This window comes from Methylovorus glucosotrophus, assembly GCF_009858335.1.
GTDB lineage: Bacteria > Pseudomonadota > Gammaproteobacteria > Burkholderiales > Methylophilaceae > Methylovorus > Methylovorus glucosotrophus.
This window is the reverse complement of the sequence record NZ_VMSE01000001.1, coordinates 1,211,103-1,268,773: the sequence shown is the minus strand read 5'-3', so window position 1 is coordinate 1,268,773 and position 57,671 is coordinate 1,211,103. Positions and strand designations below refer to the sequence as shown.

Below are 57,671 nucleotides of genomic sequence, written 5' to 3'. Positions count from 1 at the left end.
GCCGATTATTCACCTGGCGAGCGGCACCATACAGAAGGCCGAGGCGCTACTGCGCTGGCATCATCCGCAACGTGGCATGGTGAGCCCTGCCGAATTCATTCCGATTGCCGAAGACACCGGCCTGATCATGGAGATAGGCGACTGGGTGTTTGAGCAGGCAATGGTGCAGGTCAAGAAATGGCAGCAGCAGCGCGGGGCGCATTTCCAGATCAGCGTGAATAAATCGCCTGTGCAGTTCAAGAACGATAGCTCCACGCACGACCAATGGCTGGATTACATGAAACAGCTAGGCCTGGTGGGTCAGAGCCTGGTGGTGGAAATTACCGAGGGGCTTTTGCTGGATACCAGTCAGAATGTCTCCAAAAAACTGCTGGCGTTTCGCGATGCCGGGATTCAGGTGGCACTGGATGACTTTGGTACCGGCTACTCTTCATTGGCTTATTTGCGCCGGTTTGACATTGATTACATCAAGATCGACCAATCCTTTGTGCGCAATATCTCCACGCAGCCAGACGATCTCGCACTGTGTGAATCCATCATCGCCATGGCGCACAAGCTGGGTTTGAGCGTGATCGCAGAAGGCATAGAAACGGAAGAGCAATGTGCCCTGCTGAAAGCGGCGGGTTGTGATTACGGCCAAGGTTACTGGTTCTCGCCCGCCGTCCCAGCCGATAAATTTGAAACGCTGGCGTTTTAAGCTCAGCGGCAACAGTAAAGCTTAAGGCTGTGCAGCCAGCAGGCCACGCGCCAGTGTGCCTACCTCTTTCACCGCCTGCTCTATCGTCGGTGTCCAGGGATGACTGAAATTAAGCCGAATGAAATTGCGCAGCTCTCCCCGACGGCTAAACAAGGCGCCAGGCGCAATCGAGATCCCTTTCGCAATACATAAGCCGTAAAGATCCAGAGCATCCACTCCTACAGGCAACTCCAGCCAGACCACATAACCGCCGCCGGGGTGCGAAATACGGGTGCCCGCAGGAAAATGCGCCTCCACCGCTGCCTTGATCAACACGTAGTTGGATTTCAGCATGTGGCGCAAATGCCGCAAATGCAGGGCATGGCTGCTGCGCTTCATGAATTTGGCTATGGCGATCTGCGGCGCGGAAGGAATGGAAAGGCTGTTGAGGAACATTAGCTTTTCCACTTTTTCACGGTACTGCCCCGGCAACGCCCAACCCACCTGATAACCGGGAGCAAGCGACTTGGAAAACGAAGCGCAATGCAGCACCAGTCCGTCCTTGTCATAGGCCTTGATCGGCAATGGCGGCGCATCGGCAAAATACAGCTCCTGGTAGACATCATCTTCAATCAGCGGAATGCGCTTCGCCGCCAGCAGATTAACCAGCGCCTGCTTCTTGGCATCCGGCATGACCGAGCCTTGTGGATTCTGGAAATTGGCGGTCAGCAGCACGGCGGCAATCTGCACGTTTTCCATCAGCGCCTGCAAGGCGTCGAGCTCCATGCCCTCTTCCGGATGTGTGCGCACTTCAGCCACCTTCATGCCCATGCGCTCCACAGCATTCGCCAGCGCATAATAACCCGGGGCTTCGACAGCGATGGTATCGCCAGCCTTGGCGACGGCCTGCAGGCACAGGCTGATCGCCTCCGTTGCGCCGTGGGTAATCACGATATCGCGCGGCGAGACATCCATGCCGACATCAAGATAACGTTTGGCAATCTGCTGCCGCAGGCTTTCATTGCCGGGCGGCAAATCATTCAGCACACCCCAGTCGCCATTATCGGCATTCAGGGCGTTTTCATAATTACGAATTTTCTTGACCGGAAACAGCTGTGCGTCTGGGAAAGGCGAGCCCAGGGGAATCGTGCCGGACTCGCGTATGGAGCGCAGCGTGGACAATACCAGTTCAACTTGTGTGAGCTGACGCGCAGGGGCGGCAGCGGCATGGGGTTTGCGCGATGGTGGCTGACGCTGGGATACATAATAGCCAGACTGCGGATGGCTGTAGATCACGCCCTCTTGTTCCAGCAGTTCGTAGGCTTTGATGACGGTACTGATGCTGACCTTGTACTTCAGGCTCGCTTCACGTACCGAAAAGACTTTGTCGCCAGGGCGAAGCACGCTCTCATCGATTAATGCTCGGATGCGCGTAGCGACGGTGACGTATAACTTCATGGGTATATCAGGGTAGCCGGGGACGGCTTAATATACCCTAGTCCCTGCCCGCCCGGCAGGGATTTTTACTTCATGCAGCCTGCGCTGCCCGGCTCAGGCTGCAAGCTGGTCGAACAAGCCCATGCCATAGGCGGTAAGTTCGGTGGTCCAGCGGCCTGCATCATCGCAATGCACCGTCACCACACCATGCTCGGCAAGACTGGTCAGGTGTCGCTGTAAGGTGCTCATGCGCACGCTCAAACGCTTGCATAAGGCAGCCATGGGAATGGTCTTGCGGCCACGTTGCGTCTCCGCCAGCATGTCGCCAAGCAAGGCGCTCAGAAAGTATTCGACCTCCTGGGCCGTTTCTACCCTAAGCGGCTGCACGATGTGGCTCCATGATCACCGGTACTGATTTGGAAGTCGGCGTGTGCGAAATATCCGCTACGCTTTCCAGCGGTACCAGATTGTTGGTCTCTGGGTAATAGCCACCCAGGCAACCACGGGGAATGTCGTACTCCACCAGCAGGAAGCGGTCTGCGCGGCGGGTAATGCCATCCTGCCATACGCTCACCAGGTCAACGTATTCGCCGGCTTTCAGGCCATGCTCAACCAGATCTTCCTTATTAACGAATACGACGCGACGCTCGCCAAAAATACCGCGATAGCGATCATCCAGGCCGTAAATCGTAGTGTTGTACTGGTCATGCGAACGCGTGGTCATCAGGTTGAATACCTTGCTGCCAAACTGCTCGCGTGCCTTGTGGATAGGCAGATCGCGGGGAATGGCATGCACGCGGAACTCGGCCTTGCCTGTGGCAGTACGCCATACGCGGTCGTAAGAAGGTACGGGCAGGCGGAAGCCACCTGGCACCTTGATGCGTTCGTTGTACTGGGCGAAATCCGGCAACACGCGCTCGATGTCATTGCGGATGCGGCTGTAATCTTCCACGTACCAGAGCCATGGCGTTTTGCTGTTTTTCAGCGTGGCATGGGCAATACCGGCCACAATCGCTGGCTCGGACTTCAGATGTGGCGAAGCGGGCTTGTTCATGCCGTAGGAGATATGCACCATGCTCATGGAGTCTTCTACCGTCACGCCTTGTGCGCCAGAAGCTTGCATGTCGACTTCGGTGCGGCCCAGGCATGGCAGTATCAGCGCATCTTTGCCGTGTACCAGGTTGGTGCGGTTAAGCTTGGTGGAAATCTGCACGGTCAGGTCGCAATTACGCAGCCCCTGCCAGGTACGGTCGGTATCCGGTGTTGCAATCGAGAAGTTGCCGCCCAGGCTGATGAAGACCTTGACGTCGCCATCCAGCATGCCACGGATGGCACTCACCACGTCATGCCCATGCTTGCGTGGTGGCTCAAAGTTGTAAACCGTGCCCAGGCTATCCAGGAAGGCGTTGGAGGGTTTTTCGTAGATACCAATGGTGCGATTGCCCTGCACATTGCTATGGCCGCGCATCGGGCACAGGCCTGCGCCGGGCTTGCCGATATTGCCGCGCAACAGCATCAGATTGGTAATCATCTGAATGGTGGCCACGGAATGTTTGTGCTGGGTAATACCCATGCCCCAGGTGGCAATCACGCGCTCACCATTGGCATAGATAGTGGCCACGGATTCAATCTGCTCGCGGCTGACGCCAGACTCAACCAGGATAGGCTCCCAGCTTTCGGCGCGAATGTCGGCAGCAAAATTGTCAAAGCCGTGCGTATGTTGCTGCAGGAAATCCACATCCATGATGCGTTTGCCGCCAGTGGCAATCGCCTGATCATCCCATTCGATCAGGCATTTGATCATGCCTTTGACAAAGGCCAGGTCACCACCCAGTTTGGGTTGAACATAAATCTCACTGATCTTGGTGCCGCCAAATGTCACCATTTCGACGATGCTTTGCGGGTCGGCAAACTTTTCGAGGCCACGCTCACGCAATGGGTTGATGGAGACAATCTTGGCGCCACGGCGAGCACACTCGCGCAGTTCGCCCAGCATGCGAGGATGGTTGGTAGCCGGATTATGCCCGAACAGCAACAAGGTATCAGTATGCTCAAAATCTTCCAGCGTCACACTGCCCTTGCCGATGCCGACCATTTCCGGCAGGCCAACACTGGTGGACTCGTGACACATGTTCGAGCAATCCGGGAAGTTATTGGTACCGAATTCACGGCCGAACAGCTGATAGAGGAAAGCCGCTTCGTTACTGGCACGGCCAGAAGTGTAAAACACGGCCTGATCGGCATGCGACAGCGTACTCAGCTGACGGCCAATCATGGCATAGGCTTCATCCCATTCCAGCGGGACGTATTTGTCGGTGGCGCTGTCGTAGCGCATGGGATTGGTCAGGCGCCCCTGGTCTTCCAGCTTGAAATCACTCCACTCCATGAGTTCAGCCACCGTGTGCTTGGCAAAGAACTCAGGGGTGACTCGCTTGGCAGTAGCCTCGGCAGCAACTGCCTTGACGCCGTTTTCACAAAACTCAAAGGTAGACGTGTGCTCTTTGTCAGGCCATGCACACCCGGGGCAGTCAAAACCGTCAGGCTGATTCTGCGACAGCAAGGTAATGACACCTTTCGCCGGAATGCGCTGATTTACCAGCTGAAAAGCCACATTTTTCAATGCGCCCCAGCCAGCAGCAGGGTGTGGATAATGGCGAACAACTTTGTTATCTGACATATGCGGGCAAACTTCCTGTTAACTCGATGATTCGGCTGTTTAAGAAGCCAGCAGCCGGATTTGGATATGGTTATCCTATGGGCATCGCGTCAGGATTGGCAGACACAGATAAAGGGAATTTTTACAGTACAGTTGTCAGCACAGATGGGCCATATACAACGCAGGCCAGCGAGAGACCTCTAGAAATTGCCACCGCGCTGAATGGGGATGGGCGGCTCTTGCATCAGCGCAACCTGCTCACGCAGCTCCAGAATGCGATCCTGCCAGTATTGCTGGGTATTGAACCAGCTGAAAACGCGCGGAAAAGCGGGGTCGCTCCAGCGCATGGCCAGCCAGCCCGCGTAATGGATTAGCCTCAGCGTGCGCAAGGCTTCGATCAGATGCGCTTCGGCTGGGTTGAAATCATAAAAATCCTCGTATCCATCCAGCAAAGCCTGCAACTGCCGACGCATATCGTCCTGACTGCCAGACAGCATCATCCATAAATCCTGAATGGCAGGCCCCATGCGGCTATCATCAAAATCGACAAAATGCGGCCCGGCATCCGTCCACAAGACATTGCCCATATGGCAGTCGCCATGCAGGCGAATATGCTCCACCCTGCCCGCCCGTTCAAAACATTCGGCCACGCCTTGCAGCGCCAACTGGATCACCGCACGGTAAGGCTGCTCAAGGTCCGCAGGGATAAAGCCATGCTCAAGAAGATACTCACTGGGCACCCGGCCAAAACTTTCAATATCCAGCGTGGGGCGGTGCACATAAGGCTGTTGCGCTCCCAGCGCATGAATACGGCCGATAAAGCGCCCCATCCATTCCAGCACCTCTGGCTGATCAAGCTCGGGTGAGCGCCCGCCGCGCCGTGCAAACACTGCAAAGCGATAACCGCGGTACTCAAACAGGGTTTTGCCATTGATCTGAATAGGCGGCACAGCAGGAATTTCCGCCTCTGCCAGAGACAGCAAAAATGCATGTTCCTCGTTGATCTGCTGATTATCCCAACGCTGGGGTCGGTAAAACTTGGCGACAACCGGCTGACCATCCTCAATGCCCACCTGATAGACGCGGTTTTCGTAACTGTTCAAGGCCAGCTGACGGCCATCCGTCTTCAGGCCCTGGCTTTCCAGCGCGTCCAGCACCAGGTCTGGACTAAGATCGGAAAATGGCTCGGCGGCGGATGTGGGTGTATGGCTCATGTCGTCATTTTACATCCCAGGTCAAGGTTGCGGGTTTATAAGTCTGCAGTAGCGCAACGGCTCACCCAGAAGTGCATGCGGACGCAGTGGAAACAAAAAGGGGCTTGAACCCAGCCCCTTTTTGCACTCGCCATGCACAGAATTGTTATTTCAGATAAGGCTTCAGCTTGGTCATGATCTGGCTGGCCTCAGGCTCAACATCGCTACTGTAGGCATACACCTGCTCGCCATTGGGCAAGATCAGGTATTTGTAAAAATTCCACATGGGGGGCTCTTTGGTGATCGCCGCCAACTGCTTGTAGAAAAGATGCGCTTGCGGCCCCACCACAGAAGTCTTGCCTACCATCGGGAACTGCACGGCATAGGTCTGCTTGCAAAAGTCACCTATCTCCTTGTTGCTGCTCAACTCCTGCTTGAAGTCATTGGAAGGAAAGCCAATGATTAGCAAACCACGCGATTTGTAATGCTTGTACATGGACTCCAGCTTTTCAAACTGCGGCGTGAAACCACATTTGCTGGCGGTGTTGACCACCAGAATGGGCTTATCCTGATAGTCGCAAAGGTTGATCTTCTCGCCCTGCAAAGTATTGAATTGATGGTTGTAAAGCTCGTTACACCCTCCTGCATATGCCATATTGCTCGCCACCCACAATAAAACTGCCACTAGATATTTCATTTTTCTCTCACTGGATTCATGAAGCCTGCGCAAACCGCTTTGCACCACCCTTCTTGTGACTGCATTTTATGCGGTTTGTTCTCTCGACCTGGCAGGATTATGGCATAAGCCCCATGAAGGCTGATACTTGGCATTGGGGAAGCGTCAGAAATTCATTACGCCCAGGCAGAAACGCTGGCTGGCGGGCTCACACAGGCTGTAGTTGCGGGAAGGCGAAACGGTAGCGCGCAAAACAAAAAAGCCAGAGAATCTCTGGCTTTTTGCGATGCACACCCATGGAACTGGCTGAGGTGCTGTTGGCGGAAGGGGCGGGATTCGAACCCGCGTTAGGCTATTAGCCTAAACACGCTTTCCAGGCGTGCGACTTAAACCACTCATCCACCCTTCCGTAACGTGGAGGCGGATTATATATCAAGTCTGGCGGCTGTCCAAACCTAAAATGCAGTTCGCCTGGATTTCAGCAGATAGGCAGCCACCTGCTCATCATGCCCTTTCACCAGAATCGTCCCACGACGCTCAAGGACATACTTTTCACGCAACAGCTGATAGCTCGCTTCTGAGACTTGTATTTCCCCGGCAAGCCCATATTGCTCCATGCGCCGGGCAAGATTGACAGCGTCGCCCCACAGGTCATAGCTGAATTTTGAGTGGCCGATCACGCCCGCCACCACCGGGCCGCTATTGATGCCGATGCGCATGGATAACGGCGTACCCAGCTGGGTGGAGATGATCTGCAACAAGGCTTGCACCTCCAGTGCCATATCCGCTACCGCCTCGGCATGGTCAGCTCGCTCAATCGGGGCGCCACAGACCAGCATGTAGGCATCGCCTATGGTCTTGATCTTCTCCAGGCCATACTTGGCTGCCAAACGGTCAAATCCGGAAAATACCTCATTCAGCAGATCCAGCAATGCTTCCGGTGACAGATGCAAGGATAGCCGGGTGAAATCCACCAAATCCGCAAAGAGGATGGTCACATGCTCATACCGGTCAGCTATTTTCACCTCTCCGGCTTTCAGGCGTTCCGCGATGGACACCGGCAACAGGCTCAGTAAAAGCTTCTCCGAGCGTGCCTGCTCGTAAGACAGGGCTTCCATGAGCCTGGCTTTCTGCGATTGAAAATAGCGCAGAACGGTATACAGAATGCTGGCAACACCTGCCAGATTGATCAGGAAAAATATGCTTTTGGTCGTGGCAGGAATGGGTAATGCATAGCCCGCAAACAGGCTGTTCAGCTGCCAGGAAACCCCTGCCAGAATGAGAAACAGGGCAAACCATTGCGTGGATTGCGTTGCGCCCAGGATCATCATGGCGCCTACGGGCGACAGCAAGGCCCAGATCGCCATGCCACTGGAGGCTTCAAAGCCGCCAATAATCCATTGCATGAAAAAAGGCATGACCAGCAGCATGACAAGCTGGGTAAAGACGAAATAATCGAAGCGCTGCATACGGTAGAACAGCAGCAGACTGGCATAGGAGACGACCAGATAAACGTAAGGCACTGCGGCCATGAGCGCGTAGCCATCGCCCAGGCCGGACAGGGTATAAATCCAGAATATGCAGATCAGGCTTTCAGCCAGCACCAGAAAAAACAGAATAGCCTGGCCTAGCAGGCTGGCTGTCGGGCTTTGCAGCGTGGACCACATTCCCTTGATACGCCCTTGCCATGGTTGCTGAATGCTGAACATGCCAGATTTTTCGCGCACTTAACCCTTGAGATTCTTATTTATTTCATTGATTTATCTCCGCACTATAGCGCATGGATTAGGCATTATCTAGCGGGCTTTCCTCGATGACCGCCTCTATTTCGATTAGGGAATCCAGGCGTTTTGCGCTAGAATTATTTCCGGCGGGCCTCCCCGCATTGCAAAGTAGCGAACCTGGTCAGGTCCGGAAGGAAGCAGCCACAGTTATTGAAGCAAGTGCCGGGGGCTGGGCTCGCCACCGAATTCCCAGGGTTTGATCATGCAAGTGACATCCTCATGATCAAATCTCCGCTCTTACGCGAATGCGCTTTTTGGACTAAAGTTGTAGTCTCGCTAATCTAAGTAAACGCCTGCCTTATGAGTTATCAAGTTCTTGCCCGGAAATGGCGCCCAAAGCTGTTCGAAGCGCTGGTCGGACAGGAACATGTGGTGCGCGCACTGACCAATGCCCTTGAGCAACAACGGCTGCATCATGCGTATCTCTTTACCGGCACCCGCGGTGTGGGCAAAACCACGCTGGCCCGTATTCTCGCCAAATCCCTGAATTGCGAAACCGGCATTACCGCTCACCCTTGCGGTGTCTGCTCGGCCTGCGTGGACATTGACCGCGGCCGCTTTGTCGACATGCTGGAAGTGGATGCGGCCTCCAACACCCAGGTCGACAGCATGCGCGAGCTGCTGGACAACGCCCAATACGCCCCGACCGTAGGCCGCTTCAAGGTCTATATCATCGATGAAGTGCACATGCTGTCGCGCTCTGCCTTTAATGCCATGCTGAAAACGCTGGAAGAGCCCCCTGCTCACGTCAAGTTCATTCTGGCGACGACGGACCCGCAAAAGATGCCGGTTACCGTGCTTTCCCGTTGTCTGCAATTCAATTTGCGCCAGATGTCGACACCGGCGATTACCAGCCATTTGCAGGAAGTCCTCGCCAAGGAAAATATCCCCTCTGACAGCATTGCACTGCAACTGATCAGCCGGGCGGCCAATGGCAGTATGCGCGATGCCCTCTCCCTGCTGGATCAGGCGATTGCCTACGGTGGCAATCGGGTAAATGAAAGCGAAGTACGCGCCATGCTGGGCGCCATCGACCAGAGCTATCTCTACGGCCTGCTGGATGCCCTGATTGCCCAGGACGGCCCCAGCCTGATGGCGCAAGCCAAAAGCATGGAAGAACGCAGCCTGTCGTTTGATACCGCCCTGGCGGATCTGGCCCAGTTACTTCATCAGCTGGCCGTGGCACAAACGGTACCAGAAAGCATTCCCCTCGACCTGCCCGAGCGCACCGCCCTGCTGGATCTTGCCACCAAGCTCCCGGCTGATAAAGTGCAGCTTTATTATCAGATTGCCCTGCTGGGCCGTCGCGATCTTGGTTTGGCCCCGGATGAGTTTGCGGGATTCACCATGTGCCTGTTGCGCATGCTGGCATTCAGCAATGAAAGCACCAGCAAGCCTGCGCCGACTGCACCGGCCCCTTCTGGCAGTGATCGCCCTATCGGTCAACATGCAGGCAGTGCTGCCAGTGCGCTTGCTGCCGCCACCATGGCGAGATCAGCCACACCATCGCCCGCCGCCATTGCATCGCCCCCAACTCCCCAGGCAAAACCTGTGGCAGAAGCCACGATGGTCACCAGCAATGAGGCAGATGCCGCACCGGCAACTCTCCCAGCGGCTGCCACTCCCGCAGCAACCGTAGCTGAAACGCCAACTGACGTCCCAACACATTCTCAGGTATCGTCGCCTGAACCGGCTTACACTGCCGCATCGGAGCCTACGCTTGCATCATCCCCCGTGGAAGACAGCCTGCAGGAGGAGTTCGACGGTAATTGGCGCCTGTTGGTAGACAAGCTGAAACTCGGCCTGGCAAGGGCACTGGCCCAGCACTGCGAGTTAATTGGGCATACGGCAGACCGTCTTGAGCTACAAGTGCCGGAAGCACATAAACATTTGCTCGACCCGAATTATCAGGAAAAACTGAAAGCGGCGATTGAGGCCCACTTTGGCCGCAAGATGCACTTGCAATTCAGCATAGGCGGCGGCAATAACACGCCTGCGCATCAGATCAGCCAGGAAAAAGCCGAGTTGCAATCGCAGGCAGAGTCTTCCATCCAGCAAGATGGCTTTGTGCAGGCGTTAATGCGTGACTTTGGCGCGCAGATCATACCCTCCAGTATCAAACCCCTACAATAACCGCAGACGAAGGAGCATCCCATGATGAAAGGCGGCTTGGGCAACCTGATGAAACAGGCCCAGCAAATGCAGGAAAACATGAAGCGCGCGCAGGAAGAACTGGCGCAGGTGGAAGTGGAAGGCCAGGCTGGTTCCGGCATGGTCAAGGTCACCATCACCTGTCGTAATGAGGTAAAAAGACTGCATATCGACCCCAGCCTGATGAGCGATGACAAGGAAATGCTGGAAGACTTGATCGTGACAGCGCTCAACGATGCCGTGCGCAAGGCCGAAGCCACCTCGCAACAGCGCATGAGCGGTCTGATGCCTGCCGGCATGAAACTGCCTTTTTAATCCCACCGAAAAATCACTCACGTCATGCGCAATCCGCCCGCACTGGAGCAGCTTGTTGAGTCTCTGCGCTGCCTTCCAGGCGTAGGCCCCAAGTCCGCATTGCGCATGGCCTATCACCTTTTGCAGCGTGATCGCAGCGGTGCCAATGGCCTCGCCCAGGCGCTGCACAATGCATTGCAAGTCGTCACCCATTGCAGCTTGTGCAACACCTTCAGCGAAGATATCGTCTGCCCTCTATGCGCAGCGGATAACCGCGACCCCACTTTGCTCTGCGTGGTTGAAATGCCGACGGATCTGATGATGCTGGAGCAGACGCGCGTGTTTCAGGGCCGCTACTTTGTATTGATGGGCAAACTGTCCCCGCTCGATGGCATAGGCCCCAAAGAAATTCATCTGGAAAAACTGCTGAAACGTGCCCAGGATGGCGTGGTAGAAGAAGTGGTGCTCGCCACCAATTACACCGTAGAAGGCGAAGCGACGGCGCACTACATCAGCGAACTGTTACGCTCGCGTGGCCTCAAGGTGAGCCGCATCGCACGAGGCTTGCCCATGGGCGGAGAAATTGAACATGTGGATAGCGGAACACTGGCGCAGGCCCTGATGGAGCGGCGCAGCGTTCGCTAATCGAGTCCGTATTTCAAAGCCGGATGTGCAAGCCGCCCTTGATTGATGCGGAAAACGACCCCGACAATCTGAAGCAACCCCGCCACTAGGCATAGTGGCATGCTGGATACCTCAGTTGATTAATGCAATCAAATCCAGCGGTTTATCAATGGTTGCATCCGCGCCCCACTGCTCGGGTTGATCCTGCTCATCGAGATAACCATACATTGCCAGCACGGTTTTCATGCCCGCAGTGCGTCCGGCTTCAATATCTCGCTCGGCGTCACCAATATAAAGACACTGCTGCGGCTTGACTGTCATCTGCTCACAAGCCAGCAACAAGGTATCGGGATATGGCTTGGCTCGGGCGGCATCATCCCCGCTAACGACACAGGCGGCACGGCTGCTCAAGCCCATGACCTGCATCATGGGCTCGGTGAACCGTCTGGGCTTGTTGGTGACCACGCCCCATTGCAAGCCCTGGTTTTCTATATGGGCCAGCACTTCTGCCATGCCAGAAAAAAGTACCGGCGACCGCGCAAAAACCTCATCATAAAGCGCCAGATATTCAGCACGCATGGCGTCGAATTCAGGATCTTCCATGGTGATACCAAAGCCTTTGTGCAAGAGGCCCCGACTGCCGTGCGAAGCAAACGGACGGATGTCATCCAGCGGCAAAGCCGGCAGGCCGTGCCGCTCCCGTTGCAGGTTAAGCGCATAAGCAAGGTCTGGTGCGGTATCCACCAGGGTACCGTCGAGATCAAACAGGATAACGTCAGCCACGCTTACTTCACCGTATGCATGATGTAATTGACTGAAACATCCGTTCCCAGCGAGTAATGCTTGCGCAGCGGGTTGTAGCTCATCCCGCGCATGCCGCTAACCGTTAATCCAGCCTCCCTCGCCCACTCTGCCAGCTCGGATGGCTTGATGAATTTGGCGTACTCATGAGTGCCCTTGGGCAACATGTTCAGCACGTATTCGGCTCCGATAACGGCAAACAGATACGATTTAGGATTGCGATTCAGCGTGGAAAAAAAGACATGTCCGCCTGGCTTTACCAGGGTCGCGCATGCACGCACTACGGCCGCAGGGTCAGGCACGTGCTCCAGCATTTCCATGCAGGTGACAACGTCGAATGACCCAGGCTGCTCCTGGGCAAGCGCTTCGACTTCGATCAGGCGATAATTCACGCTTGCACCGCTTTCAAGGCGATGTAATTCCGCGACTTTTAACGCCTTCTCGCCAAGGTCAATACCGGTGACATCTGCGCCGCGCGCGCTCATGGATTCGGAGAGAATGCCACCTCCGCAACCAACATCCACCACGCGTTTACCCTGCAAACCGGCAAGCTCGTCTATCAGTTGCAAGCGCAGGGGGTTGATGTCATGCAAGGGCTTGAATTCGCTGTTGGGATCCCACCAGCGGTGAGCCAGCGTGGCAAATTTCTGCAGTTCTGCAGGGTCTACATTCACACCCGGAATGGACTGAGTTTTGGATACCATTGTGTCGTAATTTCCTTTAATTCTGCAGGTTCAACATGGGCATAGATACCTTCCTGATAGCAGAGTTCGCCAGCTACCCAGGTATGCGTCACGTGCTCGCGCCCGGCCACGTAAACCAGATGGGAAACGGGATCAAAACATGGATTGCAAATGGCGCTATCCATATCAATCGCCACCAGGTCAGCCAGTTTACCTGGCTCGATAGAGCCGATTTTATCGTCAAGCCCCAATGCGCGCGCGCCATTTATCGTGGCCATTTCCAGGGCGGTAGTGGCAGGTACAACAGCCGCATCCTCACTCGCCCCTTTCGCCAGTAATGCTGCCAGGCGCATTTCTGCAAACATGTCCAAGCGGTTATTGCTGGCGGCGCCGTCCGTCCCCAGGCCAACATTAATGCCAGTCTCAAGCATGGCAGGAACATTGGCAATCCCACTACCCAGTTTCAGATTGGATGCAGGGCAATGGGCTATATGGCAGCCGAACTCCTTCAGCAGAGCGCGCTCCGCCTCATCCAGATGGACGGCATGGGCAGCTACCAGGCCGGGGCCCAGTATACCGAGATCTGCCATGCGCTGTATGGGCCTGATGCCGTATTGCGCAACGCTCTGCTCAAGCTCGGTACGCGTTTCATGCAGATGGGTATGGATTCCCAGCCCCAACTGCTCGGCATAGGTCATCACTTTCTCAAAGCTGCGGTCACTCATGGTGTAAGGCGCATGGGGCGCAAGGCTGCTGGTAATGCGTGAAGTTCCACGCCAGCCATCCCGCGCTTCCAGGCCTTTCAGCAGATAATCATCGGCATCCGTAGCGTAAGCCGATGGAAAATCCATCACCACCAGTCCGAGATGCGCACGTATGCCAGCCTGAACAACCGCCTCTGCCGCCGCATCCGGATAAAAATACATATCATTGAAACAGGTAACGCCACCTGCCAGCATTTCAGCACTCGCCAGCAAGGTCCCATCTCTGACAAAGCGCGGGGTAACAGCGGCGCGCTCTGCGGGCCAAATGTGATGTTGCAACCAATCCATCAGGGGCAAATCATCCGCCATGCCACGCATCAGGGTCATGGCAGCGTGTGTATGCAGATTGATCAAACCAGGCATCAGCGCATGGTGTTCCAGCCGGACCACTCGGGTAGCTTGAAAGGTCGCTCTGGCTTCTGCGGTTGGCAAGATAGCATGGATACTACCGTCATCATTAATCAGGACCGTGGTGTGCTCGAGCACCACGCCTTGTGGAATGACGGGTATAACCCACCGTGCCTCTATTGCCAGCGCTACTTCAGTTGTATTCATTGTTCAGCCCATAAAAAAGCCCCGCAAAGCGGGGCTTTTCAGTACGAAGATAACGTTTAGTTACCTGCGCGTTGTACTTCGATTTCTACCACAACACGGCGGTTAGGTTGCAAGCAAGCAATTGCCTTCTTGCCACGTACGCCTTGGCAATCAACCACTGGCTCAGCTTCGCCCTTGCCTACTGCGTGCAGACGGCTAGCTTCAATGCCTTGGCTTACCAGGTATTTCTTAACTGCATTGGCACGACGCTCAGACAGCTTCTGGTTGTATGCTTCATCACCGATACGGTCAGTGTGACCAGTGATCAGCACCAGCTCAACTTCAGGATGAGCCTTCATCTTTTCAACCACGTCAGCGTTCAGAACCTTCTTGCCTTCTTCTTTCAGGTTGTCCTTGTCGAAGCCGAATAGCACTTCAGATTGCAGAGTCACCTTGTCGAAAGCAGCTGGAGCTGGACCAACTGGCTCTGGCTCAGCAGCAACAGGTGCTGGAGCAGGAGCTGGCTCTGGAGCAGCCACTGGAGTTGGCTCAACAGCAGCTACCTTTTCAGGAGCGCCAAATTTCCAGATCAGCCCCAGGTTCAGGTAGTTGTTGCCAACGGTTTCCTTGTCGCCTTGAACTTCAGCACGGCTCCAAACGTGACGCAGGTCAGCTTGGAAGCCCAGACGATCGGTAAACAGGTATTGGAAACCCAGACCGGCATTGGCCATCCAGGAGGTGTTGCTGTCATCGTAACCAGCGGAACTAGGCTTGTAGTCAACGTTGTTACGTGCAGCGCCCAGACCAGCAAGCAGGAATGGACGGAATTTTTCGCGGCTGAACAGGTACAGAGCATCAACACCCAGCAGGGTTTGCTTGTACTTGCCACCTGTAAACTGCTTGGAGTCTTCATCAGCACGGTTATGGCTCAGGCCAACTTGCACATCCCAGTGCTCGCTCAGCTCTTTACCGAATTTCAGGAACCCACCTACGCTGGAATTCTCAGCCTTCAGGTCGTTGTCCGCGTTCATGACGTTGATACCTGGCAGAGCGTACCAAGAACCTTGATAAGCTTCTTCTGCGCTAGCATGCAATGCAGCAAGACCCAAAACGCCAGCAACTGCAATGCTGATCAGATTTTTCTTCATATGGTTTAACTCCCGGTGACTGTAGATTTAAGACTTACTATACTTTAAAGCCGACTGCGCTTGCAAATGCTTAACCGCATAAACTACACAGCCAGCGCGCCTTTCAAGGCCATGTTGCAATTAAACAACATCTCTTGAACGGCAGCTGCACTTGTCGCAGATATTGTCGTGGTGCGATTTCCGTTCTGACATAACGCACTTCTGAAACCAAGGTAGTCAGGCTTCAAGGCTGCCAGAGTTTCAATATCAGACACCCTTAAAGAACCTGCCAACCCGCAGATCAGATCATTTGCCCTGGCCTCTTGCACAAACGCGCGCAATTCAGGCAGGTCCTGATGATCCAGAAGGCTGGAACCATTCTTGATAGCAGTATCCTGCATCACGCCATAAAACCCGGCCTCAGCAAATACCTCCAGAGGCAGAAACGTTTGCTGGCTGTCAGCAAATAACACGGCGACCACTTTGGTTCCCGATCTGGCAATTGGCTTTATTGCTTCAATACATGCCAACTGCTCGCCTGCGAACATGCCAACCTTCACAATATCCACGCCAGTGGCGGCGACCGCCTGTATGGCAGCAAGCACTGGTTTTGGTTCCATAACCAGATCACCAATCGTGGCACTGATGGGTTTTCGACCATCAACATAGCGGACAATTTGTTCAATCACTTCAATGGGTAACGCCCCTAGCGCCCCCATCGCAGGGTTTTTCAGATCAATAATGTCGGCGAGAGATAAAACCAATTCGGTCTCTTGCAAACTATTGACGCTAGCCAACAACCGGCTCATTGCGGCTCCTTTGACTCAGCAGCGGCCAGATGCTGGGCCACACGTTCTACCAGCCATTGCCAGGCCTCATGCTCACGCGGACCCGCCGTTTTTTCAATGGCGATTTTCAGATACTGCATTTCGGCTTCGATTTTTTCCAGCGGCAGCATGTGCAGTCGACTGACCAGCACCGCGAGTTCAACCACTGCCGCCTGGGCTCGGTTAAACCCACGAAATGCAGCATGTACTTCTTCATGCACCACTCGAAAATAAAGCAATGGGCGCTCGGCGTCTTCCACCACTTCTTCCAGCACCAACTCCCGGTGAGACAGCGCAGCTTCCAGCACATAACCTTCAACCTGAGTGGCCTTTCTTACCGGCCATTCGCGACGACCACTCAGCGCGCCAGCAAACACACGCACATCATCGGTCAAGTTTAAGACAGCCGTGCGACGGGCGAGCAGATTGTCGAGACTGGTTGATGGACGAAAAGGCGCGATCAGAACAAAACCGTCCCGCTCCCTCACGCCAAAAGGCGCAATATGCGGAAGGCCCTGGGCGTCGGTGCTGATGACGATGGTTTCATGGATCATCTCTCCCGACTTGACCTGTTGATACTCTTGGATATTCATGACGTTCAGGATTTGTCCTTGCTACGCTTTTCCTTCAGAGAGGCATCGCGGTGCGCCACTCTGGCTTCCGGGGCTTTTTGCACCGTATTGACGCCCCACTCCAGCTCTTCGTCCTGGCTGTAACGTTTTTTGAGCTGCCAGGCAATTTGCGCCCGGGCAAGCTCTACGCCTAGATAAAACGCATGGGAAGCGTCGTCATCGACTTTCAGATCAGGATACAGCGCAAAAGGATCAGTAGCGGTGAACAAGCCATCACGGTTGTAGATGTGCATGCCCTCTTCACTCACCTGAATGCGAAAGCTCGGATCCTTGATTTGCGCGGCCAACTCCGCGATTTCGTCAGCCGTGTAACCAAACGGACGGCGATCATGCAAACCCAGCAAGCCATTGCTGTAGTCCCGGGGCAAGCGCCTGTCCTCGCGCGCAGCGTACATGATACGGCGCGCGATATCGGCTTCAGCCACGGCGTTTGTGGCGTGTGGACTAACCGAAGTAGCCAGTACGGCATTGATATTCAGCTCGGTAATAATGCCAAACAGGATGGCATTGATGCCTGTGGTGTCTGCATCCGTCAGTTCCGTCAGATTTCCTACCCCCATCATGATGTCGATGTTGGGATATTTTTTGCGCAGGCGCTGATAGCGGACAATGGAATCTGTAAGGCCAAACGGAATGGGGTCGAGAATGGCATCAGCAATGAAGGGCCGACCTTTTTTCAGCATGCCCTCTACCGCCCGGTAAAGCGACGGCAAACTGCCAGACTTGGCGGGGATCAGCACCGGGGTAGAGCCCACTTCATCGGCAATCCACAAGCTATGCTCGGTCAGGCTTAACAGATAATCCGCACCCGCCTTGCCTGCCAACAGCAAATCATCATGATTCAATGAGTCAACGCTGACAGAAAATCCCTGGGACTTGAGTGCCTGTATGGCATCTGCCAGATGCGGGAAAGGCGTATTGGGCAGGCAGCCAAGATCAATGACATCGGCGCCCTGATCGCGAAAATAAGCAGCGCGCGCCACAATGCCCTCCACGGTCAACTGAGGCGCTTCCACAATCTCGGCAAAAATGCGCACGGCATGCTGTGAGAGATCAGGGGCTTTCCCGCCGTGGCCAAAAAACTGAGGCAAGTCTTTGAGGTCTTCCGGGCCGCGCTCCACAGGAATGCCGTATTTATCTTCCAGAATGCGCAGATCACCGCGACACAAGCCAGGGATCAGCATCCGGTCAGCATCCCCTGCATCCGGCAGGCGACGCACGATAAGCTCAGGGGTCATCAATGCGGCGACCGAAACGCCAATCTGCGCGACACGGTATTTGAAATCGGTAGGCTGCATGGCTTCCAGCACTTTGTGCAGGCTTTTTTCAGCCAGCTTGCCGGTCAGGAAGAGGAGTCTCTCAGCCATGCCAACCGCGTCTGGATTGCTGCTTGCAACTGGGGAATATCGCCCGCCACTGTGGTGTCGTCAAAGGTCTTCAGCTTTTCCATGTTTTCGAGGTCGATACGGCGTGGATACACCTTGACCATATGCTCACGCGGGGCTTCAGACTCCAGCTCCGGCGCAGTATCGCAGGCAAACACAATACTTGGCACCCGGCACTTGCCCGCCTGCGCGAAAATATTGGTGACCAGATTATCCGAAATGCCATACACCATTTTCGCCACGGTGTTGGAAGTCGCCGGCGCAACAACGACCGTGTGGTATGCGCCATGGTAGAACAGTTCGACCGGCACCGAGCTGGCCGTTTTATCCTGATACACACGCCCCACATTATGCTCGTAACCGTATTGCTTCAATATCTCTGCTGCCGCCTTGCTCAGGAACAAATCCACCTGATCCAGCGTATTGAGGATATCAATGCACTCGCGCAGATAATGCCCGGAACCGGTAATGGCCCACGCCAGGCGCTGCTCGTGAATGGGTTTCAAGCCTAGCCTCCGAAAGGATGGCGCAAGACAATGGTCTGATCGCGCTCGGGGCCGGTGGATACGATAGCCACCGGCACTTCGCACAGGGTTTCCAGGCGCTTCAAGTAGTTGCGCGCATTGAGCGGCAACCCTTCCCAGGTGTTAATACCAAATGTGTTTTCAGTCCAGCCGGGCATGCGCTCATAGATGGGCTCGCAGCGCGCAAGATCATCCGCACCCACCGGCAGAAGATCAATCACCTTGCCATCCAGCTTGTAGCCGGTGCAGATCTCCAGTTCAGGAATACCATCCAGCACATCCAGCTTGGTAATGCACAAACCCGTCAGGCCATTGATACGGGCAGAGCGGCGCAAGGCTGCTGCATCAAACCAGCCACAACGACGCTTGCGCTTGGTGACGGTACCGATTTCGCGGCCTTTGTCCGACATCTGGAAGCCTGGGGTATCCAGCGTTTCAATATCCAGCTCGCTGGGGAATGGCCCGCCACCAACGCGCGTACAGTAGGCCTTGGTAATCCCCAGCACATAATCAAGCACCTGAGGACCGACACCGGTACCAGCGGCGGCCTGACCAGCCACGCAGTTGGAGGAAGTTACGTACGGATATGTACCATGATCAATATCCAGCAAGGTACCTTGTGCGCCTTCGAACAAGAGCTTGTCACCTGCCTGATTGGCCGCATACAAGGCAGCGGATACATCGCCCACCATCGGGCTCAGTTGATCAACGCGGCTTAATGCCTGATCCAGCTCAGACTGGTAATCCACGGCAGCTACGCCCAGGTATTTGGTCAGCACAAAGTTGTGATACTCCATCACTTCGCGCAGCTTTTCGGCAAAACGCTCTGGATAGAACAAGTCGTAAACGCGCAGCGCACGACGTGCCACCTTGTCTTCGTAAGTAGGACCAATACCCTTGCCCGTTGTACCGATCTTGATGTTTCGCGCAGCTTCGCGCGCTTTATCCATCGCCACGTGATAGCCCATGATCAGCGGGCAGCCTGGGCTGACCATCAGACGGTTGCGGACTTCCACGCCCACCGATTCCAGACCCTTGATTTCCTCAAGCAAGTGGGCAACATCCAGCACCACGCCATTGCCGATGTAACATTTGATGCCTTCACGCACGATGCCAGAGGGCACCAGATTCAGCTTGTATTCACGTTGTGCGGCGCCCTGCCCGATCACCAGGGTATGCCCGGCATTGTGACCGCCCTGAAAGCGCACCACACCCTGGGCGTGATCGGTCAACCAATCCACAATCTTGCCCTTGCCTTCGTCGCCCCACTGGGTACCAATAACGACTACATTCTTGTTCATCATGCGTTCTGCCAAAATAATTTAAATTTTAAGATTCATTCCATGCCACCCTCAGCCAACTGGCCCAGGAAATCAAGACGGCATGGCCTGCACTTCCCAGTGATCGCCCTGCTTTACCAGCTGACGGTCACATTGCAATTCATTTCGATGAGACTCGTGTCCAGGCAACTCCTGGATGACGATCTGCCCTTCTGCGCGCAAGGCATCCACTTTTGCAGTAAGCGCAGGATCATGATCGTACGGTGCAAAAATGGCCTGTGCGATTCCAGCGGGTGGCAATGCCGTGACCAGACCACGCAGATCCAGACTGAAGCCGGTGGCAGGCCGAGCGCGGCCAAAGGCAGAGCCTACTTCATCATAACGACCACCCAGCGCCAATGGGCCAGCGTAGCCCTGGGCATAGGCCGCGAAGACCATGCCACTGTGATAGTGATAGCCGCGTAATTCGGCAAGATCAAAGCAGACATTGACGTCCAGATCCTGCAATTGCTGAGCAACCTGTCGCAAATCGGCCAGCGCCGCTGCAATCGCGGATGTCGCTGGCAAGACCTGCGCAGCACGTTCCAGAACGTCTGCGCCACCATTCAGCTCAGTCAGCACGCACAGGGCGGCAGAAGTTGTAGCGTCAAGGCCCGCTGTCAGATTTCGCACCTCTGCCTGATCCTTGCTCTGCAAGGCCGCATACAAGGCCTGCTCAAGCTCGGAATTAACGCCTGCCTGTCGCACCAGGTGCCGGAAAATACCCACATGGCTGAAGTCCAGGTGCAACTGCGTCACGCCAGCCAGCTTCAAGGCTTTCACCATCAGGCGTTGCACTTCAATATCGCTTTCCACCCCGGCGTGACCAAACAGCTCGGCGCCCAGCTGCAAAGGCTCCCGGGTTTGGGCCAGGCCGCTGGGGGTAGTACGTAGCACACTGCCGGCGTAGCACAGGCGCGACACACCCTGATTATTCAGCATGTGTGCATCAATGCGCGCTGCTTGCGGCGTGGTATCGGCACGCACACCCATCAGGCGCCCGGTCAGCTGATCCACGACCTTGAAGGTCGCAAGATCCAGATCATGCCCTACGCCGGTAATCAGCGACTCCAGATATTCCAGCAAAGGAGGAATCACAAACTGGTAACCGTGCACGGCAAACAGATCCAGCAATTGCCGACGCAAATGCTCCATGCGCGCTGCTTCTGCAGGCAGCACATCTTCTATGTATTCTGGTAAAAGCCAGTTACGCATAATGATTCTTTAGTGTTGAGGCGTGTTAACGGACATTACATGCTGTGACTGGAGTGGTGGGACGACCATACCCGCAACAGGAAGGCCTATATTGTAAACCACTCGCGGCTGCTTGCGAAACTCGGGCGCACGACCAGAGCTTCTAATGAAGGGAAAACGGTGCCTCCACCTTTGCAGGTCTGGGCGTTAATTCTTGAAAAACAACAACAGCAACAGGCCGACACTCATGGAGACAAGGCCAACAAACCGTAGCTGGCCGTCTTTCAACTCCACCATGCGCTTGAAGGTATCGCGCCAGGCTTGCGGGGCCAGCAGGGGCAGAACCCCTTCCAGCACCAGCATGAGGCCCAGCGCAGTTAACAAGGTTGAGTTCAAGCCTTATTTCCGGGGAGAAGGACTGCGCAGGTACTTGAAGAAGTCAGAGTCTGGTTCCAGGACCATGACATCGTTCTTGCTCTTGAAGCTATTGCGGTAGGCATCCAGGCTGCGGTAAAACGCATAGAACTCCGGATTCTTGCCATAAGCCTGCGAGTAGATTTCCGAAGCTTTGGCATCACCTTCACCCTTGATGCGTTGTGCCTCACGGAAAGCCTCAGCAATGATGACCTCACGCTGACGGTCAGCATCGGCGCGGATTTTCTCGGCAGCCCCGGCACCTTGTGAGCGCAATTCGTTAGCTACGCGCTTACGTTCTGCTTCCATACGCTGATAAACAGACTCGCTGACTTCCTGAGGCAGGTCTACACGGCGCAAACGCACATCCAGCACCTGAATGCCGTATTCCTTGGCATCGCGATCTGCACGCTGACGCAGGATTTCCATGATCTGCCCACGCTCACCGGAAACAACATCGTGTATCGTGCGTTTACCAAACTCGGCACGCAAACCATCATTCACTGTCTGCGAGAGACGACGCTCGGCCTGCAGCTCATCCCCTTTCACCGATACGTAGTATTTGGCAGGGTCAACAATGCGCCATTTGACGAAAGAGTCTACGAGCACATTCTTCTTTTCGCTGGTCAGAAAGCGGTCCGGCTCCACCCAGTTAAGGGTCAGGATACGCTTGTCGAAGTACCGTACATTTTCAACAAAGGGCATCTTGAAATAGAGACCAGGCTCTTTTTTGACCGACACGATTTCACCCAGACGGAATACCAGCGCGTACTCACGCTGATCTACCGTAAACGCGGAGAGGCTGATCAACAGCAAGGCTGCGATAAGACCGATTAACACTGTGCTTAAGTTTTTCATGTTGTTCGACGCCCCTTATCGGCTTTCACGATCACGACTACGGAAGCTGTCGCGTGAACGCAGATTATTCAGGTCAATTTCAGGCAAGGTGCTGGCTGGTGTTGTCGTTGGCGCATTCAAGGATGGCGCCGCTGGCGGCGTGCCCCCTGTGTTGGCAAGAAGCTTGTCCAATGGCAGGTACAGCAGGCTGTTACCGCCCTTTTGATCAACAACCACCTTGCTCACATTAGAGAGAATCTGCTCCTGGGCATCCAGATAAAGACGCTGGCGTGTCACTTCAGGGGCTCGTTGATACTGGGTTAATACCTGCTCAAACCGGCTGGCATTACCTTGCGCTTCGTTCTCAACACGCAGCTTGTAACCAGCCGCCTCTTCCAAAAGACGTGATGCCGTACCACGCGCTTTTGGAATGATGTCGTTGGCATACGCCTGACCTTCATTTTTCTGACGTTCCAGATCCTGGCCAGCTTTCACTGCATCATCAAACGCAGCCTGCACCTGCTCGGGAGGTTGCGCGTTCTGCATGGTGACATTCACGACATTGATACCAGTGTTGTAGCGATCCAGGATTTCCTGCATCAGCTTCTTGGCTTCAACAGCCACTTCTTCGCGGCCTTCGTACAAGGCAAAGTCCATTTTGCTCTTGCCGACGATTTCACGAATCGCAGTCTCGGCAATGCCGCGCACGGACTCTTCCGCAGAACGGTTATTGAACAGCGCCTCTTCCACATTCTTCAGGTTGTACTGCACGGCAAACTGCAGATCAATAATGTTCTCGTCATCGGTCAGCATCAGAGATTCGCGCAATTCCTTGCTGCGGCCTGAACCACCTTCAGCGGAACGGTAACCCACCTCAATGGTGCGCACCTGCTCCATGTTGATGACGTCCACACTTTCAACCGGGTAAGGCATGTGCCAGCGCGGGCCGGGCAAGGTGGTTTCCACATGTTTGCCGAAGCGCAATACCACGCCGCGCGAGCCTTGGTCGACGATATAAAAGCCGGTGGCAAACCAGATCACGGCAATCAAGCCCACGATAGGTAGCACAGGAATACCACTGCCTTCGGATTGTGGCGACTGACCGCCCTTGGGGGATCTGCCAAACAGGCCGTTCAGCTTGCGGCTGAACTGGCGCAATACCTCGTCCAAATCGGGCGGGCCGTCATTATTGCGGTTGCCCCAACCGGGATCGTTAGCCATGAGTTACTCCGAAATCAAAAAATCGTTTATGTGGGGACTACATCCGGCGAGCTGGTTTCCAGCTGATGCGCAAACAGCATTTGCTGATGTTCGCGCAAACACTGGCGTACCAGTTCCAGTCCTTCACCGGTCTTGGCAGAAATACGAATGCGGCAAATTCTACCATACTCATCCCGCTCCAATCCCGGCTCCAGCCCTGCCCGGTCAATCTGATTCACCACCAGCACCTGGTGTACATGCTCGGCACCAATTTCTTCCAGCACCTTATTCACTTGCGCAATCTGGTCATCTCGCACCGGACTTGCAGCATCAACCACATGCAGAAGCAAATCCGCCTGCACTGCTTCTTCCAGGGTGGCACCAAACGCTTCCACCAGGGCATGCGGCAAGTGTTTGATAAACCCTACGGTATCCGAAAGCACCACCGGACCGCCATCAGGAATGTATAGCTTGCGCGAGGTGGTATCCAGCGTGGCAAACAATTGATCTGCTGCATACACACCAGATTGCGTGAGCCGATTGAACAAGGTGGATTTGCCCGCATTGGTATACCCAACCAGGGAAACTGACATGACCAGCGAGCGCTTGCGCGAGCGGCGTTGCATACCGCGCTGCTGCTTCAGCTTGGCAAGCTTTTCGCGCAATTGCTTCACGCGTATGCGCAACATGCGCCTGTCCAGTTCAAGTTGCGTTTCCCCTGGACCGCCGCGCACACCGATACCGCCTTTTTGGCGCTCCAAGTGTGTCCAGCCACGCACAAGGCGGGTGGATAAATGCTCGAGCTGGGCAAGCTCGACTTGCAGCTTACCTTCATGGCTTTGGGCGCGCTGGGCAAAAATATCCAGAATCAAGCCAGTGCGATCCACTACCCGGCTTTCGAGCAAGCGTTCAAGATTGCGTTGCTGGGATGGACTCAAGTCGTGGTTGAAGACGGCTACCTGTGCCTCATGTGATTTCAGGGATTCAGCAAGTTCGTCTGCCTTGCCAGACCCAACGAAATACTTGGCATCCGGCTTGGGACGCTTGCCTTCAATGGTGGCCCGGATTTCCATGCCAGCACTGATGGCAAGCTGCCTTAGTTCCTGCAAACTTTCTTCATATCCTGAATCGCCAAAATCAACACTGACGAGAACTGCGGCATCTCCGCCGCTGGGGCGATCAAACATTGCTAAAGGTCACTGCGCTTCCTGTTACTCGGCGGGAGTAGCGTGGGCTGATGGAATGCTGACTGCGCGGGCGGGAACAATAGTCGAGATGGCGTGTTTGTATACCATCTGGGTCACTGTGTTTTTGAGCAGGATGACATACTGATCAAATGAGTCTACCTGGCCTTGCAGCTTGATGCCGTTAACCAGATAAATCGAGACAGGCACATGTTCCTTGCGCAAGGTATTCAAGAATGGATCTTGTAGCATTTGCCCTTTAGCGTTCATTTTTTTGCTCCTTTTCCTTTTAATTTTGTAGTCGGCGGGAGTTTAATTATTCAAGCAAACTCTACGTGAAAAAAATTAGCTAATCTAGTGAAAGCTGGGATGAATTCCAGATTCCCGTATGTCTAGTTGGGGATGTTTTTCACACCTACAAGTAGGCTGTAGAAAATTCGCTAAACTTTATCTACTTTGCCGACCATGGCCTTACGACTGCGAGGCAGTCAAATTGTTCTCAAAAATTTAAAATTTGCCGCTTGTGGTGAGACTTTCCCGGATACGGGACAGTGTTTCATCCTTACCCAGCAGCGCCATGACAGCATCGATACTTGGCGACTGTGCCCCTCCGGTTACCATCACCCGCAAAGGCATGGCAATCTTGGGAAACTTGAGGCCGTTGTCCGATACCGTCGCCTGAATCACGTCATGAATACTTTCCGTGGTCCACGCAATATTCTCAAGCTTTGCTGCCATGCCGGCGAGCACAGGCAACACATCAACTGTTAAATGCTTTTCAGCCGCTGCCGCATCCGTCTCAGGCTTGCGGTAAAAATAGGCAATGCTGCTTGCGAGGTCATTCAGCGTATTGCTGCGCTCACGGTACAAGGCGATAACCCCTGCCAGGTCAGGTCCGTTTACCGTATCAACGCCCAGCGCTGTCAGGCGCTGTTGAATGTCGGTCGCGAGCGAGCTGATATCCGCCTGCTTGATGTAATGCGCATTCAGCCAGTTAAGCTTTTCCGTATTGAACTGGGCGGCAGATGGCGTGATGTGGTCAAGGTCAAACCATGCACAAAACTGCTCCATGCTGAATACTTCATCATCGCCGTGCGACCAGCCCAAACGGGCCAGATAGTTCAAGACCGCCTCAGGCAAATACCCATCTTCATGGTACTGCATGACACTGACTGCCCCATGGCGTTTGGACAATTTTTGTCCATCGTCGCCCAGAATCATCGACAAGTGGGCATATTGGGGAATCTGCGCGCCCAGGGCCTGCAGCATATTGATCTGGCGTGGCGTATTGTTGACATGGTCATCGCCACGAATCACCTGGGTAATGCCCATCTCCCAGTCGTCCACCACCACACAGAAGTTATAGGTCGGGGTACCGTCAGCGCGGGCAATGATCAAGTCATCCAGTTCTTCATTGGAAATACGGATCTCGCCCTTGACCAGATCATTCCAGACCACAGCGCCTGTTTGCGGATTTTTGAAACGCACGACAGGCGGCACGCCTGCAGGAGGCTCAGGCAAGACCTTGCCCGCTTCAGGACGCCAGCGGCCATCGTAGCGAGGCTTGATACCCTGCTGCATCTGTTGCTCACGCAATGCATCCAGCTCTTCCTTGCTGCAATAGCAGTAATACGCGTCGCCGCTATCCAGCAACTGCTGAATCACTTCCTTGTAGCGGTCCATACGTTGCATCTGGTAGAACGGACCTTCATCCCAGCTCAGTCCCAGCCAGGTCATGCCATCCAGAATGGCTTGCACGGCTTCCGGGGTTGAACGAGCCACATCGGTGTCTTCAATCCGGAGGATAAAACTGCCGCCATGCTTGCGGGCATATGCCCACGAAAACAAGGCGGTACGGGCACCGCCGATATGCAGAAAACCGGTAGGACTGGGAGCGAAACGGGTACGTACTGTCATGGAAAACGATCAATCAAATGAAAAGAGCGATTTTATCATGCCTGACCTTTTCAATTCCCCTTATATGTACTTGGCAGAGGCTAATATTCCGCCTTGATTAGCAAGATAAGGCAAGGACTTAGATCCTTGAATAGCGACATTTCCATTCCCTCGGCACAAGCGCCGCAAATAAATCTCGCCTTGGTATTATTTGAGTGCAATTGTGGCTACAATAAAACCCGAATGGCATAAAAAATCCATATTGGGCGGCTATAACTCAGGGTAGGCACAGTGAATGAAGTCCATTATTCGAAGACTGATCACAAAAAAAGAAGCCACTACAGACGCGGGGCATCGTCAGTTTCTGAGCGAACTGCACGCGCTGGATGATATTGCCGCCCTGGAAGCCAGCACGCGTTTTCTTTCCGGATATAACGAAACAGACCGGGCAGCACAGCTGGCATTGCTGCATATTGATGAAGCCAACCATCCGCGGCTGGAAAAACTGCTGGACCAGTATGCGCGATTCGACAAGCTGCGCCCTGAACTGGAAAGCCGGATTGCCGAAGGCGGCTATTATTATCAGCGCCAGATTTTCCTGAGTTATGTTCAGCAGATTGAACTCCAGCAGCTCAAGTTACCGCCCAACAACACCCCTCCACCCGAATCCTCACCCTACCAGATCAGCTTGATGTGTGGCCGTGCATTGCATGCCGGCCTCTGCATGATCAAACTGCGTTACTTTCAGCAACAGGCCGTCCCTGCCGCTGCATGGCATCAAATGTTTCAGGTTTACCGGCTGGCAGAGCGTCTTGGGCTGACATCCACGCCCTTGTCCATTTATGCAGATTGCCCGGAAAAATCGCTGGCAACCATGTTTGCCCAGATATGCATGCTGGATTCCATCAACCAATCTGGCATGAACCGGATACAAATTGAACTGACGTGGCAACTACTGACCAAACTGCTGCGTAATGTACAAGTGGTAGATCATTACGAAGAACAGCATCATTTTTATTTCATCGATTTGCGCAAAGACCGCGGTGCACGCCGCATGCGCACGCTAGAGCCCTCTCCTGAGTATCGCTACTGGTCCACAGATGATCTGTCGATGAGGATTGAATTGCTCAGCCATAGCCAGAGTCTGCCGCAAGCCATGGGCAAGCTCGGGCTTTCAGAGTTTGCCAACAATCCGCATTTGAGCTCTCTGTTGCAGCAGCTTCAGTTTGACTGGTCAAAAAATGGCTATCGCCGCCAGCGTCGCAAGGAAGAGCGTCAATCGACCCTGCTGGGCACCCGGGTCATATTGGGGCTGGATGCCATCTGCATGCATCTGCGCACCAGGGCCGACAAGCTGGCATTGCAGAACGCCTACCTGACCGAGAATGCCGCTCCACTGGAGGAACGGCTGACCAAGCACAGCGTGAGACGAAGCACTACGTTTTCAGCGCCTGAGCCCAGCCTGAAAAACCTGCGCTGGACGGTGACCGACATGAGCCCCAGGGGCTATGGGGCAACACTGGAGAAAGACAGCGAGACCTCGCTGTCACCCGGGATGATCGTGATCCTGTTGATGGAGGATCAAAAAGACGCCGGCATCATTGGCATTATCAAAAATGTCAGCGTGCTGGCTTCTGGCAAGAAACATATTGGCGTCGAGATTATCTCGCGCAATGCTCGCTGGGTGGCACTCAGCAATATGCAGGAGACTAACCCAGTCCTCACTAATGGTGCCTTGTCCGAGAGCCTGCCAGAATTTTCCAGCCTCTACCTGCCCCCTGAGGAAGGCCTGGCAGGCGAACCCACGCTACTGGTACCACGCAGTCGCTTTCTGCCAGATGTCAGCTACCGTATCCGCAGCCTGAATGAAAAATCCTTCCAGCGGCTGGAAACCGTACTGGAAGGACGTCACGACTGGTTACGTGTAGGCTGCAGTAGCCTGACTCAGGCTTAAGTTAAACCAGGTTTACTTGTCACCGGCTTTCCAGCCACCACCCAGCGCCTTGAACAAATCGACACTGGCAGTCAGTCTCGCTTGGCGGCTCTGCACATAGGCCAACGCTGCATCGTTATAAACCCGCTGCGAATCCAGCACATCGAGGTAGCCAGAGTAGCCTGCCTTGTAGCGGTTTTCTGCGATATCCAATGCCTTCTTGGAAGACTCCTTGCTCGCTTCCAGCGCGGCTTCGCGTTCAGACTGCTGACGCAGGTTGACCAAAGCATCGTTCACTTCCTTGAACGCCGTTTGAATGGCACTCTCGTAAGATGCCAGAGTTTGCTTTTGCTGCGCCGTGGCCTGATCGACACGCGAATTCAACCGGCCTGCATCAAAGATAGGCAGATTCAGACTAAGACCACCAGTCCAGATACGGGCGGCGGATTTCAGGATATCGCCCAGCTCGGCACTTTCGCCACCATAATTCGCTGTTAACGAAATAGTAGGAAACAGGGCCGCCTTGGCTACGCCAATGTTGGCATTTGCCGCGATCATGTTCTGCTCGGCCTGACGGACATCCGGCCGTGATTCCAGCAGGCTGGACGGCAGTCCGACCGGTGGAACAGGCGGAGTTGGCAATTGATTGAAATCCGCGGCAGGAATAGTCAAGGCCAGATCGCCCGTCAACACGGCGAGCTGGTGCTCCACGATGGCACGTTGCCGCACCAGGTCAGCCAGTTGCGCGGTCAGATTGGAGGTCGATACTTGCGCCTGATGCACATCCAACGCAGAGGACACGCCCCCCTCCAGACGACGTTGCGTCAATGCCAGGCTTTCCTGGCGACTGTGCAGACTGTCTTGTGACAAGGCAATCTGCGACTCCAGGCTGCGCAGCAATAAATAATTGCTGGCCACCAGGCCCTGCAAGGACAAATCTACCGTATCGCGAGCGTAGTGGGTTGCCATCGCTTGCGCACGTGCAGATTCCTTGGCACGACGCAGCTTGCCCCAGAAGTCCAGCTCAAAGGATGTACCAAGGCGAATATTGTAGTTTTCGCGTATGGGATCCACGCCTGAAGGCAGTGGGGTTGCACCCAGCTGGGTAATACGCGAACGGGCCGCGCTGGAGTTCAGGTCAATCTGCGGGAAAAGCGCCGCGCCTACTTCACGCAGGTAGGCATCCGCCTCCTCCACCCGGGCTACCGCCAGCTTGATGTCGGTATTGTTGGCCAGGGCCTTGGCCACCAGGTCATTCAATACCGGATCGTTATACAGCTGCCACCAGGTGCGGGAGATTTCAGCTTGATTGGTCGCATCGGCCTGCTCGGCAAACTTGGCTGGCACGGGCATCTCGGGCCGCTGATAGTCAGGGCCCATCATGGCGCAGCCTGGCAGCAGTATGGCGGCCAATACAGCGATATAGGTCAGTTTCAAGCGTGGCATCATGCAATTTCCTTCTGTTCTTGTGCAGACGTGTTTCTCTTCTGCGTTCCTGTCAACCATGTAAAAAACAAGGGGATAAATACCGTAGCAACAAAGGTGGCCAGCAGCATGCCGCCAAATACGCCCGTCCCCATGGAGCGCCGGGCAGCCGCACCGGCACCGCTGGCAAATACCAGAGGCACAATCCCCAGCACAAAGGCCATGGATGTCATCACGATAGGACGGAACCGCAAGCGGGCGGCTTCAACAGCGGCCTGTGCCACAGGCAAGCCCTCTTCCAGTTTCTGGCTGGCGAATTCCACGATCAGAATCGCATTTTTCGCAGCCAGACCTACCAGCGTCACCAGACCGATCTGGAAGTAGATGTCATTAGGCATGCCGCGTACCAGCACGGCCAGCAAGGCACCTGCCAATGCAAATGGCACGGCCATGATCACGGCCAGAGGCAAGGCCCAGGTTTCAAACTGCGCGGCTAGAATCAGGAACACCATGATGATGGCGAAACTGAAGGCATAGATAGCAGCCGAGCCAGTCCGTTTTTCCTGATACGCCTGACCGGTCCATGTCATCTGGTAGCCATCAGGCAGGCTTTGTGCCGCAATTTTTTCCACCAGCTTGATGGCATCGCCCGAACTCACGCCCGGTGCACCACCCGCCAGCACTTTCGCCGCCAGCAAGCCGTTATAACGTTCCAGCTGTTCTGCGCCCACGATTTCTCGGGTAGTGCTCAAGGCTGACAAAGGCACCATCTTGCCATCATTGGAGCGTACATATACGCGACCAAGGTCTTCAGGCTTCATGCGGTAAGCTGCCTCTGCCTGCAATTGCACGCGATAAGTACGTCCACTGCGGTTAAAGTCGTTCACGTACAGCGAACCCATGGTGCTTTGCAATGTGGCGTAAACATCCGAAATCGGCACACCCTGGCTGATTGCCTTGGCTTCATCCACCTCAACAAACAACTGAGGAACCGTAGGGCGGAAGAAGGTATTGATGCCGGCAAGCCTTGGTTCTTTTTTCAGGTCATCAATCAGATTGTTCACCACGGCAGACAGATGCAATGGGTCTGAATCGCCACGGCTCTGAATGTAAAGCTCCATGCTGCCCGAGTTACCCAAACCACGAATAGCAGGCGGATTGAAAGCAATCGCCAGACCATCTGGCTGCATCATGCCGATACCGATCAGTTTACCTACGATCTCATCTGCAGTCGTGGTACGGGCATCCCAATCCTTGAGACGGACAAACATGGTGCCGGAGCTGGTCTTGTTACCGCCACCGATCAGGTCAAAACCATTGATGGCAAACTCACTGCGTACGGCAGGATCCTTGGCAATCGCAGCACGCACCGCTTCCGTGGTGTTGCTGGTACGCGTCAGGGTCGCGCCATCAGGCAGAATAGTCGCTGCAATCACATAGCCCTGGTCTTCCGGCGGCACAAAGCTGCCAGGCACTTTGTACAACAGATATGCCGCGCCACCCACGATACCCGCAAACACAATGGCACCAATGATGGTATGACGCAGGGTCAGATTGACCGTGCCTGTGTAGAAGTTGGTCAGCTTTTCAAAACCGCGATTGAACGGACGGAAGAAGCGTGACTCTTCATGCACAGACTTCAGTATCAGTGAGCACAAGGCTGGCGTCAGCGTCAGCGCCACAATGCCCGAGATCACGACGGCAACTGCCACAGTTACCGCAAACTGGCGATAAAGCTCACCGGCAATGCCCCCCATGAACGCAACAGGCACGAATACCGCACACAGCACCAGCACGATCGCGACCACTGCGCCCGATACCTGCTGCATGGATTTGATGGCAGCATTGACTGGCGAGAGTTTTTCTTCGCTCATCAAGCGCTCAATATTCTCCAGCACCACAATCGCATCATCCACCACGATACCGATGGAAAGCACCATGGCAAACAGGGTCAAGGTATTGATCGAGAAGCCGAATATCCACAAACCGGCAAAGGTGCCTACCAGCGAAATCGGCACGGCAATGATAGGAATCAGCGTCGCGCGCCAGTTTTGCAGGAACAGGAACACCACCAGCACCACCAATACCATGGCTTCACCGAGCGTCTTCACGACTTCTTCAATAGATGCTTTCACGAAATCGCTGGTGTCATAAGGAATAGCATAGTCCACGCCTTCAGGGAAGCGCTGCTTCAGCTCTTCCATTCTCGCCTTGATGGCATTGGCTGTATCCAGCGCATTGGCACCGGTCTGCAGGAACACCGGAATACCGACACCGGGCTGGCCATCCAGCGAAGTGCGTACGTTGTACATCTGGGCACCCAACTCAATGGTGGCCACATCTTTCAGGCGCAAAGTGCCGCGCGGGCCATTGGATCGCACAATAATGTCAGCAAACTGTTCCGGCTCAACGAGACGACCTTTGGCGGTCACGGTATACACAAGCTGTTGCTGGCCAACGACCGGCTCCTGACCGATCTTGCCAGCGGCGTACTGGGCATTTTGGGCCTGTATCGCGGTTGAAATATCGGTCGTAGTCACGCCGAGCTGGGCCATGCGGTCAGGCTTGAGCCAGATGCGCATGGAGTAATCCTGGGAACCGAAAATGGTAACGTCACCCACCCCCTTGATGCGCTTCAGCTCATCCACCACATTGAGGGTGGCATAGTTGCTGAGGAACAGTGGGTCATATTTTTTGCTGGGCGAAATCAGCATCAACGCCATCAGAATATCATTGGAACGCTTCTGCACGACAACGCCGGTTCTACGAACGTCTTCCGGCAAACGCGGCAAAGCGATATTCACACGGTTACTGACGTTGAAAGTCGCCTGATCCACTTCCGTACCGGTTTCAAACGTGGCAGTAATGGTCAAGGTACCGCTGGAGTCGGCGCTGGACTGAAAGTACAGCAGGCCCTCCACGCCACTCAATTGTTCCTCGATAGGCGCAGCAACTGTCTTGGACAGGGTCTCGGCACTGGCGCCAGGATACGTCGCCGTCACGATAACGGTAGGCGGCGCAATTTGCGGATACTGGGCAATCGGCAGCTTCATCGCTGCCGCAAAACCAGCCAGCACAATAATGATGGAGAGCACCGACGCAAAGATCGGGCGCGTGATGAAAAATCTGGTCATGACGTCTCCCGCTTAGGATTGCTTGGGTTTTTGTTGAGCCTCAGGCGCAGGAGTATCGCCTGGCGCACCTGCCGGTGCTGCTTCTTGTGGATGAGGGCTTACTGGGGCGCCTGGACGCAGCTTGATAATGTTATCAATAGCGACCTTGTCCCCCGCATTAAGTCCTTTGAGCACAATCCAGCCCTGCCCTTGCCAGCCACCCGTCACGATGGGACGTGGAGTAGCTTCGTTCTTTTCATTGATCACAAAGACGATCTTGCCTTGCTGCACATTCACAACGGCAACCTGAGGCACGATAAATACGCCGTCGCGCTGACCGGTGGTTACACGTGCACGAACAAACTGACCAGGCAGAAGGCGTTGATCTTCATTATCAAAGGTGGCACGCAATTGCTGGGTACCCAAAGTAGGATCAATCTGGCTGGCAGCAAAGTTGAGCTTGCCTTTTTGTTGATACTCACTACCGTCCGGCAATACGACGCTCACCTGCTTCACGTTTTTCTCAGTCAAGCGACCGCCGAGCTGAGCGAGTTCGTTATCAGAGAAACTGAAGCGCACCCAGATAGGGGACAATTGAACCAGCGTAGTCAGCAGGCTTGAGTTGGCCTCTACCAGCGCGCCCTCAGAAAACTGGAAACGGCCAGAAACACCACTTACCGGTGCGGTTACCGTGGTGTAGGAAAGATTCAATTCAGCCTGGCGAACAGCGGCTTCGGCCGCCATAAGATTTGCATTGGCCACTGCGTTGTCAGATACGGCATTGTCATACTCGCGCTGACTTACCGACTGTGTAGACAACAAGTTCTGTAAACGCGCCTCTTCGCGGCGTGTCTGTTCAATCTTGGCTTTCTGTTGCGCCAGCTCGGCACGCGCTTGCTGCAGAGCTATCTGATAAGGCACAGGATCAATCAGGAACATAGGCTGACCTGCTTTTACAGACTCGCCTTCCTGATACAAACGCTTGAGCAGGATACCGCCCACACGAGGACGCACTTCAACCTCTTTGGCCCCCTCGGTCTGAGCTACAGCTTCTGCCGTAATGGGAACGGTGGTGGGCTGCATCTCCATTACCGTGACTGGCATGGCGCCACCTTGATGTTGAGCAGCACTTTGGTCGCCCTTGCTACATGCGCTGACTGCTACTCCAGCCATAAGTGCCAGCAGCAAGGATGCCTGGAACTTACTGCCGATACCTTTATTTCCCCGATCAAAATTGATGGCTGCCATCTGTAACTCCATGTCTAATATACAAAGATTCTTGACTTACATACGTGAATGTATGTATATTACATACAAACATGCTTGTATGTAAACCCCATTTTATATAAGGTTATAAGCCCAAGTCATATGGTACGCAAAACCAAAGAAGATGCTGCAATCACCCGCCAACGCATTATTGATGCGGCACGCGAGGTATTTCTAGTTCGAGGTGTCAGCAGAACCAGCATGGAGCAAATTGCTGCTCAGGCAGGCCTGACGCGCGGGGCGATTTACTGGCACTTTGACAGTAAAACCGAAATCCTTCTGGCATTGCGTGAGCGTGTGTTCCTCCCCCTGATAGACCGCATGGATGACACTTTGCTTAAAGCCGCTGAGGGTGCAGAAGACCCTTTGCTTAATATAGAACGTTTCCTGACCGAAACCATACAAGTGCTAAATGACAGTAGCGAGACAAGACAGACTTACGAGATCATGATGATAAAATGTGAGTATGTTGATGAATTCGCAGAAGTTTTACAACAGATAGCCAATAATTGTTCCAATATCTCACGTAACATCGAGCGTGCTTATCAGCGTGCCCAGGAACTCGACTTGCTGGATACGAGTTGCACGCCTGAAGAATACGCGATGGACACTTACCTCTTTTTCAGTGGTCTGCTCCATATGTGGATTAAAGATCCTGAAGGTAGCGAGCGACGCCAACAAACAACCGATTTCATACGCACGCACGTCAAGTTGCGTCGAAAGAACAAAAACGCATAAACAAGCATCTTTAGGGTGCAAACATGTATTTGTTCGCACCGAAATATGGCATATCAGGGACGACAGGCCAGCTCTAAAGAACAAGAACGCCTCATATCAGTGCCCTGCTTTCTGGCCTGATCCTTGCTAAAAGCTATGCTGTTATTAAGACTTATTGGCATTTCTGCAAACATCAAGCTCATGACTAACCAAGACCATGCGACTCAGCTTAGCTCATCATAGTAAAGTCGAAGACTATACTACCAGCGTGAGTGCATTTATACGCAACTGGCTCCAGCACCGGGAGCACATACTGGACTCCCTGTTGAAAAACATGGAGGGTATGGCGTATTGCTGTCTGGTCGATGCGCATTGGACGATGCTATTTATCAGCGATGGCTGTTTTGATCTGACAGGCTATCGCCCCGACGAACTGCTGCATAACGGTCGCACCAGCTTTGAAGAACTGACTCTGCCTGAGGATCGCGCTCGCATCAGAAGCACTGTCGATGATGCATTATCGCGGCGTGAGCGTTTTGAAATTGAATACCGGATCATGACCATAGACGGTCAAATCCGCTGGGTGAATGAGCGCGGAACCGGCATTTTCAATCCACAAGGGCAAGTCGAGGCACTGGAAGGCTTTATCCAGGACATCACGCAACGCAAGCTGAACGAACAAGCCCTGCAGGAAGCGGAACGCCGTTATCGCAACATCTTCGAGAATTCAATCGAAGGTATTTTCCAAACCAGTCAAGACGGGCAGTACATCAATGCCAACCCCGCTCTCGCGCGAATTTATGGCTACGAGAGTCCGGAAGAACTCATTCAAAGTCTGAACAATATTGCCCAGCAGCTCTATGTGCAACCCGAAAGTCGCCAGGCATTTCTCACGCTGATGCAACTTGAAGACCGGGTAGTCAATTTCGAGTCGCAAATCTATCGCCGCGACGGCAGCACCATCTGGATTTCGGAAAATGCCCGCGCTGTTCGCAACGACGCAGGCAAGCTGCTCTATTTTGAAGGCACGGTAGAAGACATTACCGAGCGCAAAAGCTATAACGCCCTGATCGAATATCAGGCCACGCATGATGACCTGACCGGCCTGCCCAACCGCACCCTGATGCAGGACAGGCTGTTACAGGCCATCAGCTATGCCGATCGCACGGCATCCAAGCTTGCCGTTGTCTTTGTGGATCTGGACAAATTCAAAGACATCAACGACAGCATGGGACACTTTATCGGAGATCAGCTCTTGATCGCCATGGCCCGCCGCCTGGAAAGCTGCATACGAGACAGTGATACGGTTGCCCGGCCAGGTGGGGATGAGTTTGTCCTGCTGCTCTCCAATATTCACGGCATGGATGCTCTCAGCCAGACACTGCAACGCGTGCTGGCCCTGACCTCCGAGCCTTGCAGCATTGAAGGCAAGGACTTTACCGTCACCAGCAGCATCGGCATCAGCCTGTACCCGGACGACGGCAAGACCAGCGAAACACTACTCAAAAATGCAGATACGGCCATGTACAAGGCCAAGCAGGAAGGCAAGAATAATTTCCAGTTCTATACACGCGAACTGAACTCCATTCTGGTCGAGCGACTGGAGATGGAGTATCAGATGCGCAACGCGCTGGGGCACAACGAATTTCATCTGCATTACCAACCCAAACTCAATTTGCGTACGCAGCGCATTACCGGTGTTGAAGCCCTTATTCGCTGGCATAACCCAAGGCAAGGATTAATCTCGCCAAATCGCTTTATTCCGATTGCGGAAGAAAGCAGCCTGATCGAGCAGATCGGCTCATGGGTATTAGAAAAAGCCTGCATGGAAAGCATCGCTTTGTCACAGCTTTCCGGATATGACGTACCAGTTTCGGTGAACGTCTCTCCCCGGCAGTTTCAGCAGAGCAACCTCGTCGGCAATATTTCGCGCGTGCTGCAAGAGACGGGGCTTAAGCCCTCACTGCTCGAGCTGGAAATCACCGAGGGCACGCTGGCGGACACTTCACCTCAGTTCATCAAGGTGTTGAACGACTTGAAAGGTCTGGGGATAAAACTTGCCATCGATGACTTTGGGACGGGTTATTCCAGTCTGGGTTACCTCAAGCACTTCCCGATTGATAATCTCAAGATAGATCGCAGCTTTGTCATGGGGCTGGAAAGTGACACGGCAAATCAGGCTATTCTGAAAGCGATTGTGGCACTGGGCCATAACCTGGGTATTAACCTGGTAGCAGAAGGAGTGGAAACCGAACGGCAACGCGATTTCCTGCTCAGCATCGGTTGTGATGAAATGCAGGGCTTTCTGTTCAGTCAGCCATTGCCTTTTGACCAGGCGGGGAAGCTATTACTGGCGCAAGACAAGCTTGTGTAGGCCCTGTAATGCCGTTATCATGCGTTCAACAGCACTTCAGGAACGATTATGGATTTTCAGACTGGCCAGATTTGCAAGGGTGAAATCTACGGCAAGCAGACATCCAGCAAATTCGTGATGTATAACGTGCTCAAGGTGAGCAAAAACAACATCACCTTGCAAAACATCGACAATCCTCTCAGCCTGTTCGAAACCACCACGCAAAAACTGCTCGCTGCAGGCTACATTCGGGTGAGTCAAACCCCCTACGTCAATACCGAAAAAACCGGCAAAAAACGCAAGGCAATCAAGCAACCAACGCGCTGCCCCTACACACTGGACTTTCTGGAAGAGCGGGCAGACTCCGAGCGCCCGCAGCCCATCATGCCGGATTTATTCGGTAATCCCTGACCATAATCTTCACTGATCAAGAATTATCTGGTCCTCAAATCGACCCCGGTGGGCCGCCCCAGAGATCATGTCCATCGGCATCGGTGATTTGCACCTCCACCAGATCACCAGGATTCAAGCCTTCCGCATCTGCCAGATACACCACGCCATCGATTTCGGGCGCATCGGACATGGTACGGGCAATCGCCTCATCGCCATTGACTTCGTCCACCAGCACGGTTTCCAGGCGCCCTACCCGACGTTGTAATTTCTCTGCGCTGATGGCTTCCTGCACTTCCATGAAACGCGCCAGACGTTCCTGCTTCAGCTCTTCAGGCACCGCATCTGGCAAAGCATTCGCAGCGGCACCATCCACAGCGGAATAGGCAAAACAGCCAACACGGTCCAGCTCTGCTTCCTGCAGGAAATCCAGCAGCATCTGGAAGTCTTCTTCAGTCTCGCCAGGAAAGCCGGTAATAAAGGTGCTCCGAATAGTGATATCCGGGCAGATGTCACGCCATGCCTTGATACGCGCGAGGTTGTTTTCGCTGCTTGCCGGACGTTTCATTGCCTTGAGGATGCGTGGGCTGGCATGCTGGAACGGCACATCCAGATAAGGCAGGATCAAGCCATCGGCCATCAGCGGGATAATTTCATCGACATGCGGATAAGGGTAGACATAATGCATGCGCACCCATACGCCAAGATCACCCAGACCACGTGCCAACTCGGTCATGCGTGTCTTGATCGGGCGACCATTCCAGAAGCCGGTACGGTATTTGACATCCACACCATACGCGCTGGTGTCTTGCGAAATAACCAGCAGTTCTGAAACACCAGCATTGACCAGATTTTCCGCTTCCTGCATCACTTCCCCTATCGGGCGGCTCACCAGATCGCCGCGCATGGACGGGATAATGCAGAAGCTGCAGCGATGGTTACAGCCTTCGGATATTTTCAGGTAAGCGTAATGCTTGGGCGTCAAGCGCACGCCTTGTGGCGGCACCAGATCCGTATAGGGATCATGCGGCTTAGGCAGATTGGCATGCACAGCAGTCATCACTTCTTCCAGCGCATGCGGCCCGGTGACGGCAAGCACGCTGGGATGCGCGTTTTGCACCACATCCGCCTTAGCCCCCAGGCAGCCAGTCACAATGACTTTGCCGTTTTCTGCCAGTGCCTCACCAATCGCATCGAGTGATTCTTGCACTGCGCTATCAATAAAGCCGCAGGTATTGACGACCACCAGGTCTGAATCCTGATAGGAGCCAGAAATGCTGTAGCCCTCGGCGCGCAGCTGCGTGAGGATGCGCTCAGAATCCGAAGATGCCTTGGGGCAGCCCAGGGAAACAAAGCCTACTTTTGGAATGGATTGGTTCATACGTATATTCTCAATTAAAATCTGGGCACTCATATCACATGAGTTTTTGAAAAAGCCCTTATGTATATTGTTGCCATCGCCTGGCTGTACGTTACTGTACTGATGGCAGCCACCGAGCCCAGCCTGGTGGCTGGCATCCTGACCTTTGTGTTTTATGGCTTGCTGCCATGCGCGCTACTGCTGTGGCTGTTTGGTACGCCGCAACGCAGGCGCCGCAAACTGGCACAGGAAAAAGCCGCCCTACTCCAGGAAAAACTTGGTCAGCCAGATAGAGGCAATGCCAAGCATGATCAATAGCACCTGCTGAACCGTCGCCTTGAGTTCGGTGCGCTTGTGCAGACCGGGAATCAAGTCGGCCACCGCGACATAAATCATGCTGGCAGCCGCTAAGCCCAGAATATAGGGAATCCAGCTTTGTACTGTTTGCAAGGCAAAATAGGCGAGAAAACCGCCACCCAAAGTTGCCAGGCTGGAAAGCAGATTCAGCAGAATGGCCTGACGCTTGGTATATCCCGAATGCAACAGAATCAGGAAATCCCCTACTTCCTGCGGAATCTCATGGGCAATAATCGCCAGAGCCGTGACCATGCCGAGCTTCATGTCGACCATAAACGCCGCGGCAATCAATATGCCATCCACAAAATTATGGAAGGTATCGCCGACCATGATCATCATGCCGCTACGGCCATGATCATGCCCGTGGTCGTGGCCATGCGAGGATGATGCCGCCTCATGACCGCTGTGCGCCTCGCATTCATTGCCATGGCAATGCCGCCACAACACCAGCTTTTCCAGTATGAAAAACAACAGGATGCCAAACAGCACCGTCATTGCCATCGCCTCCACACTGGAAGCTTCATTCAAAGCGTGCGGCAATATTTCAAGGAATGCTGCGCCCAGCAATGCACCAATAGCATAGCTGACCAGCATGGGAATCCAGGCTGGACGGGCTTTTAAAACAAAAAGTGCTGCACACAGAATACTGAGTACGCCACCGGCCAGGTTGGTAAAAATGATGGCTGATAATGTCGACATAGCTGCGCATTATACGGGATAACCCCGATGCTCACGATGCGGAAATCGGACAAAGCACATCGGAGGCTTGATCTTTCAAATGATAATCATTATCATTATGAAAAATTACGATAACCGGGAAGCACTGCACGATGTCCACTACTCCATCCTCCGCAAAAAAATGTCTGCTGTCGCTCTTCGATGAGCTGATCGGGCACGATGGCTTTGGCAATCTTAAAGTGGAAATGCGCATCCTGCGCCGGGGCCAGAAAGAGGTCATCATCGACTGCGGCAAGCAATATCGCTTTGTGGTGGACTTTCAACCCACAGGCATGGCAGTAGCACATACATCTGAAAGTGCAACGCTGCTGGAATCCTGATTTACCCCGGCCAAGGCCGGTTGTTGTATTCATCCGACGGTGTGGGACCGTGGATTTGTAATGTTGAGCCAATCGCCTAACAGCGCCTTCGAGAGGAAGGGTCAACGGCATATTCACGAGGACTATCATGACGTTATCTACAAAACTATCCGCACTTACCCTGGTACTCGGCGCTGCGTTCAGCGGCTCCGCCTTCGCTACTACCAATGTCTGGGATTCTGCCGCACCCTGGGGCAGTGCAACCCTGACCGATTTTGCAGCATGGGACAACTTTGGCGGTACAACCGACAACTCCGCTGACTATGGTTCTGGCGGCACGGTCAAAGAAACCAGCGGCACTTCCTTCGTCACCAGTGGCGGCAATATTTACAGCTTTGCAAGCGCTACCAGCTTCGTTTCTACCCTGGTCAGCAGCGCAACCTCCGGCTTTTTTGACGTGTATATGCGTATAGGTACCCTGGGTACGCTGGCCAATACCACAGCGACACTGAATGGCGTTGCCGCCACCTCCACCCTGGCATTTCATGAAGACCAAGGCACCGTCATGGGCGGCGCTACGGCAGAACAAGAGCAATACTGGCTATGGAGCAATGTAGCAGCTTCTTCGCTGTATACCTTTGCCTTCAACTCAACCACTTCCAGTATGAGCCTGGATCAACTGGCACTGGCCACCGTTGCTCGTCCATCTGCGCCGATTGCCACCTCCCCCGTTCCTGAGCCTGAAACCTACGGCATGATGGCCGCGGGCCTGGGCTTGATCGGCTTCATGGGTCGACGTCGCAGTAAAAACCGCTACAACCTGGCATAAGCCTGCGCCCCGGCCAAACTCCTGGTCGGGGCTTTTCAGTCCTGATCCGAGCTCCTCTCATGCTAATTCCGCCTGCCGGAATCCGTCTGCCTGACGCGCGACGGCTAATGATTATTTTCCTTGTCGCACTTAATGCGCTATCTGCCCCTGCTCACGCTGAACTTTTGAATACCGAAAACACGACAGCAGATACTACGGTTAATAGCAATACAAAGGCCGCCCCTGTCCCTGAGCAAACCTTGCCCGAAGTCAGCGTAAGTGCCCGTAAGCTTGAAGATGAGCGCATCGACACAACACGCGCCATTACCACCATCACCACCGAAGATCTCGAACGCCTGCAACCTGCGACCCTGTTCGATGCCATACGCGATGTACCCAGTGTGGCGATCAATGGCGGGCCACGCCCAAGCGGGATGTCATTCAACATCCGCGGCTATGCCGACAATGAAGATGTGGCCGTAAAGGTGGATGGGATTCCCAAGGGATTTGAGAAATACCGCATGGGCGGTACTTTTCTGGAACCTGAACTGCTAAAAAGCGTAGAAGTACAGCGCGGGCCGCAAATTACCAGTGGCTCAGGTTCACTGGGCGGGACCATCATTGCCACCACCAAAGATGCCGCCGACCTGCTGCAACCCGGCCAGCGCTATGGTGCACGCGCCAAATTCGGCTATGCCAATAATAACGACGAATATTCACGCTCCTACATGGTGTATGGACGGCCGGATGAGCGGATTGATATTCTCTTCAACTACTCCAATCGCCAGTCCAACGACATCATGCAGCCAGGGGGCGTCAGGTTGGAAAGTTCTGCCATCAGCTCGATCTCCAAACTGCTGAAAGTCAGTGTATTCCCTAGCGAAAGCGTGCAATTGACCACCTCCGTGGTCAGCTTTGAAGACAGTGGCCTGCAGCCTTATGATGCCACTGGCGGTCAGCCAGGTACTTTCGGCAATGTCATCCGCAGCATTGAAGATCTGACCTGGTCAGAAACCCTGCAATACCGACCTGATAACCGCTGGGTGGATTTCAAGGCGATATTTGGCAAAGGTTATACCGACCTGCACGATTTGATCCGGCCCGGCATGTCGAGTATCAACCCGCTCTGCACTCCCATTCTTTGCCGCGGCAACCTAAATGACTACTACCGATACGAAACAACCAATCTCGATATCAGCAACCGTTCACGCATGATTGAAAACAAGGATTGGAGTCTGGAACTGTTGCTGGGCCTGCAGTACAACAAAAACGAGCGTGAAGTGAGCCGCTATTACGACAATACGGCTTACAGCCAAAGCTTTTACCCCAATGGCTTCAATGCCTCGGCACCACCGGGTACCAAATCCTACGTTGCCTATTATTTGCAACCAAAACTGACCCTGGGACGCTTGAGCATCATGCCCGGATTCCGCAAAGACTTTTACCAAGTCGAGGCCGCGGGCGGCACCTTGGCTTTGCTTGAACAGTACGATCAGGCATCCACTATCAAATTTCGCCAGGAAAGCTACAGTCTGGGTCTAGCCTATGCCTTGTTACCTCAGGCATCGAACCAGCAACTCACCCTGTACAGCAATTATGGACAAGGGTTTCGTCCACCATTGGTGGACGAATATTTCACGCAAGGCGTATTCAGCCGTTGCCTGAGGGCATTCACATCCAACGGCCCGGCCTCGCAGATTTGTGGCGATCTTTATCGCCCTCAGACCTCGGAATCCACTGAAGCCGGCATTAGTTACCAGACACCAAGATTGTTCGGTAGCAATATCCAGCTCACGTCCAAGCTCAATTTTTTCCATATACGCACCAGCCATCTGCTGACGTCTTTACGGCAAAACGAGGCCGGGGAGATTGTTCAGGATGGCTGGGAACGTCGAAATGGCGTTGAGTTTGAAAGCACAATGTCGGCGGGCAAACTGTATGGCCGCGTATCGTATTCCCGAATCAGCGGCGCCCTATTTGATGGTAAAGAATATGTCCCCCTGTATACCGTACCGGGGAATGCTTTGAATATAACGTTAGGGGCAAACCTGCATGCCAGGGTGGACGCCAATATCAGCTATCGTCGGGTTGCGCAGCGCACCGTAGTCACAGCAGGCGGGGGCTCCATTCCTCTGGAGTTTGGCACGCAAGATGGTTACGAAGTGTTTAATGCCGGTATACATTGGGCCCCGACATCCCACATGGGGTTTCGCCTGATCGGCGAGAATCTGGCTAACAAAGAGTACCGGCTGGATGGCGCTTTTGGTGGCACCATCGGCAATGTCGCACCGGGTCGAAATATCCGGATTGTCGCGGAGTTTACCTACTAGACTTTACCGACACTGGCGACTATCGGCCCAGCCAGATCATGCTGGCCATGCGGCCGCATGCGCCATCACGGCGATAGGAGAAAAAACGGCTGCCATCATGGAATGTGCAATATTCGCCGCCATAGACTCGCGTCACTCCTAGCGCAGCAAGGCGTTGCCGGGCCAGCAGATAAATATCCGCTAGCCATTTGCCATTCTCCGTGGCTGCAAACGCTGCCGCCGCTTGGGCATCGTGGTTTACAAATATCTGATAGACATCATCCCCTACTTCAAAAGCGTCACGGCCAATCGCGGGGCCCAGCCATGCCAGCAGATTTTCCGCTGGTGTGTGCATGGCTTCGACCGTACGCTCAATGACACCCTGACTGAGTCCACGCCAGCCCGCATGCGCGGCAGCCACCACCGTTCCGGCTTGATCGCACAAGAGCACGGGCAGGCAATCAGCGGTCATGACGGTGCATACGGTATCCACATGCCGCGCCACCGCAGCATCGGCCTGTGGCACGCAAGAAGCCAAGGCTGCATCCTGCACGATGGTGCCATGCACCTGCTCCATCCATATCGGCTCGGATGGCAACATATCACTCAGTCGCTGCCGGTTTGCCGCCACATGCAGGGGATTATCCCCGACATGCGTTCCCAGGTTGAGACTGTCATACGGCGCCTGACTCACGCCGCCCATACGCGTGGTTTGCACCACATGCACATTGGGCGGTGCAGGCCAATCCGGCACAATCAGGCATGCATCAGTCAATTTCATCATCGTCGTCCAGCAATTCATCCTCGGGATATGCGTCGTCCAGATCATCGCCATCCATATCACCCTCAAATTCGAATGGAAGATCGACTTCGTCCACTGGCACCAGACGCATGGCTTCCAGCAGAGACTTCATATCGGCAGGCAATTCCACCTGCCACTCCATGAATTCGCCACTGGCGGGGTGAATCAGACCCAGTTTGACCGCATGCAAAGCCTGACGGCCAAAGTTGAGGACGGTATCACGCAAATGCTGCGGCATCATGCGCAGAGGCACGATGCCTCCCAAACCATAGACGGGGTCGCCCACCAATGGCGCCTTCAAATGCTGCATGTGGACGCGAATCTGGTGGGTACGGCCGGTTTCCAGGTTACAGCGCAGATAGGTGTGGACGGCAAAACGCTCCAGAACTTCATAGCGGGTTACCGCAGGCTTGCCATTGCGGTTGATCGCCATTTTGGTTCTGGCATGGGGGTGGCGGCCTATCGGCTGGTCGATGCGTCCGTTTTGCCACACCTGCCCCCAGACAATGGCACGGTATTCGCGCTTGACGGTACGTGCCTGCAACTGCCGCACCAGACTGGTCTGCGCAGTAAGCGTCTTGGCGACGACCAGCAAGCCGCTGGTATCTTTATCGAGCCGGTGCACAATCCCCGCCCGTGGCAGGTCTTTTACCACCGGCGCATGATGCAGCAAGGCGTTCAGCAACGTGCCGCTCCAGTTACCCGCCGCCGGGTGCACCACCAGGCCCGCAGGTTTGTTGATGACCAAAATATGATCATCTTCATACTGCACATCCAGCGGAATATCCTCGGCCTCAAACGCATGTTCGTCGGGCGATGGCTGCACTTGCACCTGCAGGCGCTCACCGCCCCAAACTTTGGTCTTGGCCGTCACGGCCTGCGCAGGCTCCAGGGTGACCAGGCCGTCCTTGATCCATTGCTGCAAACGCGAGCGCGAATGCTCAGGCAACAGCTTTTGCAGTGCCTGATCCAGTCGCAAGCCGCCAAGGTCTTGTGGAATAATGAGAGTGATAGGAGTGGTTTGGGTCATCGGTTATAATCTACAAGACTTTTAATCTGGATATTTTTAAATGAAGCATAGTTTAGCGTTTATTGCGGTACTCTGGCTGTCTGGTTGCGCGATCTTCGGCGCACCAACTGAGTTAGACGAGACCAAAGGCTGGTCGGCGCAACGCATTTACACCGAAGCCGACGAAAAGATGCGCTCACGCGATTACGAAAAAGCCATCAAATATTTTGAAACGCTGGAATCTCGCTACCCGCATGGCCGCTTTGCTACTCAGGCTCAAATGGACAAGATCTACGCCTACTACAAGCGCAACGATCCGATTTCCACCATTGCTGCGGCTGACCGCTTCATCAAGCTGCATCCAGATCACCCCAACATCGACTATGCCTACTACATGAAGGGTCTGGCCACCTTTAACGAGCGTGGCGTGATTGAAAAGCTCACCAAGCAACAGATCAGTGACCGAGACCCCAAGTCATTGCGAGAATCCTTCCTTGCACTCAAGGAACTGGTCACCCGCTACCCCAACAGCCGCTACGTCAAGGATGCCACCCTGCGCATGACCTATCTGGTGGACATGCTGGCCAACAGTGAACTGCATGTGGCGCGCTACTACATGAAACGTCAGGCCTATCTGGCTTCGGTCAATCGCTGCAAGTTCGTACTGGAAACTTACCCTGACTCACCCTCCGTGGAAGAAGCACTGGTCATCATGATCAGCGCATACGATCTGATGGGCATGACTGATCTGAAGCAGGACACCCTGCGCGTGCTGCAAACCAACTATCCGGACAGCAAAATGCTGAAAAAGGGTGTTCCAGAAGAACGTGTATGGTGGAAATTCTGGGAAGGGCTCTACGCTTCTTGATTCAACGTTAAGACAGCGCCGGCATTACTTCTTGCTGGCGCGCCCTTTACTCGCTGCAGGCGCCTTTTTGGCGCCTGTTGCATTTCTGGGTTTGGCTGGCGCCTTTGGCTTGATCGGGGCTTTAGGTTTCACACCGGCATTGAGCTTGGTACCCGCGGGTTGCGCCAAGGCCTCCTTTTCAGCACGGCTCTTGGCATTGAGCTCAGCGCGCTGAGCCGTTTTGCGACGGCGCATGCTGACGATACCCTCGCCTGCTTTACGCTTGTCTTCTGGCTCGGCAAACGGATTGGCACCTTGGTTGAATTGCACGCGCAATGGCGTACCGGTCAATTGGAACGCCTTGCGGAACACACCTTCAAGATAACGCTTGTAGCTATCCTTCACGCCATCCACGTGGTTGCCGTGAATCACTACAATCGGCGGATTGCTACCGCCCTGGTGGGCATAACGCAGCTTGGGGCGTATGCCTTTGCTGATAGGTGGCTGATGCTGAATGATGGCATCTTCCAGCACGCGGGTCAGTTGCGGTGTGGAGAGCTTGGCCATGGCCGCCTTGTAGGCGCCATCGACCGAAGTAAATAACTCCGGCAGGCCCTTCTTGCGCAAAGCGGAAATGTAATGGAATTTGGCAAAATCCAGGAACTGCAGCTTGCGGTCGATTTCGCGCTTGATCCAGTCGCGCTCATCTTCTTTCAGGCCGTCCCATTTGTTAATGGCAACCACCAGCGCGCGACCGGCTTCAAGAATATACGCCGCCACATGGGCATCCTGCTCGGTAATGCCTTCCTGGGCATCCACCACCAGAATTGCAACATTGGCTTCTTCAATCGCCTGTATGGTTTTGATGACCGAGAATTTTTCGATTGCCTCAAATACCTTGCCGCGCTTGCGCACACCCGCGGTATCGATAATCGTGTAATGCTTGCCGTTGCGCTCGAGATCAATATGGATGGAATCGCGCGTAGTACCCGGCTGGTCAAACGCGATCACGCGCTCCTGCCCCAGCAAGGCATTGACCAGCGTAGATTTGCCCACATTCGGCCGACCGACAATCGCCACCTTGGGCGTGCGGCTGCCATCGTTTTCTTCTTCAGGTTCTGGCTCGGGAAAATCCGCCAGCGCCAGTTCCACCAGGTCGCGTACCCCTTCGCCGTGGGCAGAAGAGATAGACAGTGGATCGCCCAGGCCGAGCTCGTGGAATTCTGCACTGACAATGGCGCGTTGCATGCCTTCGGTCTTGTTAACCGCAAGCAGCACCGGGCGCTGACTTTTGCGCAGACGGTCTGCGATGACCTTATCCTGCGGTGCCAGGCCATTACGGCCATCCACCATGAAGATCACGACATCGGCTTCATCAATCGCCAGCAAGGTTTGCTTGGCCATTTCTTTCAGAATACCGCTATCCACCAGCGGCTCAAAACCGCCGGTATCCACCACCAGAAATGGCTTGTCGCCACCGATGCCACGTCCGTAGTGGCGATCGCGGGTCAGGCCGGGCAGATCGGCCACCAGCGCATCCCGGCTCTTGGTCAGCCGGTTAAAAAGCGTGGATTTGCCGACATTGGGACGGCCGACCAGTACGATGGTGGGTAGCATGGATTATTTCAGTGAGATTGCGTAAAGCCCACCCTTGCGGGTTTGGACCAGAATACCGTTGGTGCCCAGCGCGAGCATTTGTGGCATGACGGGGCTATCTTCGGTGCGGATACGGCCTTCAAAAGCGCCATCTTCACGCCCGAGGAAATGCACATAGCCTTGAATATCGCCCACCGCCACCACGCCGCCCATGGGCAACGGTGCGCTGAGCTGACGATTTTTGAGGTCGCCCTGACGCCAGAACGTCTTGCCGCTGGAATATTCCAGCGCGTAGACCGAGCCGGTCGCATGGGAAACATACACGCGCGCATCTTCAGAATTAAGACCGGTATAGCTGGAAATATCGCGGCCCCAGCTCACACGGCCAGTCGCACGGTCAACTGCTGCGATCTTGCCCTGGTATGCCACTGCATAGACCAAAGGACCATCCACCACCGGCAGGCTGGTAATGTCTGCGATACGCTCGATTTCTGTTGTACCCTTGGGTTGGGCAACTGAGGCTTCCCAGATGACCTTGCCATCTTCCACGCGCAAGGCAATCAGCTTTCCACCGGCAAAGCCAGCATAAGCCGCGCCACCATCCACTGCAACGCCCGCGCTGCTGCGCAGGCTCAATGCCGGGGTAGCGCGCTCATATACCCACTTGCGAGCACCATCTACCGCGTTAAGACCGAAAATACGGCTATCGCCGCAACGGACGACGACCACACCATTATTGACTTGCGGGGCGCTCAGTACTTCGCTGCTCACCTTGGATTTCCATAGCATTTTGCCTGCCTGATCATAGGCGACAACATAGCCAGAGGCCGTACCAACCAGTACCAGATCAGTACCTACGCCAACACCACCGGATAAGCGCTGACCAGCGTTAACCTTCCACACCTGGGTACCCTTGATGGCATCAAACTTGAAGATGTCGCCAGCGGCATTGGCGGCAAACACCTGACCGTTGATCGATGCCGGGGTGAAGTCGTAATCATCGGCAGCGCCAAGACTGGCACGCCACATGATTTTCGGCGTCATGCTGGCTTTGAAATCGACCAGTTCAGCAGGTGGGTCACTCAACTCACGGCCAAACATGCGCTCCGAAATATCGGTCTTCATGTCACTGATGGTGGAACAACCGCTGATCGCCAGTGCAATCAGCACGGCTAATGAAATCTGACGCAAGGTTTAGCTCCCCAAGGATTCCAGTTTATGCTCAGTAAAGCGGCGATAGCGGCCTTGCTCGTCCAGTTTGAGCAATGCTTCTTCATAGGCCTGTTTGGCTTCGGCCTTTTTGCCTTGTGCCAGCAGAATGTCACCCTTGAGATCAGCAAACAAACCGTCGAACGCGGCATCGTGTTTTTGTGCCAGCGTCTTCAACGCAGCTTCATGGTCTTTTTCTTCAAACTGGATACCTGCCAGTTGCAGCATGGCCACAGCAGCCACCTGGTCTTCCTTGGCATGCTCGGCTGCCCAAGCCAGTTGACGCTTGGCACTTGCCAGGTCTTTACTGGTGTAACTCACCTTGGCCGCCGCAATTGCAGCACGCGCGGCATAAGGCGTCGTGGAAAAGTTATCCATGAGTTCACCGGCCGCGGCCTGAATCGCCTGGGTATCCTTGATATCCAGTTGGGTCATGGCCTGATACTTGGCAGAAGCCTTGATCGCCTGCTGATTAAGGTAATAATTCCAGCCCTTGTAGCCTGCCAGACCGATCACAACTGCAATCAGCAGTGCCTGAACATATTTACCGTTGGTTTTCCACCAGCTTTTCAGCGCGTCCAACTGTTCTTGTTCTTCCAAATCGTATGCCATTACGCCATCCTAAAATTCAAGGTTAATTATCAACTTGCACCTGATTAGCCTGCCGCGGCCAAACCCGCCAACGGCCGACGCCCTGGAATCGCATTTAGCAGATTCCGGGTATATTCCTGCTGGGGCGAATGATACAGGGAGTCTACATCCCCCTGCTCCACCACCATCCCCTTGTACATGACCGCTACCTGATCCGCAATATGACGCACCACACGTAAATCATGTGTGATGAAAAGGTAGCTCAGCTGCATTTCCTGCTGCAGTTCGCGCAAGAGCAGCAATATCTGCGCTTGAATGGAAACATCCAGCGCCGAAACCGGTTCATCGCAGACCACCACCTTGGGCTCAAGCACCAAAGCACGGGCGATACCTATACGCTGACGCTGGCCACCGGAAAACTCATGCGGGTATTTCTGCAAATCAGCCTCGCTCAGGCCCACCCGCTTCACCATCTGTACGACCTTGCGTTGCCGCTCGGATGCAGTGCCAAGATCATGAATCAACAGGCCTTCGGCAATAATTTCACCGACGCGCATGCGCGGATTCAACGAGGCAAACGGATCCTGAAACACCATTTGCAGATCGCGACGTATCGCGCGCAAGTCCTTGCCGGACAATTTGGCCAGGTCATGGCCTTGAAATTGCACTTCGCCACTATCCAGGGGCAGCAATTGTAACAGACAACGGGCCAGGGTGGACTTGCCACTACCCGACTCGCCAACGACAGCCAGCGTTTCACCGGCATTCAGCTGTATGCTGACATCATCCAGCGCCTTTACCTTTTGCTGACCCAGGCCAAACAATCCGCCACGCTGGGGATATGTCTTGACCAGATGATTGGCAACCAGAATCGGTTCACTCATGGGTGGGCTCCATTTGTTAGCCAGGCATAATCAATCGGCTTTAACGGCTTTTTACCATCGGCATCGGGCACACAATCCAGCAAGGCCTTGGTATAAGGATGCTGCGGATTGCCGAGCACCTCTGCCACCGGGCCGGACTCGACAATCTCGCCACGGAACATGACCACCACATCGTCAGCAATATCCGCCACCACGCCAAAATCATGGGTAATGAACAGCATGCCCATGTTCATGCGGGTCTTGAGTTCGTCCAGCAATTTGAGAATCTGTGCCTGCACGGTCACATCCAGCGCGGTCGTCGGTTCATCGGCAATCAGCATGGCAGGCTCGCAGGCAATACTCATGGCAATCATCACACGCTGGCGCTGTCCACCAGAAAGCTCATCGGGATAACTGTCTGCACGCTCTGCCGGTATGCCGACCTGCTCAAGCAGGCTGCCAACCTTTGCCCGCAAGGCTTTTCCGCGCAGGCCAAGATGCTCGGTCAGGCTCTCCCCTATCTGGTAGCCCACCTTCAGCACAGGATTCAGCGAAGTCATTGGCTCCTGAAAAATCATGCCAATTTGCTTGCCGCGTATGCCGCGCATTTCTTCCGGACTCAGGGAGGCGAGATCACGCCCCTGAAAAATGACACGGCCATGGATGCGCTGCAATTGCTCGGACAGAAGCCCCATCACTGACAGCGCTGTGAGGCTTTTGCCGCTGCCCGACTCGCCTACCACGCAAGTGGTTTTGCCTGACTCCAGCACAAAAGATACCTGATTGACCAGCTTGCGCTGGGGCGATTTAACCGGGACAACCGTCAGTTCTTCCATGCGCAGCAAGGCAGTCATGGGCTCACTCCTTCAAATGTTGTATCGCCTGTAGCAAATCGAGTCGTTGTTGCTCGCCCCCGCCCAGCATGGGCTTGAGGGTGATCTGGCCAGCCTGGGCTTCATCATCGCCAAGGATCAATGCGAAACGCGCACCGCTGCGGTCCGCTTTTTTCATTTGCGACTTGAAGCTGCCGCCGCCGGCATGCAACGCAACCGAAATACCGGCATCGCGCAATTGCTCAGCCACTTGAGGTGCCAGCTTTTCGGCCTGCTCACCCAGATTCACCAGATAACCGTCTAACCCTTGCGCGGCCTCGATACCATATTCCTGCATCAGCAGAAATACGCGCTCAAGACCAATGCCAAAGCCGCAAGCTGGCGTAGCATCGCCACCCAAGCGCTCGACCAGGGTATCGTAACGCCCACCACCGGCAATGGTGCCCTGGCTGCCGAGACGGGTTGTCACCCACTCAAACACGGTACGGTTGTAATAATCCAGACCGCGCACCAGACGGGTATTCAACACAAAAGGAATATTCGCTGCTTTTAACAATGCACACACCGCATCAAAGTGGGCACGACTTTCCCCACCCAGGGTATCCAGCAAGCGCGGCGCGCCTTCTATCATGGCCTGCATGCGGGGATTCTTGCTATCCAGAATACGCAAGGGATTGGTATGCAGGCGACGCTTGGCATCCTCATCCAGCAGGTCGGCGTGTTGCTCAAAATAAGCGATGAGTACCTGACGGTATTCCGCCCGCTCGGCAGCATCGCCTATGGTGTTCAGTTGCAGCTCAACGTCAGTCAAGCCCAGTGCGCGCCACAAGCGGGCCAGCAGCATGATCTGCTCGGCATCGACTTCGGGCTGGGCATAACCGAATGCTTCCACGCCTATCTGATGAAACTGGCGCTGGCGGCCCTTTTGTACATTTTCATGACGGAACATCGGGCCCATATACCACAAGCGCTGCGGACCATTGTAGGTCAGACTGTGCTCTACCACGGCCCGCACGCAGCCCGCCGTGCCTTCTGGCCGCAGGGTCAGCTTGTCACCATTCAGCGCATCAACCCAGGAGTACATCTCTTTTTCCACGATATCGGTGTGCTCGCCCACGCTGCGAATGAAAAGATCGGTGGGCTCAACAATAGGCATGCGTATATTGCGATAGCCATACTGGCCCAGAACCTGACGAGCCGTGTCTTCCAGCTTTTGCCAGAGCGCAGTTTGCTCGGGCAAGATGTCGTAAAAACCTTTGATGCTTTGAAATTTATCAGCCATGTTATTTATTAATTGCTTTTTATATTGCCTTAAGCGGAATGGTCTTTTGCTGCAATGGCAGCGACTGACGCAGTTTGCCGCCCTCGGCGTAATTCTTTTGTACGTAGTCTTCCACTATCGTCTGAAACTCTTCAGCAATCGCGTCACCCTTGAGGGTGACGGTTTTCTGGCCATCCACAAAGACAGGCGCCACAGGCACTTCCCCCGTCCCCGGCAGGCTGATGCCAATATTCGCCAGCTTGGATTCTCCAGGGCCGTTAACGACACACCCCATGACAGCAACGCTCATCGTTTCCACACCCGGGTACTGACTGCGCCATATCGGCATTTGTTCACGCAGATAGCGCTGGATTTTTTGGGCGAGTTCCTGGAAGAACGTAGAGGTAGTGCGGCCACAGCCAGGGCAAGCTGTTACCAGCGGCGTAAAAGAACGGATTCCCATCACCTGCAAAATTTCTTGCGCCACGACCACTTCCTTGGTGCGGGCCTCTCCCGGCTCAGGCGTGAGGGATACACGGATGGTGTCGCCTATGCCCTCTTGCAGCAACAATGCCAGCGCCGCTGTAGAGGCCACGATGCCTTTGGATCCCATGCCGGCTTCGGTCAATCCAAGGTGCAAGGGATAAGTGCAACGGGAAGCAAGATCACGGTATACGGTCACCAGATCCTGTACATCACTTACCTTGCAGGAAATGGTAATGAAATTGGATGGCAGACCCAGCGCTTCGGCCTGGGCAGCGCTTTCCAGGGCCGATTGAATAAGGGCTTCGCGCATCAGGGCATCGGCCGACAAGGGTTCCGCACGCTGTGCGTTTTCGTCCATCATGCGCGCCATTTTTTCCTGATCCAGACTGCCCCAGTTCACGCCGATGCGCACGGGCTTCTGGTAATGGATGGCCGCTTCTATCATGGCGGCAAACTGCTCATCGCGCTTGCTGCCTTTGCCGACATTGCCGGGATTGATACGGTATTTGGCCAACGCTTCAGCACAATCAGGATATTGCGCCAGCAGTTTGTGTCCGTTGTAGTGAAAGTCGCCTACGAGCGGGACATTACAGCCCATGGCATCCAGTTCACGGCGAATGGTGCTAACTTGCGCGGCGGCTTCAGGGGAATTGACGGTAATACGCACCAGCTCGGAACCTGCCTGCCACAGCTCAAATACTTGCTGGACAGTCGCAGCCGCATCAGCGGTATCGGTATTGGTCATGGATTGCACGACTACCGGGGCGCCGCCGCCCAAGGGAACATGTCCCACCATCACCAGATTGCAGGGGCGGCGTTTCAAGGCTTGTTGCTGACTCACGATTACTCCAGTGTAATGCGGACGACGTTAAGCCGGTTGTATGGCGCGGTATCCACCGGTTTATCGTCATAAATCAATTGGCTACCGGCAGCGTTACCGATGGTCACCTTCAGGGGAGGTTCACCCTCCACGGCGTCTTCGCTACCGGCACGCTTGGTTTTATTGAAAATTTCTTTGCCATGGCGATCCACAATGCTGACCCAGCTATCTTCGGTAAACACCATGCGGACCTTATGCAAGGCCACGGAAGAAGTCGTGCTGTCAGCATTAGTGCTCGCGGGAGCGGCTGTTGCAGCGGGCGCGGCTGGCAATGGCTGTGCAGCAGGCGCTGTAGCAGATGGTGTAGAAGGAACGGCAGCCGCAGGAGCGGCCTGTGGCTCTACCGCGGGTACAGCGCTTGCCTGATCACTTGTTTGCTCAGGAGGAAGCGCAAAGGCCTCGCCTTGCGCAGGCGCCTGTGCAGCGGCGGACTCTCGTTCGGCCGCTGGCAGGGCTGCTTGTGGCAGGCTTTCTCCCTGAGCAGGACTCACTTCGCTACTGCTGCTACCTAGATGCAGATCAGGAATACCCGGTATCAAATTCTCGTCATACAACAGCCAGACACCTGCCCCCAGTAGCACCAGCACGCTGGCATAGATGTACTTTTTCCAATCCGTAGTACGCGACTGGGTAATGGGGATGTTGGCCGATGGGATACTGATATTCTTTTGCTCTTCCGAAGGCATTTGCGCGCGGTAAGCTGCCAGTAGAGGCTCGGCATCAATCTCAAGAAACTTGGCGTAATTGCGTATGAAGCCACGGGCAATGGTAGGCTCGGGCAGCAAGGAAAAGTCATCGGTCTCCAGCGCATGTATCTGGCGCTCACTGATGCGCAGGCGCGCATGAATGTCGATGACAGACAAGCCCTTTTGCTCACGCGCTGCACGCAAGATGGCGCCGATGGAGGATGCATGAGAAGACGCAGTACTTGCGGCTTCCTGCGTATCAGGTGTTACTGGTGTGGTTTCCGTCATTGCGCTTGTTGCCCTGAAAGAAGTGCCTTGGTTTGTTCGGAATTCGGGTATTTTTTACGCAGCAACAAGGCATAGCTTGCTTCTGCATCGCGATCACCCAGGATGCGTTCGATGCGAATACCCAGCCATAAAGTATCTGGCCCAGGGTTATTGACCAGGGCATTTTTCAGGGTATTGCGCGCAATACCCACCTGGCCTCGATTAAACTGGATGGTCGCCAACTGATAGGCGGCGGTTTGTAACAGAGGCTGCGCCTGCAAGGCTTTCTCAAGATAGCCCTCTGCAGACTTTTCATCCTTTTTCTTCAGCGCGCAAATCCCGGCATTCATATAGGCCACCCCTGGCGTGGCATACAGCGGGTTTTTAACCGCCTCGGTAAATTGCACGATGGACTCATCAATGCGGTTGCGCGAGCACAGGAAGGAGCCGTAATTGTTGCGCGACTCCGAATTATTGGGCTCAATCTGCAAGGCGCGCTTGAAGTTGCTGTCGGCCTTGGCATCTTCCCGCAATGCGCCATACACCAGCCCCAGACCGTTATAGGCCATGGCATAGCTGCCATCAATACGAATAGCCTCGGTAAACTCTTCGAGCGCAATCGCCATCTGGTTCTGCGCAAAATACCCCGCACCCAGCTCCGTATGAACACGGGCACGCTCGCGTGCACTCGTTTCGCCAGCACTGTAAGGCTGGGCTTGCTGCTCAGCGCATCCAGCCAGGCCGATCAACACTACCATCAGCCAACGTTTCAAACTGTTTTCTCCACCGATATAACCTGCATGACCTTGTTGCGTTCAGTACGCCGCGTTTTGTCCTGCACCTTGCCAGCCAGCTGACCACAGGCCGCATCGATATCATCGCCTCGCGTCTTGCGTGTTGTGACGACGTAATCTGCCTGCATCAGGACATCGCGGAAACGACGAATCGCCTCGGGCTTGGATGTGTCATAGCCACTATTAGGGAACGGATTGAATGGAATGAGGTTGAATTTGCATGGCACATCGCGCACGATATCCAGCAACTGACGGGCGTGCTCCACGCTGTCGTTCACCCCATCCAGCATCACATATTCAAATGTCACGAAGTCGCGCGGGGCTTTTTCAAGATAGCGCTGGCAAGCGGCCATCAGCTCCTTGATCGGGTATTTCTTGTTGATAGGCACAATGACATCACGCAGGGCATCGTTTGGTGCATGCAGTGACACGGCGAGTGCCACTGGACAAGCCTCACGCAGACGATCCATGGCAGGCACCATGCCCGAGGTGGAAACGGTGACGCGTCGACGACTCAGGCCATAAGCCGAGTCATCCAGCATGATATTGAGGGCCGTGACCACATTATCAAAATTGGCCAGCGGCTCGCCCATGCCCATCATCACCACATTACTGATAATGCGATCGCCCTTGGGGTCACGCCCCAACGCTTTGTTGGCGACCCACAGCTGGCCGATGATTTCAGACACGCTCAAATTGCGATTAAAACCCTGGCGCCCCGTAGAGCAAAACGTACATTCCAGCGCACAACCGACTTGTGAAGAGACACACAGCGTACCGCGCTCGGCTTCGGGGATGAATACCGTTTCCACCCCGTTTCCGGTCCCGGCATCAATCAGCCATTTACGGGTGCCATCTTCAGAAATCTGCTCAAGCTTGATTCCAGGCGGGGTGATTTCCGCCTGGTCTTTCAGCTTGTCGCGCAGCGATTTGGCAATATCCGTCATCTGATCAAAATCATGCACCCCGAAGTGATGCATCCAGCGCATCAACTGTTTGGCGCGAAAAGGCTTTTCGCCCAGGCCGTGAAAATACTCGGCGAGTTGAGGCTGGCTGTAATTGAGCAGATTAACGGTCATTGCAACTTAGCGGCTGTGAACTTGCGAAGCCGGGAAGAAGTAAGCGATTTCAATCGCTGCATTCTCAACGGAATCACTGCCATGCACGGCGTTGGCATCGATGCTTTCAGCGAAGTCAGCGCGGATGGTGCCAGGTGCGGCCTTCTTCGGATCAGTTGCGCCCATCAGGTCGCGGTGTGCCAGAACAGCGTTTTCGCCTTCCAGTACTTGAATAACCACAGGACCGGAGATCATGAACTTGACCAGGTCAGCAAAGAAAGGACGCTCTTTGTGCACAGCGTAGAAGCCTTCAGCTTCAGCTTGTGACAGTTGTGCCAGGCGGGAAGCAACAATCTTCAGGCCAGCATCTTCAAAGCGGGTGTAGATCTTGCCGATGACATTCTTGGCAACAGCATCGGGTTTGATAATGGAAAGGGTACGTTCAACAGCCATGATAGCTCCAAAAAATTAACACTACGAAAAACCGACTAAAATAGCATTTTAGCAGTTTAAAATAAACCCACGCGGCAAAATCCAGCCTTGCCGGGCAGGAGACTCTTGTTTACAGGATAAGCAAGCTTAAAGCGCGTTACGCTGGCGTCTTGCCTC

The 57,671-nt window shown here is 54.5% G+C and carries 54 protein-coding genes, 1 tRNA gene and 1 other RNA gene (2 of these 56 cut by a window edge); 14 read left to right on the top strand and 42 right to left on the bottom strand.

Annotated elements, in window-relative coordinates; translation table 11 throughout:
* On the top strand, positions 1-697 hold the 3' end of the coding sequence (locus tag FNL37_RS05925; RefSeq protein ID WP_244948214.1) for a bifunctional diguanylate cyclase/phosphodiesterase. It extends 1,925 nt beyond the left edge of the window; only the last 697 of its 2,622 coding nucleotides appear in the window; the start codon falls outside the window, past its left edge; it ends in the stop codon at positions 695-697.
* 21 nt (positions 698-718) lie between these two features.
* Here the strand turns inward: FNL37_RS05925 and FNL37_RS05920 are convergent, their stop codons facing one another.
* From FNL37_RS05920 to FNL37_RS05890, 7 genes are all read right to left on the bottom strand, one after another.
* The gene (locus FNL37_RS05920) at positions 719-2,134 is read right to left on the bottom strand and encodes an aminotransferase-like domain-containing protein (RefSeq protein WP_159355487.1); all 1,416 of its coding nucleotides are present in this window, start codon (positions 2,132-2,134) and stop codon (positions 719-721) included.
* Between the two features lie 93 nt (positions 2,135-2,227).
* Positions 2,228-2,500 (bottom strand): hypothetical protein, encoded by a 273-nt coding sequence (locus tag FNL37_RS05915; protein ID WP_015830260.1) that lies wholly within the window; start codon positions 2,498-2,500, stop codon positions 2,228-2,230.
* Entirely contained in the window at positions 2,487-4,790 is a 2,304-nt protein-coding gene (locus FNL37_RS05910) for an FdhF/YdeP family oxidoreductase (protein WP_159355486.1), read from the bottom strand. Before FNL37_RS05910 ends, FNL37_RS05915 begins: the two co-directional genes overlap by 14 nt.
* Positions 4,791-4,969: 179 nt before the next feature.
* Positions 4,970-5,983 (bottom strand): serine/threonine protein kinase, encoded by a 1,014-nt coding sequence (locus FNL37_RS05905; protein WP_159355484.1) that lies wholly within the window; start codon positions 5,981-5,983, stop codon positions 4,970-4,972.
* 145 nt (positions 5,984-6,128) lie between these two features.
* Entirely contained in the window at positions 6,129-6,659 is a 531-nt protein-coding gene (locus FNL37_RS05900) for a glutathione peroxidase (protein WP_041362196.1), read from the bottom strand.
* A 297-nt stretch (positions 6,660-6,956) separates the two neighbouring features.
* Positions 6,957-7,047, bottom strand: a tRNA-Ser gene (locus FNL37_RS05895).
* A 46-nt stretch (positions 7,048-7,093) separates the two neighbouring features.
* Positions 7,094-8,365, bottom strand: a complete 1,272-nt coding sequence (locus tag FNL37_RS05890) for an adenylate/guanylate cyclase domain-containing protein (RefSeq protein WP_159355482.1) — start codon at positions 8,363-8,365, stop codon at positions 7,094-7,096.
* A 142-nt stretch (positions 8,366-8,507) separates the two neighbouring features.
* On the opposite strand from FNL37_RS05890, the gene ffs reads away from it, so the two are divergent.
* The 4 genes from ffs (at position 8,508) to recR (ending at position 11,512) form a co-directional block, all read left to right on the top strand.
* An RNA gene (gene ffs, locus FNL37_RS05885) (signal recognition particle sRNA small type) lies at positions 8,508-8,605 on the top strand.
* Between the two features lie 117 nt (positions 8,606-8,722).
* On the top strand, positions 8,723-10,555 hold the full coding sequence (gene dnaX, locus FNL37_RS05880; protein WP_159355480.1) for a DNA polymerase III subunit gamma/tau: 1,833 nt from the start codon (positions 8,723-8,725) through the stop codon (positions 10,553-10,555).
* Positions 10,556-10,579: 24 nt separating this feature from the next.
* Entirely contained in the window at positions 10,580-10,888 is a 309-nt protein-coding gene (locus tag FNL37_RS05875; RefSeq protein WP_202943926.1) for a YbaB/EbfC family nucleoid-associated protein, read from the top strand.
* Positions 10,889-10,912: 24 nt separating this feature from the next.
* Complete coding sequence (recR, locus tag FNL37_RS05870; protein WP_013442452.1) at positions 10,913-11,512, top strand: recombination mediator RecR; 600 nt, start codon at positions 10,913-10,915, stop codon at positions 11,510-11,512.
* Positions 11,513-11,623: 111 nt separating this feature from the next.
* Here recR and FNL37_RS05865 read toward each other — a convergent pair whose 3' ends face one another.
* The 16 genes from FNL37_RS05865 to gltX all read right to left on the bottom strand — a co-directional run bounded on the left by FNL37_RS05865 (position 11,624) and on the right by gltX (position 26,833).
* A complete protein-coding gene (locus tag FNL37_RS05865; RefSeq protein WP_013442453.1) occupies positions 11,624-12,274 on the bottom strand; it encodes an HAD family hydrolase in 651 nt (216 codons plus the stop codon).
* A gap of 2 nt (positions 12,275-12,276) precedes the next feature.
* The gene (ubiG, locus tag FNL37_RS05860) at positions 12,277-12,996 is read right to left on the bottom strand and encodes a bifunctional 2-polyprenyl-6-hydroxyphenol methylase/3-demethylubiquinol 3-O-methyltransferase UbiG (protein WP_159355478.1); all 720 of its coding nucleotides are present in this window, start codon (positions 12,994-12,996) and stop codon (positions 12,277-12,279) included.
* Positions 12,963-14,294 (bottom strand): TRZ/ATZ family hydrolase, encoded by a 1,332-nt coding sequence (locus FNL37_RS05855; protein ID WP_159355476.1) that lies wholly within the window; start codon positions 14,292-14,294, stop codon positions 12,963-12,965. Before FNL37_RS05855 ends, ubiG begins: the two co-directional genes overlap by 34 nt.
* 56 nt (positions 14,295-14,350) lie before the next feature.
* Positions 14,351-15,421, bottom strand: a complete 1,071-nt coding sequence (locus FNL37_RS05850) for an OmpA family protein (protein ID WP_013442457.1) — start codon at positions 15,419-15,421, stop codon at positions 14,351-14,353.
* 83 nt (positions 15,422-15,504) lie between these two features.
* Positions 15,505-16,209: a (5-formylfuran-3-yl)methyl phosphate synthase gene (locus FNL37_RS05845; RefSeq protein WP_159355474.1), complete on the bottom strand. Its 705-nt coding sequence runs from the start codon at positions 16,207-16,209 to the stop codon at positions 15,505-15,507.
* Positions 16,206-16,781 (bottom strand): DUF447 domain-containing protein, encoded by a 576-nt coding sequence (locus FNL37_RS05840; protein ID WP_015830341.1) that lies wholly within the window; start codon positions 16,779-16,781, stop codon positions 16,206-16,208. The genes FNL37_RS05845 and FNL37_RS05840 overlap by 4 nt, the downstream gene beginning before the upstream one ends.
* 44 nt (positions 16,782-16,825) lie before the next feature.
* Positions 16,826-18,226 (bottom strand): DUF6513 domain-containing protein, encoded by a 1,401-nt coding sequence (locus FNL37_RS05835; RefSeq protein WP_159355472.1) that lies wholly within the window; start codon positions 18,224-18,226, stop codon positions 16,826-16,828.
* Positions 18,202-18,750, bottom strand: coding sequence for a flavoprotein (locus FNL37_RS05830; protein WP_013442461.1), 549 nt, complete (start codon positions 18,748-18,750; stop codon positions 18,202-18,204). Before FNL37_RS05830 ends, FNL37_RS05835 begins: the two co-directional genes overlap by 25 nt.
* 2 nt (positions 18,751-18,752) lie before the next feature.
* The gene (locus FNL37_RS05825; RefSeq protein ID WP_190274900.1) at positions 18,753-20,069 is read right to left on the bottom strand and encodes an adenylosuccinate synthase; all 1,317 of its coding nucleotides are present in this window, start codon (positions 20,067-20,069) and stop codon (positions 18,753-18,755) included.
* A gap of 72 nt (positions 20,070-20,141) precedes the next feature.
* Positions 20,142-21,302 (bottom strand): ATP phosphoribosyltransferase regulatory subunit, encoded by a 1,161-nt coding sequence (locus FNL37_RS05820; protein WP_159355470.1) that lies wholly within the window; start codon positions 21,300-21,302, stop codon positions 20,142-20,144.
* 186 nt (positions 21,303-21,488) lie between these two features.
* The gene (locus FNL37_RS05815; RefSeq protein WP_013442464.1) at positions 21,489-21,677 is read right to left on the bottom strand and encodes a DUF2065 domain-containing protein; all 189 of its coding nucleotides are present in this window, start codon (positions 21,675-21,677) and stop codon (positions 21,489-21,491) included.
* A gap of 3 nt (positions 21,678-21,680) precedes the next feature.
* Entirely contained in the window at positions 21,681-22,553 is an 873-nt protein-coding gene (gene hflC / locus FNL37_RS05810; RefSeq protein WP_013442465.1) for a protease modulator HflC, read from the bottom strand.
* A gap of 15 nt (positions 22,554-22,568) precedes the next feature.
* Entirely contained in the window at positions 22,569-23,753 is a 1,185-nt protein-coding gene (gene hflK, locus FNL37_RS05805; protein ID WP_159355468.1) for an FtsH protease activity modulator HflK, read from the bottom strand.
* 26 nt (positions 23,754-23,779) lie between these two features.
* Entirely contained in the window at positions 23,780-24,919 is a 1,140-nt protein-coding gene (hflX, locus tag FNL37_RS05800; protein WP_159355466.1) for a GTPase HflX, read from the bottom strand.
* A 24-nt stretch (positions 24,920-24,943) separates the two neighbouring features.
* Complete coding sequence (gene hfq, locus FNL37_RS05795) at positions 24,944-25,186, bottom strand: RNA chaperone Hfq (protein ID WP_013442468.1); 243 nt, start codon at positions 25,184-25,186, stop codon at positions 24,944-24,946.
* 237 nt (positions 25,187-25,423) lie between these two features.
* Positions 25,424-26,833 carry a glutamate--tRNA ligase gene (gltX, locus tag FNL37_RS05790; RefSeq protein WP_159355464.1) on the bottom strand — a complete coding sequence of 470 codons (1,410 nt, stop codon included), beginning with the start codon at positions 26,831-26,833 and terminating at the stop codon, positions 25,424-25,426.
* Positions 26,834-27,107: 274 nt separating this feature from the next.
* On the opposite strand from gltX, the gene FNL37_RS05785 reads away from it, so the two are divergent.
* Entirely contained in the window at positions 27,108-28,766 is a 1,659-nt protein-coding gene (locus tag FNL37_RS05785) for a hypothetical protein (protein ID WP_159355462.1), read from the top strand.
* A 12-nt stretch (positions 28,767-28,778) separates the two neighbouring features.
* On the opposite strand, the gene FNL37_RS05780 is transcribed toward FNL37_RS05785, so the two are convergent.
* From FNL37_RS05780 to FNL37_RS05770, 3 genes are read right to left on the bottom strand one after another with little or no spacing between them, the layout of a single operon-like run.
* The gene (locus tag FNL37_RS05780; protein ID WP_015830348.1) at positions 28,779-30,194 is read right to left on the bottom strand and encodes an efflux transporter outer membrane subunit; all 1,416 of its coding nucleotides are present in this window, start codon (positions 30,192-30,194) and stop codon (positions 28,779-28,781) included.
* Positions 30,191-33,304, bottom strand: coding sequence for an efflux RND transporter permease subunit (locus tag FNL37_RS05775; protein ID WP_159355460.1), 3,114 nt, complete (start codon positions 33,302-33,304; stop codon positions 30,191-30,193). Before FNL37_RS05775 ends, FNL37_RS05780 begins: the two co-directional genes overlap by 4 nt.
* Positions 33,305-33,316: 12 nt before the next feature.
* Positions 33,317-34,531, bottom strand: coding sequence for an efflux RND transporter periplasmic adaptor subunit (locus FNL37_RS05770; RefSeq protein ID WP_159355458.1), 1,215 nt, complete (start codon positions 34,529-34,531; stop codon positions 33,317-33,319).
* A 120-nt stretch (positions 34,532-34,651) separates the two neighbouring features.
* On the opposite strand from FNL37_RS05770, the gene FNL37_RS05765 reads away from it, so the two are divergent.
* The 3 genes from FNL37_RS05765 to FNL37_RS05755 all read left to right on the top strand — a co-directional run bounded on the left by FNL37_RS05765 (position 34,652) and on the right by FNL37_RS05755 (position 38,030).
* Positions 34,652-35,287 carry a TetR family transcriptional regulator gene (locus FNL37_RS05765; protein ID WP_159355456.1) on the top strand — a complete coding sequence of 212 codons (636 nt, stop codon included), beginning with the start codon at positions 34,652-34,654 and terminating at the stop codon, positions 35,285-35,287.
* Between the two features lie 313 nt (positions 35,288-35,600).
* Positions 35,601-37,640 (top strand): putative bifunctional diguanylate cyclase/phosphodiesterase, encoded by a 2,040-nt coding sequence (locus FNL37_RS05760; RefSeq protein WP_159356165.1) that lies wholly within the window; start codon positions 35,601-35,603, stop codon positions 37,638-37,640.
* A gap of 48 nt (positions 37,641-37,688) precedes the next feature.
* A complete protein-coding gene (locus tag FNL37_RS05755; RefSeq protein ID WP_159355454.1) occupies positions 37,689-38,030 on the top strand; it encodes a hypothetical protein in 342 nt (113 codons plus the stop codon).
* A gap of 34 nt (positions 38,031-38,064) precedes the next feature.
* On the opposite strand, the gene rimO is transcribed toward FNL37_RS05755, so the two are convergent.
* Positions 38,065-39,390, bottom strand: a complete 1,326-nt coding sequence (gene rimO, locus FNL37_RS05750; RefSeq protein WP_013442477.1) for a 30S ribosomal protein S12 methylthiotransferase RimO — start codon at positions 39,388-39,390, stop codon at positions 38,065-38,067.
* 60 nt (positions 39,391-39,450) lie between these two features.
* Here rimO and FNL37_RS05745 point away from each other — a divergent pair, with 60 nt between their 5' ends.
* Positions 39,451-39,687 (top strand): hypothetical protein, encoded by a 237-nt coding sequence (locus FNL37_RS05745; RefSeq protein WP_015830355.1) that lies wholly within the window; start codon positions 39,451-39,453, stop codon positions 39,685-39,687.
* Here the strand turns inward: FNL37_RS05745 and FNL37_RS05740 are convergent.
* Entirely contained in the window at positions 39,631-40,425 is a 795-nt protein-coding gene (locus FNL37_RS05740; RefSeq protein ID WP_159355452.1) for a ZIP family metal transporter, read from the bottom strand. The genes FNL37_RS05745 and FNL37_RS05740 overlap by 57 nt on opposite strands.
* Before the next feature lie 131 nt (positions 40,426-40,556).
* Between FNL37_RS05740 and FNL37_RS05735 the strand changes: the two genes are divergently transcribed.
* From FNL37_RS05735 to FNL37_RS05725, 3 genes are all read left to right on the top strand, one after another.
* Complete coding sequence (locus tag FNL37_RS05735) at positions 40,557-40,784, top strand: hypothetical protein (protein ID WP_159355450.1); 228 nt, start codon at positions 40,557-40,559, stop codon at positions 40,782-40,784.
* A 127-nt stretch (positions 40,785-40,911) separates the two neighbouring features.
* Positions 40,912-41,592, top strand: coding sequence for a PEP-CTERM sorting domain-containing protein (locus tag FNL37_RS05730; RefSeq protein WP_159355448.1), 681 nt, complete (start codon positions 40,912-40,914; stop codon positions 41,590-41,592).
* Positions 41,593-41,756: 164 nt separating this feature from the next.
* A complete protein-coding gene (locus tag FNL37_RS05725) occupies positions 41,757-43,901 on the top strand; it encodes a TonB-dependent receptor domain-containing protein (protein ID WP_244948213.1) in 2,145 nt (714 codons plus the stop codon).
* A 19-nt stretch (positions 43,902-43,920) separates the two neighbouring features.
* Here FNL37_RS05725 and pgeF read toward each other — a convergent pair whose 3' ends face one another.
* Positions 43,921-44,661, bottom strand: coding sequence for a peptidoglycan editing factor PgeF (gene pgeF, locus FNL37_RS05720; RefSeq protein WP_159356164.1), 741 nt, complete (start codon positions 44,659-44,661; stop codon positions 43,921-43,923).
* The gene (gene rluD, locus FNL37_RS05715) at positions 44,648-45,712 is read right to left on the bottom strand and encodes a 23S rRNA pseudouridine(1911/1915/1917) synthase RluD (protein ID WP_159355444.1); all 1,065 of its coding nucleotides are present in this window, start codon (positions 45,710-45,712) and stop codon (positions 44,648-44,650) included. Before rluD ends, pgeF begins: the two co-directional genes overlap by 14 nt.
* Before the next feature lie 40 nt (positions 45,713-45,752).
* On the opposite strand from rluD, the gene FNL37_RS05710 reads away from it, so the two are divergent.
* Entirely contained in the window at positions 45,753-46,559 is an 807-nt protein-coding gene (locus FNL37_RS05710) for an outer membrane protein assembly factor BamD (RefSeq protein WP_015830362.1), read from the top strand.
* 24 nt (positions 46,560-46,583) lie between these two features.
* On the opposite strand, the gene der is transcribed toward FNL37_RS05710, so the two are convergent.
* The 12 genes from der to rlmB all read right to left on the bottom strand — a co-directional run.
* Entirely contained in the window at positions 46,584-48,155 is a 1,572-nt protein-coding gene (gene der, locus FNL37_RS05705) for a ribosome biogenesis GTPase Der (protein ID WP_013442485.1), read from the bottom strand.
* A 3-nt stretch (positions 48,156-48,158) separates the two neighbouring features.
* Positions 48,159-49,325, bottom strand: a complete 1,167-nt coding sequence (gene bamB, locus FNL37_RS05700) for an outer membrane protein assembly factor BamB (protein WP_159355442.1) — start codon at positions 49,323-49,325, stop codon at positions 48,159-48,161.
* Between the two features lie 3 nt (positions 49,326-49,328).
* Positions 49,329-49,955 carry a tetratricopeptide repeat protein gene (locus FNL37_RS05695; protein ID WP_013442487.1) on the bottom strand — a complete coding sequence of 209 codons (627 nt, stop codon included), beginning with the start codon at positions 49,953-49,955 and terminating at the stop codon, positions 49,329-49,331.
* Positions 49,956-49,999: 44 nt separating this feature from the next.
* Positions 50,000-50,818 (bottom strand): ATP-binding cassette domain-containing protein, encoded by an 819-nt coding sequence (locus FNL37_RS05690; protein WP_159355441.1) that lies wholly within the window; start codon positions 50,816-50,818, stop codon positions 50,000-50,002.
* Entirely contained in the window at positions 50,815-51,651 is an 837-nt protein-coding gene (locus tag FNL37_RS05685) for an ATP-binding cassette domain-containing protein (protein ID WP_159355439.1), read from the bottom strand. Before FNL37_RS05685 ends, FNL37_RS05690 begins: the two co-directional genes overlap by 4 nt.
* A gap of 4 nt (positions 51,652-51,655) precedes the next feature.
* A complete protein-coding gene (hisS, locus tag FNL37_RS05680) occupies positions 51,656-52,912 on the bottom strand; it encodes a histidine--tRNA ligase (RefSeq protein ID WP_159355437.1) in 1,257 nt (418 codons plus the stop codon).
* Between the two features lie 19 nt (positions 52,913-52,931).
* Entirely contained in the window at positions 52,932-54,218 is a 1,287-nt protein-coding gene (gene ispG, locus FNL37_RS05675) for a flavodoxin-dependent (E)-4-hydroxy-3-methylbut-2-enyl-diphosphate synthase (protein ID WP_013442491.1), read from the bottom strand.
* 2 nt (positions 54,219-54,220) lie between these two features.
* A complete protein-coding gene (locus tag FNL37_RS05670; protein WP_159355436.1) occupies positions 54,221-55,231 on the bottom strand; it encodes a helix-turn-helix domain-containing protein in 1,011 nt (336 codons plus the stop codon).
* Positions 55,228-55,983: a type IV pilus biogenesis/stability protein PilW gene (gene pilW, locus FNL37_RS05665; RefSeq protein ID WP_015830368.1), complete on the bottom strand. Its 756-nt coding sequence runs from the start codon at positions 55,981-55,983 to the stop codon at positions 55,228-55,230. The genes FNL37_RS05670 and pilW overlap by 4 nt, the downstream gene beginning before the upstream one ends.
* Positions 55,980-57,083: a dual-specificity RNA methyltransferase RlmN gene (gene rlmN, locus FNL37_RS05660; protein ID WP_013442494.1), complete on the bottom strand. Its 1,104-nt coding sequence runs from the start codon at positions 57,081-57,083 to the stop codon at positions 55,980-55,982. The genes pilW and rlmN overlap by 4 nt, the downstream gene beginning before the upstream one ends.
* Before the next feature lie 6 nt (positions 57,084-57,089).
* Entirely contained in the window at positions 57,090-57,515 is a 426-nt protein-coding gene (ndk, locus tag FNL37_RS05655; RefSeq protein ID WP_013442495.1) for a nucleoside-diphosphate kinase, read from the bottom strand.
* Between the two features lie 126 nt (positions 57,516-57,641).
* Positions 57,642-57,671: the end of a 23S rRNA (guanosine(2251)-2'-O)-methyltransferase RlmB gene (gene rlmB / locus FNL37_RS05650; protein WP_159355434.1), read on the bottom strand. The gene runs 720 nt beyond the window's last position; only the last 30 of its 750 coding nucleotides appear in the window; its start codon lies beyond the right edge, outside the window; the stop codon is at positions 57,642-57,644.

Coding starts and splice junctions, on each gene's coding strand:
- FNL37_RS05820 (WP_159355470.1), bottom strand. CDS start 21,302: ATGCGTAACTGGCTTTTACCAGAATACATAGAAGATGTGCTGCCTGCA.
- FNL37_RS05765 (WP_159355456.1), top strand. CDS start 34,652: ATGGTACGCAAAACCAAAGAAGATGCTGCAATCACCCGCCAACGCATT.
- FNL37_RS05850 (WP_013442457.1), bottom strand. CDS start 15,421: ATGAAGAAAAATCTGATCAGCATTGCAGTTGCTGGCGTTTTGGGTCTT.
- FNL37_RS05670 (WP_159355436.1), bottom strand. CDS start 55,231: ATGACGGAAACCACACCAGTAACACCTGATACGCAGGAAGCCGCAAGT.
- FNL37_RS05685 (WP_159355439.1), bottom strand. CDS start 51,651: ATGACTGCCTTGCTGCGCATGGAAGAACTGACGGTTGTCCCGGTTAAA.
- FNL37_RS05760 (WP_159356165.1), top strand. CDS start 35,601: ATGGAGGGTATGGCGTATTGCTGTCTGGTCGATGCGCATTGGACGATG.
- FNL37_RS05745 (WP_015830355.1), top strand. CDS start 39,451: ATGTATATTGTTGCCATCGCCTGGCTGTACGTTACTGTACTGATGGCA.
- dnaX (WP_159355480.1), top strand. CDS start 8,723: ATGAGTTATCAAGTTCTTGCCCGGAAATGGCGCCCAAAGCTGTTCGAA.
- gltX (WP_159355464.1), bottom strand. CDS start 26,833: ATGACAGTACGTACCCGTTTCGCTCCCAGTCCTACCGGTTTTCTGCAT.
- hisS (WP_159355437.1), bottom strand. CDS start 52,912: ATGGCTGATAAATTTCAAAGCATCAAAGGTTTTTACGACATCTTGCCC.
- rlmN (WP_013442494.1), bottom strand. CDS start 57,083: ATGACCGTTAATCTGCTCAATTACAGCCAGCCTCAACTCGCCGAGTAT.
- FNL37_RS05785 (WP_159355462.1), top strand. CDS start 27,108: ATGAAGTCCATTATTCGAAGACTGATCACAAAAAAAGAAGCCACTACA.
- hflK (WP_159355468.1), bottom strand. CDS start 23,753: ATGGCTAACGATCCCGGTTGGGGCAACCGCAATAATGACGGCCCGCCC.
- FNL37_RS05775 (WP_159355460.1), bottom strand. CDS start 33,304: ATGACCAGATTTTTCATCACGCGCCCGATCTTTGCGTCGGTGCTCTCC.
- FNL37_RS05740 (WP_159355452.1), bottom strand. CDS start 40,425: ATGTCGACATTATCAGCCATCATTTTTACCAACCTGGCCGGTGGCGTA.
- rluD (WP_159355444.1), bottom strand. CDS start 45,712: ATGACCCAAACCACTCCTATCACTCTCATTATTCCACAAGACCTTGGC.
- rimO (WP_013442477.1), bottom strand. CDS start 39,390: ATGAACCAATCCATTCCAAAAGTAGGCTTTGTTTCCCTGGGCTGCCCC.
- hflX (WP_159355466.1), bottom strand. CDS start 24,919: ATGTTTGATCGCCCCAGCGGCGGAGATGCCGCAGTTCTCGTCAGTGTT.
- FNL37_RS05735 (WP_159355450.1), top strand. CDS start 40,557: ATGTCCACTACTCCATCCTCCGCAAAAAAATGTCTGCTGTCGCTCTTC.
- FNL37_RS05910 (WP_159355486.1), bottom strand. CDS start 4,790: ATGTCAGATAACAAAGTTGTTCGCCATTATCCACACCCTGCTGCTGGC.
- ubiG (WP_159355478.1), bottom strand. CDS start 12,996: ATGGTATCCAAAACTCAGTCCATTCCGGGTGTGAATGTAGACCCTGCA.
- FNL37_RS05835 (WP_159355472.1), bottom strand. CDS start 18,226: ATGGCTGAGAGACTCCTCTTCCTGACCGGCAAGCTGGCTGAAAAAAGC.
- FNL37_RS05755 (WP_159355454.1), top strand. CDS start 37,689: ATGGATTTTCAGACTGGCCAGATTTGCAAGGGTGAAATCTACGGCAAG.
- FNL37_RS05875 (WP_202943926.1), top strand. CDS start 10,580: ATGAAAGGCGGCTTGGGCAACCTGATGAAACAGGCCCAGCAAATGCAG.
- hfq (WP_013442468.1), bottom strand. CDS start 25,186: ATGAACGCTAAAGGGCAAATGCTACAAGATCCATTCTTGAATACCTTG.
- FNL37_RS05840 (WP_015830341.1), bottom strand. CDS start 16,781: ATGATCCATGAAACCATCGTCATCAGCACCGACGCCCAGGGCCTTCCG.
- FNL37_RS05855 (WP_159355476.1), bottom strand. CDS start 14,294: ATGAATACAACTGAAGTAGCGCTGGCAATAGAGGCACGGTGGGTTATA.
- FNL37_RS05690 (WP_159355441.1), bottom strand. CDS start 50,818: ATGAGTGAACCGATTCTGGTTGCCAATCATCTGGTCAAGACATATCCC.
- ndk (WP_013442495.1), bottom strand. CDS start 57,515: ATGGCTGTTGAACGTACCCTTTCCATTATCAAACCCGATGCTGTTGCC.
- FNL37_RS05900 (WP_041362196.1), bottom strand. CDS start 6,659: ATGAAATATCTAGTGGCAGTTTTATTGTGGGTGGCGAGCAATATGGCA.
- FNL37_RS05695 (WP_013442487.1), bottom strand. CDS start 49,955: ATGGCATACGATTTGGAAGAACAAGAACAGTTGGACGCGCTGAAAAGC.
- FNL37_RS05845 (WP_159355474.1), bottom strand. CDS start 16,209: ATGAGCCGGTTGTTGGCTAGCGTCAATAGTTTGCAAGAGACCGAATTG.
- hflC (WP_013442465.1), bottom strand. CDS start 22,553: ATGAAAAACTTAAGCACAGTGTTAATCGGTCTTATCGCAGCCTTGCTG.
- FNL37_RS05920 (WP_159355487.1), bottom strand. CDS start 2,134: ATGAAGTTATACGTCACCGTCGCTACGCGCATCCGAGCATTAATCGAT.
- FNL37_RS05730 (WP_159355448.1), top strand. CDS start 40,912: ATGACGTTATCTACAAAACTATCCGCACTTACCCTGGTACTCGGCGCT.
- pgeF (WP_159356164.1), bottom strand. CDS start 44,661: ATGAAATTGACTGATGCATGCCTGATTGTGCCGGATTGGCCTGCACCG.
- FNL37_RS05825 (WP_190274900.1), bottom strand. CDS start 20,069: ATGAACAAGAATGTAGTCGTTATTGGTACCCAGTGGGGCGACGAAGGC.
- der (WP_013442485.1), bottom strand. CDS start 48,155: ATGCTACCCACCATCGTACTGGTCGGCCGTCCCAATGTCGGCAAATCC.
- recR (WP_013442452.1), top strand. CDS start 10,913: ATGCGCAATCCGCCCGCACTGGAGCAGCTTGTTGAGTCTCTGCGCTGC.
- FNL37_RS05710 (WP_015830362.1), top strand. CDS start 45,753: ATGAAGCATAGTTTAGCGTTTATTGCGGTACTCTGGCTGTCTGGTTGC.
- FNL37_RS05780 (WP_015830348.1), bottom strand. CDS start 30,194: ATGATGCCACGCTTGAAACTGACCTATATCGCTGTATTGGCCGCCATA.
- FNL37_RS05905 (WP_159355484.1), bottom strand. CDS start 5,983: ATGAGCCATACACCCACATCCGCCGCCGAGCCATTTTCCGATCTTAGT.
- FNL37_RS05770 (WP_159355458.1), bottom strand. CDS start 34,531: ATGGCAGCCATCAATTTTGATCGGGGAAATAAAGGTATCGGCAGTAAG.